51 protein-coding genes, 1 other RNA gene and 1 pseudogene are annotated in these 54,652 nt (G+C 44.8%); 32 read left to right on the top strand and 21 right to left on the bottom strand.

Features of this window, described 5'->3' with window-relative positions:
* The first annotated feature begins 15 nt into the window (after positions 1 to 15).
* From DWV53_RS08450 to DWV53_RS08400, 12 genes and pseudogenes are all read left to right on the top strand, one after another.
* A pseudogene (locus DWV53_RS08450) lies at positions 16 to 588 on the top strand (hypothetical protein).
* 282 nt (positions 589 to 870) lie between these two features.
* Entirely contained in the window at positions 871 to 1,059 is a 189-nt protein-coding gene (locus tag DWV53_RS08445) for a hypothetical protein (RefSeq protein ID WP_117727467.1), read from the top strand.
* 58 nt (positions 1,060 to 1,117) lie between these two features.
* The gene (locus DWV53_RS08440) at positions 1,118 to 1,882 is read left to right on the top strand and encodes a leucine-rich repeat domain-containing protein (protein ID WP_181992455.1); all 765 of its coding nucleotides are present in this window, start codon (positions 1,118 to 1,120) and stop codon (positions 1,880 to 1,882) included.
* 26 nt (positions 1,883 to 1,908) lie between these two features.
* Entirely contained in the window at positions 1,909 to 3,420 is a 1,512-nt protein-coding gene (locus tag DWV53_RS08435; RefSeq protein ID WP_118152920.1) for a vitamin K epoxide reductase family protein, read from the top strand.
* Between the two features lie 2 nt (positions 3,421 to 3,422).
* Entirely contained in the window at positions 3,423 to 4,256 is an 834-nt protein-coding gene (locus DWV53_RS08430) for a GLPGLI family protein (protein ID WP_118152918.1), read from the top strand.
* 19 nt (positions 4,257 to 4,275) lie between these two features.
* Positions 4,276 to 6,846: a carboxypeptidase-like regulatory domain-containing protein gene (locus tag DWV53_RS08425; RefSeq protein WP_259318946.1), complete on the top strand. Its 2,571-nt coding sequence runs from the start codon at positions 4,276 to 4,278 to the stop codon at positions 6,844 to 6,846.
* Between the two features lie 3 nt (positions 6,847 to 6,849).
* Positions 6,850 to 9,039 carry a peptidase domain-containing ABC transporter gene (locus tag DWV53_RS08420; protein ID WP_118152916.1) on the top strand — a complete coding sequence of 730 codons (2,190 nt, stop codon included), beginning with the start codon at positions 6,850 to 6,852 and terminating at the stop codon, positions 9,037 to 9,039.
* A gap of 245 nt (positions 9,040 to 9,284) precedes the next feature.
* The gene (locus DWV53_RS08415; protein ID WP_181992454.1) at positions 9,285 to 11,180 is read left to right on the top strand and encodes a hypothetical protein; all 1,896 of its coding nucleotides are present in this window, start codon (positions 9,285 to 9,287) and stop codon (positions 11,178 to 11,180) included.
* A gap of 22 nt (positions 11,181 to 11,202) precedes the next feature.
* A complete protein-coding gene (locus DWV53_RS15745; protein ID WP_181992453.1) occupies positions 11,203 to 11,379 on the top strand; it encodes a hypothetical protein in 177 nt (58 codons plus the stop codon).
* Positions 11,380 to 11,437: 58 nt separating this feature from the next.
* Complete coding sequence (locus DWV53_RS08410) at positions 11,438 to 12,751, top strand: radical SAM/SPASM domain-containing protein (protein ID WP_181992452.1); 1,314 nt, start codon at positions 11,438 to 11,440, stop codon at positions 12,749 to 12,751.
* A gap of 4 nt (positions 12,752 to 12,755) precedes the next feature.
* A complete protein-coding gene (locus DWV53_RS16145) occupies positions 12,756 to 13,220 on the top strand; it encodes a hypothetical protein (protein ID WP_259318945.1) in 465 nt (154 codons plus the stop codon).
* Positions 13,221 to 13,583: 363 nt separating this feature from the next.
* Positions 13,584 to 14,246: a hypothetical protein gene (locus DWV53_RS08400; protein ID WP_118152910.1), complete on the top strand. Its 663-nt coding sequence runs from the start codon at positions 13,584 to 13,586 to the stop codon at positions 14,244 to 14,246.
* A 415-nt stretch (positions 14,247 to 14,661) separates the two neighbouring features.
* Here the strand turns inward: DWV53_RS08400 and DWV53_RS08395 are convergent, their stop codons facing one another.
* Positions 14,662 to 15,414, bottom strand: coding sequence for a YaaA family protein (locus tag DWV53_RS08395; RefSeq protein WP_118152908.1), 753 nt, complete (start codon positions 15,412 to 15,414; stop codon positions 14,662 to 14,664).
* A gap of 160 nt (positions 15,415 to 15,574) precedes the next feature.
* Between DWV53_RS08395 and DWV53_RS08390 the strand changes: the two genes are divergently transcribed.
* Positions 15,575 to 16,297 (top strand): phosphatase, encoded by a 723-nt coding sequence (locus DWV53_RS08390; protein WP_118152906.1) that lies wholly within the window; start codon positions 15,575 to 15,577, stop codon positions 16,295 to 16,297.
* A 37-nt stretch (positions 16,298 to 16,334) separates the two neighbouring features.
* Positions 16,335 to 16,877 (top strand): beta-class carbonic anhydrase, encoded by a 543-nt coding sequence (locus DWV53_RS08385; RefSeq protein WP_118152926.1) that lies wholly within the window; start codon positions 16,335 to 16,337, stop codon positions 16,875 to 16,877.
* 93 nt (positions 16,878 to 16,970) lie between these two features.
* Here the strand turns inward: DWV53_RS08385 and DWV53_RS08380 are convergent, their stop codons facing one another.
* From DWV53_RS08380 to DWV53_RS08365, 4 genes are read right to left on the bottom strand one after another with little or no spacing between them, the layout of a single operon-like run.
* Positions 16,971 to 17,477: an HD domain-containing protein gene (locus tag DWV53_RS08380; protein WP_118152904.1), complete on the bottom strand. Its 507-nt coding sequence runs from the start codon at positions 17,475 to 17,477 to the stop codon at positions 16,971 to 16,973.
* 31 nt (positions 17,478 to 17,508) lie between these two features.
* Positions 17,509 to 17,772, bottom strand: coding sequence for a GlsB/YeaQ/YmgE family stress response membrane protein (locus DWV53_RS08375; protein ID WP_006847444.1), 264 nt, complete (start codon positions 17,770 to 17,772; stop codon positions 17,509 to 17,511).
* A gap of 25 nt (positions 17,773 to 17,797) precedes the next feature.
* Complete coding sequence (locus tag DWV53_RS08370) at positions 17,798 to 18,349, bottom strand: sugar O-acetyltransferase (protein WP_118152902.1); 552 nt, start codon at positions 18,347 to 18,349, stop codon at positions 17,798 to 17,800.
* A 9-nt stretch (positions 18,350 to 18,358) separates the two neighbouring features.
* Entirely contained in the window at positions 18,359 to 18,820 is a 462-nt protein-coding gene (locus tag DWV53_RS08365; protein ID WP_117727864.1) for a peroxiredoxin, read from the bottom strand.
* Between the two features lie 266 nt (positions 18,821 to 19,086).
* On the opposite strand from DWV53_RS08365, the gene DWV53_RS08360 reads away from it, so the two are divergent.
* From DWV53_RS08360 to DWV53_RS08350, 3 genes are all read left to right on the top strand, one after another.
* A complete protein-coding gene (locus DWV53_RS08360; protein ID WP_437181529.1) occupies positions 19,087 to 19,926 on the top strand; it encodes a phospholipase in 840 nt (279 codons plus the stop codon).
* Between the two features lie 250 nt (positions 19,927 to 20,176).
* On the top strand, positions 20,177 to 20,725 hold the full coding sequence (locus tag DWV53_RS08355) for an NUDIX hydrolase (RefSeq protein ID WP_117727862.1): 549 nt from the start codon (positions 20,177 to 20,179) through the stop codon (positions 20,723 to 20,725).
* 85 nt (positions 20,726 to 20,810) lie between these two features.
* Complete coding sequence (locus DWV53_RS08350) at positions 20,811 to 21,143, top strand: cupin domain-containing protein (protein ID WP_022122055.1); 333 nt, start codon at positions 20,811 to 20,813, stop codon at positions 21,141 to 21,143.
* A gap of 175 nt (positions 21,144 to 21,318) precedes the next feature.
* Here the strand turns inward: DWV53_RS08350 and DWV53_RS08345 are convergent, their stop codons facing one another.
* The 5 genes from DWV53_RS08345 to DWV53_RS08325 all read right to left on the bottom strand — a co-directional run bounded on the left by DWV53_RS08345 (position 21,319) and on the right by DWV53_RS08325 (position 26,197).
* Positions 21,319 to 21,708: a VOC family protein gene (locus tag DWV53_RS08345; protein WP_117692306.1), complete on the bottom strand. Its 390-nt coding sequence runs from the start codon at positions 21,706 to 21,708 to the stop codon at positions 21,319 to 21,321.
* Between the two features lie 56 nt (positions 21,709 to 21,764).
* Complete coding sequence (locus tag DWV53_RS08340) at positions 21,765 to 22,499, bottom strand: hypothetical protein (protein WP_117727861.1); 735 nt, start codon at positions 22,497 to 22,499, stop codon at positions 21,765 to 21,767.
* 122 nt (positions 22,500 to 22,621) lie between these two features.
* The gene (locus DWV53_RS08335) at positions 22,622 to 23,506 is read right to left on the bottom strand and encodes a carbohydrate kinase family protein (protein WP_117727887.1); all 885 of its coding nucleotides are present in this window, start codon (positions 23,504 to 23,506) and stop codon (positions 22,622 to 22,624) included.
* Positions 23,507 to 23,675: 169 nt separating this feature from the next.
* The gene (locus DWV53_RS08330) at positions 23,676 to 24,725 is read right to left on the bottom strand and encodes a zinc-dependent alcohol dehydrogenase (protein ID WP_118152900.1); all 1,050 of its coding nucleotides are present in this window, start codon (positions 24,723 to 24,725) and stop codon (positions 23,676 to 23,678) included.
* Positions 24,726 to 24,802: 77 nt separating this feature from the next.
* A complete protein-coding gene (locus DWV53_RS08325; protein WP_117727859.1) occupies positions 24,803 to 26,197 on the bottom strand; it encodes an MFS transporter in 1,395 nt (464 codons plus the stop codon).
* Between the two features lie 282 nt (positions 26,198 to 26,479).
* Here DWV53_RS08325 and DWV53_RS08320 point away from each other — a divergent pair, with 282 nt between their 5' ends.
* Entirely contained in the window at positions 26,480 to 27,487 is a 1,008-nt protein-coding gene (locus DWV53_RS08320; RefSeq protein WP_181975308.1) for a LacI family DNA-binding transcriptional regulator, read from the top strand.
* A 145-nt stretch (positions 27,488 to 27,632) separates the two neighbouring features.
* On the opposite strand, the gene DWV53_RS08315 is transcribed toward DWV53_RS08320, so the two are convergent.
* The 4 genes from DWV53_RS08315 to DWV53_RS16135 all read right to left on the bottom strand — a co-directional run bounded on the left by DWV53_RS08315 (position 27,633) and on the right by DWV53_RS16135 (position 30,798).
* The gene (locus DWV53_RS08315) at positions 27,633 to 29,006 is read right to left on the bottom strand and encodes an NAD(P)/FAD-dependent oxidoreductase (RefSeq protein ID WP_118152898.1); all 1,374 of its coding nucleotides are present in this window, start codon (positions 29,004 to 29,006) and stop codon (positions 27,633 to 27,635) included.
* A 369-nt stretch (positions 29,007 to 29,375) separates the two neighbouring features.
* The gene (locus DWV53_RS08310; protein WP_238399616.1) at positions 29,376 to 29,774 is read right to left on the bottom strand and encodes a LexA family protein; all 399 of its coding nucleotides are present in this window, start codon (positions 29,772 to 29,774) and stop codon (positions 29,376 to 29,378) included.
* Between the two features lie 74 nt (positions 29,775 to 29,848).
* The gene (locus DWV53_RS16140; RefSeq protein ID WP_238399618.1) at positions 29,849 to 30,439 is read right to left on the bottom strand and encodes a DinB/UmuC family translesion DNA polymerase; all 591 of its coding nucleotides are present in this window, start codon (positions 30,437 to 30,439) and stop codon (positions 29,849 to 29,851) included.
* Entirely contained in the window at positions 30,370 to 30,798 is a 429-nt protein-coding gene (locus DWV53_RS16135; RefSeq protein WP_238399620.1) for a hypothetical protein, read from the bottom strand. The genes DWV53_RS16140 and DWV53_RS16135 overlap by 70 nt, the downstream gene beginning before the upstream one ends.
* A gap of 176 nt (positions 30,799 to 30,974) precedes the next feature.
* On the opposite strand from DWV53_RS16135, the gene DWV53_RS08300 reads away from it, so the two are divergent.
* Positions 30,975 to 31,496, top strand: coding sequence for a nitroreductase family protein (locus tag DWV53_RS08300; RefSeq protein ID WP_118152896.1), 522 nt, complete (start codon positions 30,975 to 30,977; stop codon positions 31,494 to 31,496).
* A gap of 58 nt (positions 31,497 to 31,554) precedes the next feature.
* Positions 31,555 to 33,741, top strand: a complete 2,187-nt coding sequence (locus DWV53_RS08295) for a helix-turn-helix domain-containing protein (RefSeq protein WP_118152894.1) — start codon at positions 31,555 to 31,557, stop codon at positions 33,739 to 33,741.
* A 75-nt stretch (positions 33,742 to 33,816) separates the two neighbouring features.
* Here DWV53_RS08295 and DWV53_RS08290 read toward each other — a convergent pair whose 3' ends face one another.
* Positions 33,817 to 34,989 (bottom strand): MalY/PatB family protein, encoded by a 1,173-nt coding sequence (locus tag DWV53_RS08290; RefSeq protein ID WP_118152892.1) that lies wholly within the window; start codon positions 34,987 to 34,989, stop codon positions 33,817 to 33,819.
* A gap of 33 nt (positions 34,990 to 35,022) precedes the next feature.
* Positions 35,023 to 36,207 carry an aminotransferase class V-fold PLP-dependent enzyme gene (locus DWV53_RS08285; protein WP_118152924.1) on the bottom strand — a complete coding sequence of 395 codons (1,185 nt, stop codon included), beginning with the start codon at positions 36,205 to 36,207 and terminating at the stop codon, positions 35,023 to 35,025.
* Between the two features lie 279 nt (positions 36,208 to 36,486).
* On the opposite strand from DWV53_RS08285, the gene DWV53_RS08280 reads away from it, so the two are divergent.
* A complete protein-coding gene (locus DWV53_RS08280; protein WP_118152890.1) occupies positions 36,487 to 39,036 on the top strand; it encodes a S9 family peptidase in 2,550 nt (849 codons plus the stop codon).
* A 98-nt stretch (positions 39,037 to 39,134) separates the two neighbouring features.
* Here DWV53_RS08280 and DWV53_RS08275 read toward each other — a convergent pair whose 3' ends face one another.
* Entirely contained in the window at positions 39,135 to 40,307 is a 1,173-nt protein-coding gene (locus DWV53_RS08275; RefSeq protein WP_118152888.1) for an MFS transporter, read from the bottom strand.
* A gap of 424 nt (positions 40,308 to 40,731) precedes the next feature.
* Between DWV53_RS08275 and DWV53_RS15740 the strand changes: the two genes are divergently transcribed.
* From DWV53_RS15740 to DWV53_RS08235, 8 genes are all read left to right on the top strand, one after another.
* Positions 40,732 to 40,905 (top strand): PG1828 family lipoprotein, encoded by a 174-nt coding sequence (locus tag DWV53_RS15740; RefSeq protein WP_181992451.1) that lies wholly within the window; start codon positions 40,732 to 40,734, stop codon positions 40,903 to 40,905.
* 24 nt (positions 40,906 to 40,929) lie between these two features.
* Positions 40,930 to 41,118: a hypothetical protein gene (locus tag DWV53_RS08265; RefSeq protein ID WP_118152886.1), complete on the top strand. Its 189-nt coding sequence runs from the start codon at positions 40,930 to 40,932 to the stop codon at positions 41,116 to 41,118.
* 4 nt (positions 41,119 to 41,122) lie between these two features.
* Positions 41,123 to 42,463 (top strand): tRNA (N(6)-L-threonylcarbamoyladenosine(37)-C(2))-methylthiotransferase MtaB, encoded by a 1,341-nt coding sequence (mtaB, locus tag DWV53_RS08260; protein WP_118152884.1) that lies wholly within the window; start codon positions 41,123 to 41,125, stop codon positions 42,461 to 42,463.
* A 67-nt stretch (positions 42,464 to 42,530) separates the two neighbouring features.
* The gene (locus DWV53_RS08255) at positions 42,531 to 43,415 is read left to right on the top strand and encodes a TIGR01212 family radical SAM protein (RefSeq protein WP_118152882.1); all 885 of its coding nucleotides are present in this window, start codon (positions 42,531 to 42,533) and stop codon (positions 43,413 to 43,415) included.
* 2 nt (positions 43,416 to 43,417) lie between these two features.
* Positions 43,418 to 44,434 carry a glycosyltransferase family 2 protein gene (locus DWV53_RS08250; RefSeq protein WP_118152880.1) on the top strand — a complete coding sequence of 339 codons (1,017 nt, stop codon included), beginning with the start codon at positions 43,418 to 43,420 and terminating at the stop codon, positions 44,432 to 44,434.
* A gap of 30 nt (positions 44,435 to 44,464) precedes the next feature.
* Positions 44,465 to 45,712 (top strand): DUF4861 domain-containing protein, encoded by a 1,248-nt coding sequence (locus DWV53_RS08245; protein WP_118152878.1) that lies wholly within the window; start codon positions 44,465 to 44,467, stop codon positions 45,710 to 45,712.
* A 259-nt stretch (positions 45,713 to 45,971) separates the two neighbouring features.
* The gene (locus DWV53_RS08240) at positions 45,972 to 46,751 is read left to right on the top strand and encodes a gliding motility protein GldB (protein WP_259318944.1); all 780 of its coding nucleotides are present in this window, start codon (positions 45,972 to 45,974) and stop codon (positions 46,749 to 46,751) included.
* Positions 46,752 to 46,754: 3 nt separating this feature from the next.
* Entirely contained in the window at positions 46,755 to 48,944 is a 2,190-nt protein-coding gene (locus DWV53_RS08235) for a S9 family peptidase (protein WP_118152875.1), read from the top strand.
* Between the two features lie 110 nt (positions 48,945 to 49,054).
* On the opposite strand, the gene DWV53_RS08230 is transcribed toward DWV53_RS08235, so the two are convergent.
* The 3 genes from DWV53_RS08230 to DWV53_RS08220 all read right to left on the bottom strand — a co-directional run bounded on the left by DWV53_RS08230 (position 49,055) and on the right by DWV53_RS08220 (position 52,168).
* Complete coding sequence (locus DWV53_RS08230; RefSeq protein ID WP_147347167.1) at positions 49,055 to 49,588, bottom strand: hypothetical protein; 534 nt, start codon at positions 49,586 to 49,588, stop codon at positions 49,055 to 49,057.
* 61 nt (positions 49,589 to 49,649) lie between these two features.
* Positions 49,650 to 50,513: a sigma-70 family RNA polymerase sigma factor gene (locus DWV53_RS08225; protein WP_118152874.1), complete on the bottom strand. Its 864-nt coding sequence runs from the start codon at positions 50,511 to 50,513 to the stop codon at positions 49,650 to 49,652.
* Between the two features lie 185 nt (positions 50,514 to 50,698).
* The gene (locus DWV53_RS08220) at positions 50,699 to 52,168 is read right to left on the bottom strand and encodes a Do family serine endopeptidase (protein ID WP_118152872.1); all 1,470 of its coding nucleotides are present in this window, start codon (positions 52,166 to 52,168) and stop codon (positions 50,699 to 50,701) included.
* 425 nt (positions 52,169 to 52,593) lie between these two features.
* Here DWV53_RS08220 and rnpB point away from each other — a divergent pair.
* The 3 genes from rnpB to DWV53_RS08205 all read left to right on the top strand — a co-directional run bounded on the left by rnpB (position 52,594) and on the right by DWV53_RS08205 (position 53,990).
* Positions 52,594 to 53,024: RNase P RNA component class A (rnpB, locus tag DWV53_RS08215), an RNA gene on the top strand.
* Between the two features lie 81 nt (positions 53,025 to 53,105).
* Positions 53,106 to 53,543 carry a hypothetical protein gene (locus DWV53_RS08210; protein WP_006847472.1) on the top strand — a complete coding sequence of 146 codons (438 nt, stop codon included), beginning with the start codon at positions 53,106 to 53,108 and terminating at the stop codon, positions 53,541 to 53,543.
* A gap of 39 nt (positions 53,544 to 53,582) precedes the next feature.
* Positions 53,583 to 53,990 (top strand): YkvA family protein, encoded by a 408-nt coding sequence (locus tag DWV53_RS08205; protein WP_118080795.1) that lies wholly within the window; start codon positions 53,583 to 53,585, stop codon positions 53,988 to 53,990.
* Here the strand turns inward: DWV53_RS08205 and DWV53_RS16130 are convergent.
* Positions 53,900 to 54,277 (bottom strand): hypothetical protein, encoded by a 378-nt coding sequence (locus tag DWV53_RS16130; protein ID WP_259318943.1) that lies wholly within the window; start codon positions 54,275 to 54,277, stop codon positions 53,900 to 53,902. The genes DWV53_RS08205 and DWV53_RS16130 overlap by 91 nt on opposite strands.
* Between the last annotated feature and the right edge of the window lie 375 nt (positions 54,278 to 54,652).

Here is a 54,652-nt window from a genome sequence, read left to right as displayed (position 1 = left end):
GAAGTCAGAGGTAAAATATCCAAATAAAGAGATGCCATTATCGTTTTTGCTGACCTTATTAAGGTTGAACTTGGCAAAAATGAGCAGCGAAGCAAGTTCTTGGTTGATGCAGTCAAGCAGATGAGACAAGGGAATGATGTTTTCTCAAAGACATTGCAAGATAAACTTGAAGTGTTGAACAATTCACCTCAAAAGAAAGTTGTAACCCATCGCTTTGAGCCTACTTCAAAGAAAGTTCTTCTTTTCATTGGTAGCTTGGCTCTGTCTCTTGTCCTCTCCATTTGGGGCAATCTCACCCAATGGCGAGAGCACCAAGATTGGGAGGAGGCAGACTTGAAATATAGGGCATTGAAGATGGTGCTTCCATCTAACGACCCGAACATTCGCTACATCGAAAAACATTTCAATGTCCAACGAGACGAAGACATAATTGATAAATTAAGAACCCAAGTTGATGTGTATGAAGATTCCGTCTATCACTACCACAAAATGGTTGAGATAGCATCATATAAAGATAGTATAGTAAGACAACTTATTGATGAATCAAATAGGATAAAAATGCAGATAAACAGTAAGAAAAGTAAATGAAAACGTTATTTTTGTATTATTATGCAAAGTGTAATCACGTACAACATAGTATAATGTAGTTTAAATATTCTCTGAAAATTACTTTGTTTCAAAAAGTATTTATACCTTTGCACTCGGAATACAAAATGAGGCAAATAATTGCAGTTTGCTTTCATTTTGATGCAACTATTCCTAGTACCTTGCGCAAGGTCAAAACAGCCCCGTCTGGTAAAAAGGCGTAACTTCTAAGACACGTAGAATCCTAGGCAGTTAACAGTTTGTTTAATTTTAAAACAGAAGATTATGATTATAAGTTTTAAAAATGGAGAGAAAGTACTTACAATGGAAAATGCAGATATGCGTTCCATTTGTGGTGGTACAGCGGTAGCAACACAAAGCTTCCCTTGTACAGTTCATGAAAGTGACGGTTCTGTACACACGAAAGTGGTTTCTAGTGTTGAGGAATGTTTAGAATATGGTGGTCTTAAGTAATGTTGAAAGTTCTGAGTTCCGACTCAGAACTTTCTTCTTAATTTTTAAATTTCGTAATATGCTTAGACTCATTTTTCTATTTTTGCTCATATTGGCTCATTCTGTTTCGTATGGGAAAAAGTACACATTGTCAGAAACTCCTAATGGGTTATGTCTAAAGCAATGGTTAGGAAAGGATTCTGTCATAGATTTCAACAGCCATAAAGAACTAAAGAAAGTCAAGATTATAGGTGAGATGGCTTTTGAGAAGAACAATCATATAAAAAAAGTTATATTGCCAGCACAATTAAAAATTATAGAGAAGAGGGCTTTTAACACTTGTGAAAAGTTAGAACAGGTAAAGATACCCCAGTCTGTAACTTATATTGGTAATAGTGCATTTAATATGGATAGAAAATTACTTTTGGCTTCCTTACCAGATAGTTTAACAGAAATAGGAGAGTGGGCATTTTGGGATTGCAACAAAGTCTCTATATCTATCATACCGCAATCTGTCATAAAGATTGGAAGACAAGCATTTACTTGCTGTGAAGGTATCACAACTCTGATTTTCAAAAATAATATGGAAGTCATTAATGATAGATGTTTTTCTGGCTGCAAAAACATAGAAAGAATAGTGTTTCCCAAAAATCTCAAGGTCATTGAGCATTTTGCATTTGCTCGTTGTATTAAACTAAAATGTGTGGATTTTCCCAAAAGTCTTGAAAAAATCAGTCATCAAGCATTTGCCAATTGTTGGGATTTAGAAATAGTGAATTTTTCATCAGCTCCCAATGTTGATTCCACGGCATTCTACAACTGTAAGTATCACTTTGGTAAATAGCAACAAACATTTAAATACAGAAAATCATGGATGTATTAAAGCATATTTTATTTCTTTTAAATGTAAAATTTACAAGTACTTTTTTACGTAAAATTTACATGGAAGGTCCTAACAATACTAATTTGTTGGGATTTTCAAATATGCTTAGACTTTATGGCATTGATACACAAGCAGGGAAAAATACCAATACGGAAACTTTTGGAAATGAGATTCTTCCATTTCTCACAAGACTAGATGATGCTTTTGTAGTTGTTGAAAATTGCAAAGAAAACATATATAAGCTATATACAGATGAATATACATATATAGAGAAAGATGCATTCTTTGAGAAGTGGGATGGTACTTTTCTTGCCTTTGAGAAAACACAATATAGTGGTGAACCTCAATATGAAAATCATAGAAAGGAGGAAAGACTGCAAACTCTTTATATAATATTGGGCTATGGTGGCTTATTGGTATTGTGTGTGTTTTCTGTTTTGGCAAATGAGAATATTTTTTCAATTTGCATGAATCTTTTAGGATGTGGAATCGGAGGATTTCTCACTTACTGCATTATGGCTCAGCATGTAGGCAAAAACATTGCTAAGAAAATATGCACAAATAGTCATCATTTTGATTGTAATATAGAATATCGGTTGGGTGGTATAATAGACTTGGCTGATATGTGTGCAGCATATTTTGCTACCTTTTTCTCATTAATAGTATTTTTTAAACTTTCAACATTATTTACAACTTTATTTTGGGCATCAGCAATACCTGTTGTTGCCTGGAGTTTGTGGACACAAATCTTCGTGGTGAAGAAATTTTGCCCTATATGCTTATGTTTGCTAACAGATATATTTGCATTAAATGTATTCAATATATGTACTTTAGATTTTGGAAATGTGCATTTTTCGAACTCTGATATTAGGGATGTTATGTGTTGTGTTCTTCTTTTTATTGTATATTTGTCATTTTCGTTAAAATATTCAAAAGATATATTGGGAAAGTGTGTACAAACTGAAAATATTAGAAGAAGTAATAATTATCTAAAAGAACAATATTTATTGATGTTAAATACTTTCCCGCAAAATATAGATTCTATATCACAATGTTTGGATAGTATTAATTGGGGAGAGACAAATGCGCATAAGCATCTTGTTGCTGTATTGAATCCAACATGTGCTCCTTGTGCTTTAGATTTCTTGAACATGTATAATGCTATGGCTTTAAGTAATTCCATCAAAGTACATGTGTTTTTTGTATATTGGACAAAAGAGCAGCATGAAAAATTGGAGCTTTTAGTTTCTGCAATATTACAGAATCCCAATAAGGCAATGTATGTTATTCAAAATTGGTATGAAATTGGAGTTTATGACCAAAAGCTATTTGAGGAAAAATTCTGTACGAAAAATATAGAACGTAAGTCTATAGACCAACTTATTGATAGACAAAAAGAATGGTGTGTGAATAATAACATTCACTCCACCCCTTCATTTATGCTTAATGGACACTTCTTGCCAAAAGGATTTAATTTTATGGACATAATAAACTTTTAGATATGAAAATAATAAGACTAACTTCACTTATTTTGTTTTTAGGTATGACACCTACTATAATGGGACAAAACAGTTCAACTTCCGTAGATGAATACGAATGTATCTACGAGTATCAAGTAAAGAATGGCAAAGGTTCTTCGGATGTAACTTCTACCATTTTGCAAATCGGCAGAAACGTAGCCATGTTTTCCGATTACACTGCATTCCGAGCTGACTCTGCCATTGCCTGTAAAGCTCCTGAGTCTGACATTCTGAAGTTAAAGATACAAGAAATGAGAAACGATATGTTCTTCGACCAGGCAGTCTCTCAAAATGTGCCAAAGGGTAAGTTGACCGTTTATAGTGTCATTACGCCTAATTACTACAGCTATACGGAGAGTGGCTCACCGATTAGTTGGAATTTTGCCGAGGAGACAGACACCGTCTGTGGATATACTTGCCAAAAGGCGGTGGGAGAATATGGCGGAAGAACTTGGACGGTATGGTATTCCACTGAGATACCTGTGTCTTTTGGTCCTTGGAAACTTTGCGGTCTGCCTGGCTTGGTATTGGCAGCAAAGGATGCAGAAGGCATACATCAATTCAAGGCAATCACTTTCCGCAAGTCGTGTACTCCCATGAACTTGAAGCCATACGCCAATGCCATCAAGACTTCAAGAGAACAATTCGTCAAGTCGAAGAACAAGTTTGAGCAAAACCCGATGGGCAACATACCTGCTGAATCCATCAGTGAGATGACCATCGAGAAGTATGAGGATGGTGGGCATAGCGCCTTGGTCAACGGTGTGGTGCTGAGAATGCGCCCTAACGGATATGTTCCTCTCGAATTAAAGTAAACAAAGGAGATTTTTGTATATGAGAAGATTCTTGCTTTTGATGATATTGGCTTGCTTATGTAACTGCACTTTTGCACAAAGTGTGGTTACAGGAGTGGTGCGTGATACCACAGGCACAAACTTGGAAGGTGTCATCGTCAGGGTGAATGCCAACACGGCAACCCTTGGCTTTACGAGAACAACAGAAAATGGTTCTTACAAGATAACTTTCAAGACCGATGCCAAGCAGATAATCATTACAGCCGAAGCCATCGGATATGAGAAAGCCAAAAGAGAAATCAATAATCTCTCGCAAGTGTGTAACTTCAATCTGAAGGAGAAGACGACAGCCCTCAAGGAAGTCGTAGTAAAAGCCCCTGCCATCTATCAGCGAGGCGATACCTTGTCTTACAACTTAGCCTCATACATAGGGAAGAACGACTATACGCTGAAGGATGCCATGAAGAAACTGCCTGGTATCGAAGTTGGGGATAAAGGTTCCATCAAATACCTGGGCAAGGAGATTTCCAACTTTTATATCAATGGCATGGACTTGCTAGGAGGAAGATACAACATTGCCACAACCAACATACCGGCATCCTTTGTCAACTCCGTCCAAGTGCTCAGCAACCATCAGGCGATAAAAGCCGACAAGGATGTCTTTTCCGACAACGTGGCTATCAATGTGAATATGAGCAACAAGGCTAAGCTGAAACCTGTTGGTTCTTATGGTGTTTCGTTTGGGACAGGCAAACATGCCTTGTACGAAGTGAATGGTGCGGGAATGCTCTTCAAGTCAAACTTCCAAATGTTGGCTTCGCTGAAAGCAGGCAACATCAGTCAGTTCGCATTGAATGAAGGAACGAACCATTTCGATAGCAAGGAAACTGTATCTACAGTGTCAAGTTTGCTGGGAAACATTTCCGCTTCCACTCCTCCCATTGAGGTGGATAGGTATGCCTCACCAACTGACCGCTTGTTGTCGTTCAACATATTGAGGAAGATTAGAAAGGATGTTACCCTTAAGGGAAATGTCGGATATAGCTATGCGAAAAGTCAATATGACTATAGCTTGACTAGAAGCTATACCGATGCGGAAAACAATATCGTTATCTCACAAGCATATTCACCTCTGTCATCTGTGCATCGCCCAAGCATTCAGTTGGAATACAAAGACAACTCAGACAAGACTTATCTCGTCAACACTTTGTCGGGCGTTGGCTCTTTCTTGACATCAGAGTTGCCGACAAGGGAAAATGGCACGCTCTTTAACCAGAAGCAGACCATGCGAGAGTTCTTTCTGAACAACAAGTTTTCTACATTATGGCATCACAAGGACTTGCGATGGTCGTTGACGTCGGTTGTCTCATACCAAGGTTCTCCCATGGGAAAGGTAGCTCTTGACAAAGAAACGAAAGATGCTGTTGTACAGAATGCCAATGGGCAAAGTTTCCGCACAGAGAACACACTCTCTCTGTCTAAGAAGCATCGTAATTCACGTATCTATTTGCCGATATTACTGAACTATTACATGGATAAAGTACAGACGACTTTACATCCTATGGATGAAAACAACGATGTGAGTATGCAAAATCTCAGAGTGGCATTGGCTCCACAATATGAATATTCGCATTTTCAATACAGATATGTCTTACGTTTGGAAGTGCCTGTGCGCATGGACTATATAGCTCACAGAGACCACATGATTGCATCTTCTTCTGGCTCTTGGTATTTTTCTGTTTGCCCAAGTATGTATTGCAACTATAAGCTCACTTCTCGCTCAGTGCTTCGTACCAACATATTCTACGCCCGTACATTCGGAGACATCTTGGATTTCTTGAAATCTCCTGTCCGAATCGATGATACTTCCATGAAGATGGGTTCGGGCATCTTGGCGGATAACAAGAGTTTGAACGCCTCGTTGCATTACGACTATAAGATACCGCTAAAAATGTGGTTCTTCAATGCTGATATTCTGTATAATCAAGAGAGAAGCAACATTCTGGCAAGCCAGGATGCAAGCAATACGCTCGTAACCATGTCGAAGATATATGCCCCAAACACAGCAAAAAGTCTCATAGGGCAAGTAGGCATTACCAAATTCATAGAGTCCATCAAGACCAAGATTTCCTTGAACGGTGGCTATCAGTGGAGACGGCAAATGACCTTGCAGAATGGTTATCAACAGAAATATACATGGAAGAGCTTGACGTTCTCTCCTTATCTGACATCGCAACCTTGCAAATACGTAGAGTTGGATTACAATGGTATGTTTGCCAAGACTTATCTTTATGCTGCTTATCAAAACGACAGCTATCTGAGCCAACAGCACAAGGTTTCTTTGAAAATCATGCCCTTTGATGGCTTCGTATTTGACACATCTACAGATATTGTAAAAAATGAGTTGACGAAAGATGTGACCAAGACGATGGCTCTATTGGATATGGGCTTGTCTTATCGAAAAAAAGCGGTAAAGGTATCCCTTGACATCAGAAACATTCTGAACCAACATCAATATGGCTACACCATCTACAATTCCGTCAACACTTTCACATATAATTATCAACTGAGGGGAAGGGAGTGTGTCTGCTCGGTAAAACTAACGATATAAAGAATGAATAAAATACATTTCATAAAGCAACACGATGGCATGCAGTGTGGTGCTGCATGTTTGGCAATGATTGTCAATTCATATGGTGTCAAGTGTTCCTTAGAATATGTTTCACAAATGTTACATATAGGGAAAAATGGCGTCTCAATGTTTGCTATTACAGAGGCTGCAAATGAAATTGGTTTCAATTGCCAAGGGCAATTGTATACTGTTGAACAATTGAAAGAAGCACAAATGCCTTGTATTTTACATTGGAACCAGAACCACTTTGTTGTATTATTTAAGATTAGTAAAAAAGAAGTTTTTTGCATTGCAGACCCAGGAAAAGGATTGCTAAAATTAACTTTCGAAGACTTTTGTAGACATTGGATTAGTACAGAACAGCAAGGAACGAGGGGGACTGTGTTATTGCTGACTCCTACAGAAAAGCTGGAAAACTTTCATATAGACAAATATCACTCAAACAAATCCAAGCATGTTTTGTGGAAATACATATTGAAATATAGGTATTTGTACATTATGTTATTATTGGGGCTATTTGTCGGTAGTCTCTTGCAACTTGTCTTGCCATTCCTTACCCAATCCATCGTGGATGTTGGTATCAAGAACCAAAACATAGGATTCGTTTGGCTTATACTGTTGGGACAGTTAATGCTCACAATCAGTAGAACGGCTATTGACTTTATCCGCAGATGGCTGTTGCTCCACATATCACTGCGCATCAACATATCGTTGGTGAGCGACTTCTTCATCAAGCTATTGAAGTTGCCGATGTCTTTCTTTGACACGAAACTCATGGGCGACTTGATGCAGAGAATGAACGACCATAGTCGAGTAAATACTTTCTTGACACAGCAGACTCTCAACATAACTTTTGTAATATTCACCTTTGTGGTGTTCTCATTGGTTCTGTTCTTCTACAACAAATTGGTGTTTGTCATCTTCTTGTTGGGAAGCATCCTCTATGGTGTATGGATGACCTTGTTTTTGAAACGGAGAAAGGTTCTTGATTATGAACTGTTTGAGCAGCAAGCCATCAATAATAACAAGACTTATGAATTTATCACTTCTATGCAGGAAATCAAATTACAGGGTTGTGAGCAACGCAGAAGATGGGAATGGGAGGACACACAAGCTGACTTGTTCGGCGTGCAGATGAAGTCGCTCAAACTCCAACAGACTCAGGAGGCAGGAAGCATCTTTATTAACGAGGTGAAGAACATCATCATTACGGTAGTCGCTGCAACCGCCGTGATTCATGGGCAAATGACACTCGGTATGATGCTTGCCGTGCAATACATCATCGGACAGCTCAACTCACCAGTGGAGCAACTGATGAACTTCTTCTATTCTCTGCAAGATGTGAAGATTAGCTTGGAACGTATCAACGAGATTCACCAGATGGATGATGAGAACGGAAAGGAAGGATTGCAGACTTCCATCGAGGACAAGAGCGAGGGCATTGACATTAAGAATATCATGTTCAAGTATGACCCACATGCTTTGCGCAAAACCATAGACGATGTGGGCATTCACATTCCGCAAGGTAAGGTAACAGCCATCGTTGGCGCATCTGGCAGTGGAAAGACCACCCTCATCCGTTTGATACTTGGTTATTATCCTGTCTTGGAGGGAACAATCAACATTGGAAATACTGACATCAACAAACTCAACAAAAAGTGGTGGCGCAGACAATGTGGTGTTGTCATGCAGGATGGTGTTATCTTCTCGGAGAGTATCGCAAGAAATATTGCTGTTGATGATGGCGATATAGATAAGGAAAGGTTGTTGAAAGCTGCCGAGATAGCTTGCATCAAGGATTACGTGATGGCTTTGCCGCTGAAGTTCAACACCAAGATTGGGCGTGATGGCGTGGGACTGAGCCAAGGACAGAAACAGCGTATCTTGATAGCAAGGGCGGTGTATAAGAATCCCGACTACATCTTCCTTGACGAGGCGACCAACTCGCTCGATGCCAACAACGAGAGAAGCATCGTTGAGAACTTGGATAAGTTCTATAAGGGCAAGACCGTGGTCATTGTGGCGCATCGATTGAGTACGGTGAAGAATGCCGACCAAATCATAGTTATCGACCATGGAAAGGTGGTTGAGGTTGGCAATCATGAATCACTGACAGCCAAGCGAGGAGCATACTATAATCTGGTAAAGAACCAATTGGAATTGGGAAATTGATGCAATTATACTTATTTAACGACACAAATGCTGATGTTTTGAAGAAAAATAGGTGTTTTTGCCACAGAAAAAGTGAATATAAAAACATATTGCGTATGAAGACTATAGTTTTATCTTGTGGATTACTTATGATTTTTTCTCCAATATTCGCTCAGAATATCGGAAAGGATACTATAGTCTCTTCTAAAGTATTACAAGATGTTGTCGTGTCTGCCTCAAATATCAGTCGCATAGGCGACCACCTTGTGATTTATCCCAATAGTCAACAGCGGAAACATGCTGTAAGTGGTTTCGGGGTATTGGAGAATCTGAATATTCCTGGACTGATGATAGACTCAAAGTCAAAGCAGGTGGATGTGATGGGACTTCATGCCACCTTGTACCTGAACGGTCAAGAATGCGACATCAAGGAAATCCAAATGCTCAGACCTCGTGACATCGAAAAAATAGAGTATTATGATTCTCCTTCGGGAAAATATGCCAAGGACAAACTTGCCATCAACTTTGTTTCCAAGCAATATCGGTATGGTGGATATGTTCAGGTGGATGGTCAGCAAACACTTGGCTATGCCCATGGTGATTACAATGTCGCAGCAAACTATGTGAAAGGCAGGAGCACTTACACACTGTTTGCTGGCGAGAACTATGAGCATGTCAATAACACTGAGACTTGGAATCATGAACAATATCTCTTTCCTCAATCGGAAATAGACCGCATCACTTATGACAAGATTTCTTCTCGAAACCATCAGGAATACATGCAGTTCCGCTATCAAGACCAAAAGGGACAGAGATATTGGGTCGGCAAGTTTACGCTTGTGAATATTGCCACGCCAAGAAACATCTCTACAGGTTATGCCCAAGAGAACAATTTGACAGATTTCTTCTCAAACATGCAGAAGAAGAGCTTGTCACCCAAGATTGATTTGAACGCAAACTTACCTTTGGGCAACAACCAATCACTCACATTAGGTGTTCATGGAAAATATTCCGCCAACTCCTACAATCGTCTCTACCAAGAATCTCCTTATGAGGCAAGAACGGATGAGGACGAGAAGGCTATATCGTTCCAGTTATCTGCCATCTACAACTATTTTGCGAAAAAGCATTCCATGACCATCGAAGCATATCACTATCATGACATCTGGGATGCTGATTATTCTGGCAATTGCGACTTGTGGCAACACCTATGGAAAGGCGAGACCTTGGCATTCTTCTCCTATAATTTCAAGCCAACCAAGAAGTTGAGCTTGAAAACACGAATAGGCTTGGATTGGCTACTATACCGCTTGCATGGGGACAGTCGCTTTAGTCAATTATCCCCTCGCCTCAACACGACCGCTCAATACCAAATTAAGAATGGAATGCTGATGTGGTCACTCAATCTTGCCAATTCCAACCATGGCATGGATGTCATCAACAGAGCGATGATAAACATCAACTCCCACATGGCACAATTGGGCTCGTCTGACTTGAAGAAGTCGCATGACCTCAACACTTATTTATATTATATTGGGCGGTTCGGCAAACTCAATGTTTCTGCCATCGGACAATTCCGTTATAACTTCCACCCTGTTACGGATAGTTACTATTTAGATGAGAGCAATGAGAAAGTTATCAAGACCTACTCCAATGATGGCAATTCGCAATATTACTCTGCGATTCTGGCTTTACAATATAAGCTAGCTAAGTTTGCCAGCCTATCGGGAGATATAAGATATAACCATGGAAGGGTCAAGAACTGTTGGGAAAAGTTTAACAACAACTTGACAGGTAACCTTGGCGTGAATATGTTTGTTGGTGACTTTGCCATCAAGCCATACTTACATTTCGGTAAGAAGACATTGAATGAAAGTACGATGGTAGTCAGCAAGACGCCTGTTGATTACGGCATGAGTTGTTCTTATAGCAAGGGCAACCTGTACGTGGAGATGCAAGTAGTATCACCTTTCAAAAAACAAGAAAAGCATTATTGGCTTGACTTGCCAATCTACAGCTATACCAAGAGCATCAAAGACCAAACGGCATCGCAGTATGCCAATATCAAAATAGCCTATTCTCTAGACTTTGGATGGAAGACGAAAAAAGTAGAAAAAGATATTAGTAAAAGTATAAATAGCTCTTTATTAAGAGTTGAATAGTGTATTATAAGGCAAAACAATTATGAAACAGGTAAAAAAGTTAGATGAAAAAGCCATTCTTTCTCGTTTAAGTAATGGCGCACTTTCCAATATTCTTGGAGGTGTTGTTCTGAATGACAAGTTCCAACAGCCAATAGACGAATGTTTGGCTGGCTGTGGTTGCCTTTCTCAAAATGCTTGTGACACTTGTCAGGCATAGTTTTAAACTTGTAGGCTATGTGTGTACTTCACATAGCCTACTTTTAACATATAGAAATATGGATAAGATTAGTTTTTACAATATAAGTGTACCTTTTGAGGGTTACTCCCTCCTTTATAACACAATGTCTGACTCTTTGATTGCTTTTACAAATGAAGAGTATTCGGTAATAGAGCCTTTACTCAATAATTTAGCTGCTTTTTCGGAGGAATATCCATTACTATATTCCGAGATGAAAAAAGCAGGTTTTATCATTGACAATTATGATGAGAAAGAGCTTGTAAAGTTCAACAATAAACTTTGTGTGTACGAAAATCGCTCATACCACCTTACAATAAACCCTACATTGGATTGTAATTTAAAATGCTGGTATTGTTCAACAGAATATGCCCAAGCCATACATCATGGTGGAATGTCACAACATATAGTAAACTCATTAAAAAAGCACATTGATTATCTTGTGAATAAAGTTCGTATCCCAGCATTACACCTTGATTGGTTTGGGGGTGAACCTTTGATGTATTATAAAGAAGTTATGAAACCTATTGCTTCTTACGCAAAGGAAATCACAACTGCCCAAGGAGTTGTGTTAACCCAGCATGTAACCACAAATGCAACATTATTAAATGAAAATATGATGTCTGAGATGCAAAGCTTGAATTTTACAAGTTTTCAAATTCCTTTAGATGGAAATGCAGAACATCATGATACCATCAAATTTACAAATACGAACAAAGGAACTTTTGATATAGTTGTACAGAATTTGAACCTTTTGCCAAAAATTATCCCAAACGTTCATATCACACTAAGAATCAATTATGATAAGAAGACCTTGTTTGGAATAACAGATGTCATACCGCTTATTAGTGAAAATACCAAGAAGCATATTCGTGTAGATTTTCAGAAGGTTTGGCAAATAAATTGTACAGAGAAAGAAATTCAACAATTAGCAAAGGTGAAGAAAATCTTCTATGAGAACGGTTTGGATTCTGGCTATTGGGCATATAAGCCACATCATTACACTCGCTGTTATGCAGATAAACTGCACCAATATGCAATAAATTATGATGGTCGTGTGTTTAAATGCACGGCACAAGATTATGGCGATGATAAGGTTATTGGTAGATTAAATGACGATGGAACAATAAAATGGAACAACTATCTTCTTAGCGAGTTGTTTGCGCATTCTACATTCGATAATGAGCGTTGTTTAAACTGCAAAGCTTTACCTATCTGTATGGGACCTTGCATAATTAGAAATTTTGAGGCAAGGAAGTCTGGCAGACCAATACCATGTGTATTTGATAATGTACAGTATTCTTTGCAGTCATTTATCATAGAAAATGCACAAAAAAGACATTTAATAAAATAGAAAAGTGGAAAATATAGATAATATCGAATTAAGAAGCGAAAAGGTGAGGAATGTGATAGGCAAAGTTCCTCCTCGCCTCGTCAGCTTGGGGACTATAATCATTACCACCATAGTCCTCGCCCTCGCAGTCGCTTTCTATAAGATACCTTATCCTATATCCATAGAGGCTAATGGTGAGGTCATCAATCAAGGAACAGTGCAAGTATTTGTGCCATACAAGTATTTGTATCTTTTCGATGAGCCAAGGACGGCTCATGTTTCTTTCGAGGGCAACAACAATGCATCTTATAACTGCAACATCATAAGCCATAATGCCAAGCTCATACATAGGGAAGATGGCAACTATTTTATGGCTACAGCCTCTGTGAGCACACAGGGACAAAATACCCCAATATTGCAACAGTACATGAAAGCCGATGTCAGAATCATCGTCAGCAATAAAACGTTATGGCAACAGGTATTCGGATAAACTATATCCGAATACCTGCTGTTTGTTTTTGGATGCATATTGTGTTGGTAAGCATCAGATTTTACGCAAAAGTTCTAATTTCCATAAAATTCCTCTTGTAAATCATTGGATATTTAGAAAAATATCGTATCTTTGTCCCCGAATTAAGGCGTTCTTTGCATATTGCAAAATACAGAAACGAGCAGAAGTCCGCTCGTTTCCATATTGTTACCTATATAATATAGGCAAACGCCCAACTTCTTGATTTTCAATCAAAGTCCAATTTAGAGCGAGTTAGCAAAGTTAACACAAAATAATTGCTTATCTCACTAATAATCAGTATTTTTGCGCATAATCTTTTAAAGGATCAAAAAAACTAAGAATATGGCTAGAGCAACAGGTTCAATCAATTATTTGGAGCATCGCACGCCCTTGAAGGACGAAAGCGGTAAGTATCAGATACATCCGATGTTCGTGAAACAGGATGTCGTTGACAGGGAGAAGATGGAAAAGCGTGTTCGCGATCATTGTGCGATGAACGTTTCGTCCTTTATTTCTGCATTGGAAACGCTGGAGGATGAAACGCTTTACGCCCTGGCGGATGGCAACGAGGTGAGAGTAGGCGATATGTTTATCGTCAAGCCTAAGCTAGGGATGGTGAAGCATAAGGACAAGAATGGAATCGAATGGAAAAGGACCTATCATGAGGGGGATCTGATTCCAGCCAATGAGGTGGATATCTGCGGCTTGGAAATTCAGCCCACGAAGGAGTTTCTGGAGAGGCTGAAGCGCCACTCTAATGGTTGCAGCCGACAGTATTGGAGTGTGAAATCTACTCCAAAAGAGGCGGATAAGGAGTTTACTGATATTGTAGAGATTTGTCAGCAGCAGGGTTATATCACGGTGAAGGATATGATTCGTGAATTCGGTGTTACCCGCTATCATGCCAATAAGGTGTTGAATGATCTCTGTGAGGAACCGGCTGCCAGAATGTATGCTACCAAGGAAGGTCCTATAACGCTCTATCGTTTGTGGAAGAAGGAGTAACTAAGACGTAGTTGTTGAAACGGCTCTTTAGGTTGACGGAATCGTCTCCTTAACTTGAATGAAGCGTCTCTTCTCGTTGAAGGATGCGTATCCGAGAGTTAAAAGAAGCGTTTCCAGGAGTCAGAACAAGCGTCTTTTAGAGTACAAGCATATATCTTCTCAGACATTGCCACTAGGCTCAGCAGCTCTGCCGAGCCTAGTCAGCAGGTCTGCTGACTGCAGTCAGCACCTCTGCTGAGCCTAGTGACAACACCTTTTAGTCGTACAGCTATAACCTCTTTAGTTGTACAACTATACACTTTTTAGTTGTACAATCGTAAAATGATGATACTTCTATGAGATATATTGGGTGCTCTCATTCAATCCAAACATACAGCATCTTCCTTTTATAACGTTCGTTTGCTTTTGTTCTATTTCAACGAACGAAATGAGGAAAAGCAGCTTCTCCTAATTCTGGCGCATATTCAAAACCTTCGTAACTGAAGCCTGCCAGTTCCTCTGGAGTAAGAAGCTGATTATTCAAGATATATCTCACCATGGCTCCACGGCAAGATTTAGCCCATACAGCCTGCATCTTCAATCTGCCGTCTTTCTGGCGGACATAAAAGAGTGGCTGAATGACCTTTATCTCCTGACAGACTCTCTTCCAATCAAACAGATGTTCATATTCCTCTGTAGAAAGATGGATGAGTATACCATCATCAGCTTTCACACTATCGATGAGAACATCTGTCAGTTTGTCTTTCCAGAACTGATTGATAGGCTTGTCGTTTGTAGCTTCGAGCGATACGCAATGCTCCATACGATAAGGTACGATGCCATCCAACGGTCGAAGCAATCCATAAAGGAAGCAGGTAATCCAGAGATGTTTCTGGGCATACTCTAACGACTCCTCGCTCAAAGAACTGGCACGCAAATGTTTGTATGCCTGACCATTGTAAGCCAGGATAGCAGGCATCTTCTCTGCAGCCATAAAATCATGATATCGCTTCCAGTTCGTCATTGCAATCTTGCTGCTGCAATCAAGTTGCTTAGCCAATTCCTCTACATTCATCATTGCCATTTCTTTGGCCAAGTCATTGGCAACTGATTGGAATAGTGGCACGGAGATAGGCTTCCTGTCTGCCTTCTCAAACATGATTTTGGCATTTGCCAATAATATCTGCATAATAATCAATCTTTTGAATTGTACTTGCAAAGATAAGAAAAAATCAATATACAATGCTAAATAGCCAAGAAAAATCCCATAAAATTAAAATTTTTTATAAAACGAGCATTATATAGTACTTTTTTTTGTGTAATCTATAAATATTTGTTACCTTTGCCCCATGAAAACATTATTAGACGTTCATACACATACAATAGCATCAGGTCATGCCTTCAGCAGTTTGCAGGAAATGACCTTGACAGCAAAGGAGAAAGGGTTGAATATCTTGGGAATCACAGAGCACGGTCCCAATATCCCGGGTACCTGTGATCCTATCTATTTCAGAAACCTTCATTGTGTTCCACGCCAGCTCTATGGAATCAAACTGATGCTTGGAGCAGAACTCAACATCCTCAATACGAAGGGAGATATCGATCTCGACGAGGATTACTGGCGTATGCTGGATATCCGAATAGCAGGCATCCATAGCCTTTGCTGGCAGGGAGGAAGTAAGGAGGAGAATACGCAGGGTGTCATCAATGCCATGCGCAATCCCTTCGTGCAGATTATCTCTCATCCCGGCGATGGTACGGCAGAACTGGATTTCGAGGAACTCATGAAAGTTTCCAGAGAGACGCATACCTTGCTTGAAATCAACAACCATTCCATGGCTCCCATCCGCCACAAGACTGTGGCTGCTCCCAATAATCTGGAACTGCTGGAACTTGCCAAGAAGTATGAAACTCCAGTCATCTTCGGAAGTGATGCCCACTTCTCTGCGATGATTGCCGACTACAGCAACATTATGCCACTGGTAGAAAAAGCAGAGTTCCCGGATGAGCTGGTTCTCAACTATCAGCCAGAGAAATTCATGGCTTACCTCAAACCAACCCCTGAGAAATAGGAAAATTTAGTTTCACATTTCAATTTACACGACTATGATTATAGAAGAAATCATCAAGTATAATGAAAACTTCGTAGCCAGTAAGGGTTACGAAAAGTATCTTACGAGTAAATATCCAGACAAGAAACTTGCCATTCTTTCCTGTATGGACACCCGCCTCACTGAGCTTCTGCCAGCAGCTTTGGGCCTGAAGAACGGAGATGCCAAACTCATCAAGAACGCCGGTGGACTGGTTATCAGTCCTTTCGACTCAGCCATGCGTAGTCTCCTTGTAGCCATCTACGAATTGGGTGTAGAGGAAATCATGGTCATTGCCCACTCCAACTGCGGTGCATGCCACATGAACGGACAGCAGATGAAGAAATTGATGCTCAAACGTGGCATCCATCAGAATGTTATCGATACCATCGGGCTTTGCGGCATCGACCTCGACCATTGGCTGGAGGGATTCCACGACACAGAGGATTCTGTAAGGAATACCATCAATACGATCCGTACACACCCTCTCGTACCAAAAGACGTCAATCTTCATGGCTATATCATTGACTCACAGACGGGCAAACTGACAGAAGTGAAATAGAATAAAGGTATTATTTTAATTAAAACACATAACAGCAGTTTGTTGTACTTTCACCTTCCCTCTATGATGCTCTTTCCAAGAAAGTAACTTTCGTTACAGCCCCCACATATCATTCAGCATACTGATAGCTGATTCCGAGCGGAATACATGGTCGCGGAAGGTGATGATGCCTTCGGGAGCAAGGTGGGCTTCGAAGGAATTCACCAGGAAATCAGCTTCGAGCAGAATGCGGTGGTCGAGGCTGGTAACATCTTGATAAGTATGATGATGGGCAATGAGCCAGCAGATTCTTTCTATCTGTGCGGCTGTGAATCCATCTACTTCTGACAGTACTTTTCTTGCCTCGTCAGGACCCAGTTCTTCCTGGTGCTTGCCATCGCAGTTGCCGTATCTGGCTTGTGAAACGTGAATGCCTACATCGTGAAGAATGGCTGCTGCTTCGAGCACGAAGAGTTCTTCTCCGTTCATTCCCTCTGCTATCGCAATCATACGGGCAAAGTTGTGCACCTTTACGAAATGCTGGATGAGTGGCGCATCGCCACCATCATATTTTATCATCGCCCTCATCAAATTGGCGAGTATCAATTCCTTGTTTGTCATAATCTTATGTTTTTTACCAATAAAAAGAATACTAATCGAAGAGCTTCTTCCAAATCCACAATACCGCTATGGCGCCAATGACACAGAAGATGAAATTGGTAAGATAACCCTTGCCAAACAACTCAATGTTCAGCAGACTGCTGATGATGGCACCGGCATAACTGCCTACAATACCTATGAAGAGATTCATGCAACATCCTTTTCCTTCACCGCTCATAATGCGGTTGGCAATGTAGCCAATGAAAATACCTGTAAGGATTGGCCACGCTGTGAAATCTGCAATATGTTCTAACATACTCTTTTGATTTTATTTTTTCTTGTTATCTGATCTTTCTGATAACCTTTGCCGGATTTCCCACAGCCATGGAGTCATCAGGAATATCCTTGACCACTACGCTGCCGGCACCGATTACGCAGCGGTTGCCGATGGTTACTCCAGGGCAGACGATGACTCCTGCGCCCAGCCAGCAATCTTCGCCAATGGTGATGGGGAAGCCTGTTTCTACTGGCTTGCGTCGTTCCATATAATTGATGGGGTGGTTAGGGGTTACCAGTTGGCAGTTCGGACCTATCAGGGTGCGGTTGCCGATGGTAATCCAGCCTTCATCGAGCATCGTGGCGCCATAGTTGATGAATACATTCTCACCCACCTTGATGCCGTGACCATGATCGCAGTGGAAGGGTGGACAGATGGTGGCTGAAGCTGGAATGCCAGGAATCAGTTCTTCGATAATGGTTCGATAGTCTTCATCAAACAGGGTTAGCGTCTGCAGGCGGCAGCAGAGACGGTTGGCGTGCTCTATGCTTTTCATGCCTTCCTTGTTGCTGAAATCATAGAGCTCGCTGTTTCTCATTTTTTCAAATTCTGTCATCTTTGTTCTCTATTGATGGATGTAATCCAGAATCTGCTCTGCATGAATCTTGGTCTTGATCTCCTTTGGAGTGAAGATTTTTTCGATGACGCCTTCTTCGTTGACGAGATAGGTGGTGCGGAGGATTCCGATGGTCTTTCTGCCGCAGGTTACCTTCTCACCCCAGCAGCCGAGTTCCTGCAGTAGGGTGGTTTCGGTATCTGCGATAAGAGGGAACTGCAAACCCTTGGTTTCGGCAAACTTCTTCTGCAGCGCCTGCTTGTCCTTGCTCACGCCGATAATCTCATAACCGGCTGCTGCCAGCTCCTCCTTATGTGCCTGCAGTGAGCAGGCCTCGGCAGTGCATCCGCTGGTGTTAGCCTTCGGATAACTGTAGAGCACAATCTTGCGACCACGGTAGTCGCTTGCCTTTATCTCACGTCCGTCCTGGTCAATGCCAAGAATCTCTGGTATTTTATCTCCTACATTCATAATTCTATATTTATTTATTATACGTCTTGTTATGATGCAAAGATAATAAAAATAATGCGAACCGATGTGATTCTTATGATTTTTAACACAAATAATCGTTGTTTATCTTTCTACCTGGAAGTTTAAACGAATCTTTCTTTTGGATAAAAAAAAAAAAATATAGGGAGGATATTTGGTAATATGCTGATATTTACTTACTTTTGTGTGATGAACGTTCATGGTATGAAACAGGGAGCGTGATACTAAACAGGTAAAAAAGGAAGAAAATGAAAAAGATATTTTTGTTTATATTATTCTGTCTTTCCGTATGCAGCATGTCGGCTTACGACTTTCTGCGAGCTGTGAAAGATGAGATTCCGGGAGGTTACAACTTCTGGGTTTATACGCCGGTAGATTATTTCTATTCGCAAGAACAGACTCCTGTCATCATCTTTCTGCATGGAGCCAGTCTTTGTGGAAGAAATCTGAATAAGGTGAGAAGATACGGACCGCTTGATGCCATCGTCAAGGGGCGCGATATCGATGCGCTGACCATCGTTCCGCAGAATCCGGGAGGAGCCTGGAATCCGAAGAAAATCATGGATATGCTCGACTGGGTGAAGAAGAATTACCCATGCGATTCTAATAGGGTTTATGTCTTGGGCATGAGTTTGGGCGGTTATGGTACCATGGATGTCTGCGCCACTTATCCTGACAGAATAGCTGCCGGCATGGCGCTGTGTGGTGGCTGTTCTTATAAGGATGTGAGTGGATTGGGCGATTTGCCTTTCTGGATTATCCATGGCACAGCAGATAGGGCAGTACCGATCAAGCAATCGAAGGTGGTGGTAGATAAACTTGTGAAGGATGGCAAGGATACCCGATTGATATACGACTGGTGGAAGGGTGCCAATCACGGTACCCCTGCCCGTGTATTTTATCTGAAGAAAACCTATCAGTGGCTCTTCTCGCACAGCCTTTCAGATAAGGACAGACCCGTGAACAAAAACATCAGTATTACGATGAGCGATCTGGGCAGAGCATATGGTGATGTGAACAGAAATGCCCCTCAGCCTGAACTCATCGATGGTCCGAGTGTGATCAAGCAAGAGGGAAATGAATATTAAGGAATCTTTTATAATAAAATGTTCTGCCATGATGTCTTTTTATTTGATTAAATTCCTTTATGCGAATGATTTTTATGCCTTGCAAAGATACTGTTTTTTCTAAAATTAGGGGCTAAGAATGGCATAAAGGTTTTAGAGTCTGTTTTTTGAAAGAAATAACAAGTAAACTTTTCTCTTTTCAATCTTTTTTCGTACTTTTGCACCATCAATTAAAATAAAGAAAATCCAGTTTTTTAAATGAAGTAAGAAAATGGCTGATAAAGATATGAAATGGAAGACGCTCTCGCAGAAGTATCTGATAGAGAAGCCTTGGCTCACGGCACGAGTGGATAAGGTGGAATTGCCTACGGGAGCCATTATCGATGAATATTACGTGCTGGAATATCCTGATTGGGTGAACACCATCGCCATTACGAAGGACGGAATGTTCGTATTTGTGCGCCAGTATCGCTATGCGATAGGTAAGACTGTGAATGAACTCTGCGCAGGAGTGATAGAGAAGGGCGAGGACCCGATGGCGGCTGCCAAGCGAGAGCTGATGGAAGAGACTGGATTCGGAGGCGGAAACTGGCAGAAGTGGATGACGATTTCGGCTAATCCGAGCACTCATACCAATCTTACCCATTGCTATCTGGCTACGGATGTGGAGCGCATGGATGTTCAGCATCTAGACCAGGCTGAGGATATCGAGATTCGCCTCTTCTCAAGAGAAGAAGTGATGGAAATGCTGGAGAAGGGAGAAATCTGGCAAAGCCTGATGGCGGCTCCGCTATGGAAGTATTTTGCGAAAGCAAAGTAAGCTGCAGGGCTTCATTCATAAAAGCCAAGTAAACAGCAGACAATAGACTGTAAGCAATAGATATTAAACAATAAACATTATAAAGATGGTAATAGATTTCGAAAAGATTGCTGAGGCTCATTTGGAGGGCTTCAAGGGTGGACAGGGTAAACTCGACACCCGTAACTATGTGGATGACAAGGTGAAGATTATGTATTCTACCTTGCGTCCGGGTGCATCAACTGGTCTTCATACTCACGAGGGCAACTGCGAGATTATCTATGTGGTAAGCGGCACTGCTACTTTCCATTATGATGATACCGTGGAGGAGGTTCGACAGGGACAGGTGCATTATTGCCCTATGAACCATGCTCATTATATGGAGAACCTCACCGACCATGATCTGGTGTATCTCGCCATTGTGCCTGAGCATCATTAATATCCTTGAAACATCAATCAGGGAAAAACGCATCATATTCCTCAAGGAAAACGAAAAAAGAAAGTCCAACTCGGATGCCTCTCTCTGAAAGGCTCCAAGCTGGACTTTCGTCATTTTTATCTCTTTCTCTTGTATTGCTATGCTAATCTGTGTTTATCTAAAAGTCAGCTGCGGATTAGAGTTTCTCGCAGAACTCGATTTTCTCCTTGTTAGGACCCTCGATGGTGAAGAACTTTACACCATTCTCCCAGAAAGGAAGACCATTTACCTGCTGATCCAACATTTTGAATGTTCCGGCTTCCTTCACAACCTGGAAGAGATCGTCTATGTTCTTTACATCGATGGCGATGTGGTCAACGGCTCCATATTCCATCTTTGCCTGATGGTTCTGATAGGTCTCAATGATGAGATTGTGGAGCTGGAGGAAGGCTACTTCCTCGGTGCCGTTTACTGTGCGGAGGGCTGTCTCAAAGCCCAGGGCATGATAAAACTCAATGGTCTTGTTGATGTCGTTGGTAGGAATGCCAATGTGCTGCACACCTGTTGTAAAATCTTTAATCTTCATAATGAATTTGTGTTTAGACGATTGTTATGATAAAACTTTCTGTGTTTTTTGAAGATTTAGAAGCGGATGATTTCTGCTCCAATCTGGAAATAACTCTCGTTGCTCTGCGGATTCCACATGCCCTTGGCGTAAACCGGAACGGTGTAGTTGCCGAGCTTGAGGTCGTGGGTGGCTTGCAGCGATACGTGAACGATGCCTGCCGTGGTTCCGAAGAAGTGGGCATCCTCGCCAGCTCTGTTCAGGGCGAAGGCTCCACCTACTCCTGCATCTACCTTCCAGCCATCCTTCTGATAGATAGGATATTCCGCATAGGCGAAGGTGGAATATTTCTGCTTCGTATTGTCGCTGTTGCGGTCACGTCCGAAGACTACCGTTGACCAGCTCAGGAGCAGTGGAAACTTCTCGTCCTGAAACCGGTAGCTTAATGTAGCATCGAGGAATCGGCCCGTGGTATGGGCAGAATAGTTCCAGTATTCCTTATTATTATAGGTGGCACCAGGGGAGAAGTTGTAGGTGTCCCACAGGGCGAATCCCCAACCGCCAGCCTTCAGATTCAGATAATGGTTAAACTCCTTGTAGGAGCCTTCCGAGTTGCAGCCTCCCCAAAGTCCCACGGTAACGTGGTCGTTGACCATCGTATAGCTCAGGTCGGTGAGGAGGACGATGCCGTCGGAAACTTCCATGCCACGCCACAGATGATTGTTCTGCACGTTGGCTTTCAGATGGAGCTGTGCCTGGGCGTTTCCCAGGCAAGCAGCCATCATCAAAACAATAACTACAATTCTTTTCATGGTTTTACTACAAAATAAACTAATAAACCTAATTAACTATGAACCTTATAAACGTTAACTAATTACTTAAACCATATATTACTGATAATTATAATTTGCATATAATTTGGGCAAATAAGGGCTTATCTTGTAAATTCCTTTGGCAAGATCGGCATGGCTCCGTTCTGTGTACAGACGAATGCCGAAACCTTTACTGCCAATTCATGAGCTTCCTTTACGCTCTTACCCTTCAAGATGCTTGCCACGAATGCGCCTGTGAATGAATCACCGGCACCCACTGTGTCTGCCACTTCTACCTTCGGTGTCTCTATAAACGAAACTTCGCCAGGGGTGAATACGTAGCTGCCGTTTACACCGCAGGTAAGGATGAGCATCTTCAGATTGTACTTGCCCAAGAGGAGCCAGCATTTGTTCTCCAGGTCGATGCCCGGATAGCCGAAGATGCGGCTTACGGTAATCAATTCCTCATCATTGATCTTGAGGATGTTGCATCGCTTGATGCTCTCGGTGATAATTTCCTTATTATAGAATCCCTGACGGAGATTGATGTCGAAGATTTTGAGGATTCCTTCTTCCTTTGGCATGTTATCGAGGAAGCGATAGATGGTGTTACGGGAAACCTCGTTGCGCTGAGCCAGCGAACCGAAGCAGGCTGCGGTGCAATTCTCAGCCAACTTCTCCAGGGCTGGCGTGTAGGGGATGTTGTCCCAGGCTGCTCCCTCCTTGATGTCGTAGCAAGGAATGCCGTTGGCATCGAGTGAAACCTGGACGGTGCCTGTAGGGTAGGCTACCTTGTCTATATGATAGTTGAGATGGTGATCGTTGAGTTCCTTTTCCAGTTCCTTGCCCAGCTCATCATCGCCCATTGCGCTGACCGCACAGCTCTCGAGTCCGAACTGTGAAACGTGGTAAGCAAAGTTGGCAGGAGCGCCACCTAGCTTCTTTCCTTCTGGAAGCACATCGAAGAGTGCCTCACCGATACCTATCACTGATTGTTTCTTTTCCATTGTCATTTTTACTTTAAGAATGTTAGAGATATTACTTGATTTCTGTTGCAAAGGTAGCATTTTTCAGCTACCTTCGCAAAGAAAAATCATCTAAACTTTCTGCAAACGTTCCCGCAATCGTTTCCAATTTCTGCAATCGTTTGCAGTATGTTTCTTCTCTTCTATCTCTTTACTTCTTCTCTCCAGGTTTCTGTTCGAAATCGATGAGAACCTTCATGCTGGTTTCGCGATGAGTGTCGATAAACTTGTAGGCATCATCGTATTCTTCGAAGGCAAAACGGTTGCTTACGAGTGGCTTGAGGTTGACGATGCCCTTGCTTACGTAATCGATGGCTGTGAGATAATCTTCGTGGCGATACATCATTGAACCGATGAGTCTCAACTCATGTTCGCCCAGATAGAACATGCTGAGGGCTGGGTCCTTGGCAAAGACTGCCACAACCACGATGTCGCTACCTTTCTCGATGGTCTCCATCAGTGAACGGATGGAAACTTCTACACCTGCTACCTCGAAACCTACCTGATAGCCTTCCTCACCGAAGAGTTCCTGGGCTGCCTCCTTCAAGGTCTTCTTGGTGATGTTGAGAGTATGCTTGATGCCGCATTCGCGAGCCTTAGCCAGGCGGAGGTCGCTTACATCGGTAATGAGTACATTCTTGGCGCCACGGGCAATGCAGAACTGGGCTATGAGGTTGCCGATGGTTCCTGCACCGCTCACTACTACATTCTTACCCTTCACATCGGTGCGGTTGCTGGCATGGGCACCAACGGCTGAAGGCTCTATCATGGCACCATAGTCAAGGCTCATGCCTTCTGGCAACTTAGCCACGCGGTCGTCATCTACTACAAAGAAATCCTGTGCAGCACCATCTGCCTGGAAAGCCTGAACACGCAGGTGCTCACAAACATTATACTGTCCGCGCTTGCAAGGGTTGCACTTGCCGCAAACCAACTGTGGGCGAGCGGTGATATGGTCGCCAGGCTTGCAGACGGTAACTTCGCTGCCTACAGCCACAACCACTCCTGAGTACTCATGTCCCTGAACCACTGGGTAGAAGGTGGCTGGGTGAAGACCGTGGTAAGAGTGAATCTCGCTACCGCAGATGCTGATGCGCTTGATGTTGACGAGAACCTGATGAGCAGTTAAGTCTGCTGCCTTTGGTTCTGCTACTTCCTTGAATTCGATGTGCTTTGGTTCTACCAATATTGCCTGTCTCATAATTATAATGTTTTGAAATTGTTATTGTTATAGTTGGTGGGATAAAAGATCCCGTTTATTTATTTCTTCTTTTTTATTTATTTCTTCTTATTCTCCAGATCGGCCATAATCTGCTTGTATTGCTTCTTGTTGAGCTTGTAGAAGCAGAGGCATCCTGCGGTGATGATCCACAAGACTCCCGGAATGGTGCTGAAGGCATGGTGCATAATGTTCAATACTTCTGGATTCTGCACAGCGTTGCTTACATATCCTGCACTGCCCAGGGCAATGGCGAGAAGCGATGTGCCGAGTGCCATTCCTATCTTGTTGCCCAGCGAGATGAAGGCGTATTGGAATCCGTCGTTTCTGATGCCTGTCTTCCACTCGCCATACTCCACACAGTCGGGGATGATGGCATAGATGGCTGTATTGAAGCCTGAGAAGAAGAACCACGACAAAGCTGAGAACAGATAGAACATGATGGCGCTGCCGTTAGGGCTGAAGAAGTACAGACCTATCATCGTAATACCGGTGAGGAAAGCGAAGATAGCTGCCGTGAAACCCTTGTTGCCCGTTTTTTTGAATACCAGAGGGAAGCAGGCTGCACCTATGATGCTTGGCACGATGATGGCCATGGAATAGTAGGAGAAGAGCGTTGCCGAACCTTCTACATAAGTGAAATAGTAGAGCATGTCGGCGTTGCGTCCGTAGTGGATGAAACCGAAGAGCAACTGTCCTAAGAGGGCGAGCAGATAGGGCTTGTTCTTCATCACGGAACGAAGCTGCACCTTTAAAGGGAGCTTCTGTCCCACAGGAACTTCTACCACTTCCTTGGTCTTGTGGAAGCAGAACAGATGGCAGGCGGCGAAGATGATGCCGTAGAGTACAGCCACTGCCAGATATCCATATTTGGTATCGCCTGCGCCAAACCAGCTGATGAGCGGAACGGTTACGATGTTGATTACTCCGATGGCCATCATGGCGCTCACCGAACGGCTGGTGTTGAGCTTGGCTCTCTCATCGATGTCTTGCGTCATGGCTCCGCAGAGTGTGCCGTAAGGCAGGTTCACGCAGGTATATCCCAGCACCAGGATGCAGTAGGTTACTGCCATATAGATAATCTTGGCGGTCTGGCTCCATTCCGGATGAGCCCAGAAGGTGAGTATCAGTACCAGTGCCGTGATAGGAGCTCCGAAGAGCAGCCATGGGCGGAATCGTCCCCATCGGGTGTGGGTCTTATCGGTAAGTGTGCCGATGATGGGGTCGTTGATGGCGTCCCAGAATCGGGATACAAGCATCAGGGTTGCTACGGCACTCATGCTGATTCCGAACACATCAGTGTAGAAAATCATGAGGAAGTTGCCCACGAACATCCAACTGAAGTTGCAGCCCACATCGCCCATGCCATAGGCGAGCTTACTGATGAAGGGAACCTTTCCCTGCGAATTGTTCTCTAGCGAATTGTTCGCTTGAAATTTAGAATCTTGTTCCATATTCTTTTTTCTTAGGTTTGATTGTGATACTTAATGTTGTTTATTCTTTGTTTTGCGAAGGAATGGAGCGATTAGAAAAATCGTTTTTCCTTTTCACGCTGCAAAGATAGAACGATTTTGCTGGAAAATCAAGAAAAAAAAACGACTCTTTTTTCGCAACCGTTCCCGCAACCGTTCCCATTTTTCGCAACCGTTCCCAAAAAGATTTCTCTGTTTTTTGTTGTTGCTTTCATGGAAAATAAGTATCTTTGCAGGCACATTCAACAAGAAAGAAAAAGAGATATGGCAAAATATGTAACCATTATGGATATTGCAAGGGAACTGGGGATTTCCAAGTCCACCGTTTCCCGTGCTCTTTCGGGAGATACGGGTAATGTGAAGGCGGAAACCTTGCAGAAGATATTGGCGACTGCCGAGCGGATGGGCTATCATCGCAACGAACTGGCTGTGAACTTTCGCCAGCAGAGTACTCATAACATCGGCATCATCATTCCCGAAATCGTCACCACTTTCTATATGACCTTTATCAATGATGCTCAAGCCATCCTGCGCAAGCAGGGGTATAAGGTGATGATAGCCATTTCTAACGAGAATCCTGAGCAGGAGAGAGAGAACATTCTGATGATGGAGCAGCTGCGTGTGGATGGCATCCTGATGAGTGCATGCGATAAGGAGCATAATGTGGACCTATATAATAAGGTGATAGATAGGGGCATTCCCATCGTGTTTTTCGATAGAACGGTGGAGAAGGTAAAGGCTTCACAGGTGCATATGGATGATTACATCATGTCGTTTTTCATGGTGGAGGCTTTGTTGCGCAAGGGGTATAAGCATATTATTCATATTCCGGGACCTGCTTATATCCGAAACAGCTATGAACGATTGAGGGGTTATCGGGATGCGCTGGAAAAGTTTCATATAGAGTATCAGGCGCAAGATGTCTTGTCGCCAGCCTTGTCGGCTGAAGAGGGTAGTTGGGTGATGGAGCGTTTCCTGGAGAAGAATGTGCCCTTTGATGCGGTATTTGGCTTTACGGAGACTGCTGTGTTGGGAGCCAAGAGTGCTATCCAGAAGCGTGGCTTGCGCATTCCGGAGGATGTGGCGTTATGCTGCATGTCTGGCACAGCTCTGGCTACTTTGGTTCATCCTCAGTTGACGGTAGTGGAGCAGCCTATTGAGAAAATGGCGCAGGAAAGTTGCCGACTGCTGCTGGAGCATATTGCCGATGGTTATAGAAGGATAGAGGAAATTGCATTGAGAGGTGAAACAGTGATAAGGGAATCTACTTAATAAAGGTATCGACTTCTGGAACCTGCATAAAAGAAGCTGTTTCAGAAAACAGTAATAAAAGAAACGGGTGTATCATCTATATTATTGAATGATACACCCGTTTTCTATTTATTTTAAGCATTTAAGCTTAATCTATCGCCTTATCTTAAACTTCCTCTTCCTCTTCTTCATTCTCCAGCAAGTCGGTGCCGAGATGAGTGGTCTGTTCACGCTTCAATCGATCGCGCACCTCCTTAGGCTTGGTGGCGTAGGTAATCATTCGGATAGAATCGTTATAGCTTACGTACTTCCAGAGCCAGTTGAGCATTACCATCATCTTGTTCTTTACGCCAAGGATAGAACGGAGGTGAACTACCAGCCACAATACCCAGGCAAAGAAGCCCTGGCTGTGGAACTTGCCAAGTTCTACCACTGCCTTGTTTCTTCCGATGGTAGCCATAGAACCCAGGTTCTTGTAGCGGAATGGCTTGAGCTGGGAATCTGCTGCTCCCTCTGCAATCTTCTGGATATTCTTTGCCAGAAGCGCAGCCTGCTGGATGGCTACCTGAGCCAATTGTGGATGACCGCCTGGATAAGCAGGATCTGTAGTCTGGATACACTGGTCGCCGATGGCAAAGAGACCGTCCATGCCAGGGATGCGGTTGAATTCATCTACTACGATTCGGAAACCACGGCCCAGATGGTCGCCATCGATACCCGTGATAGGCTGTGCCTTTACACCTGATACCCAGAGGAAGGTGCGGGTAGGAATCTCCTGACCGTCCTTCATCAAGACCTTGTGGTCCTTGTAGTCGGTTACCATTTTGCCAAACTGTACATCCACACCCATACTGGTAAGGAATTCGTATGCTTTCTTAGAAGAGTCCTGTGACATTCCGGCGAGCAGTCTGTCGCCCGCTTCCAGAAGATAGATGTGCATCAGAGATGAGTCCATATCAGGATAATCATAAGGAATCACGTAGCGCTTCATTTCAGAGAGAGCTCCGGCAATCTCTACACCCGTGGCACCACCGCCTACAATGACCACGTTCAGGAGTTCCTGTCGCTCCTCTTCTGTGGCACAAGTCAGTGCACGCTCCAGGTTGCTCAACACAGCGTTGCGCAATCCCATTGCCTCTGAAACGGTCTTCATCGGAATAGCCCACTTCTCGATGTTGGCATTGCCATAGAAATTGGTAGTGGTTCCTGCTGCGAACACCAGGTAATCGTACTCAATCTTACCGATGGAAGTTTGCAGAATCTTCTTGTCTGGGAATACGGCTCTCGCCTCTGCCATGCGGAAGTAGAAGTTCTTGCGCTTGCGGAAAATCTGGCGGAAAGGGAAGGAGATGGAGCTTGGGTCGATACCTGCTGAGGCAATCTGATAGATAAGTGGAGGAAACTGATGGAAGTTATTCTTATCAATCAACACCACCTGCAGGTTTGCCTTGCTCAGGTCTTCTGCCAAGCGAAGGCCACCGAGTCCGCCACCTACAATCACTACTCTCTTCAACTGATTTCTCTTGATATTAATGCTCATAACTACTTCTGTTTTTTATATATTAATTACATATATTTGCTGAAAATTCTATTCTTTATAAGGCGCAATGCCTGGTACTCGCAGAAAATTCGATTGCAAAGGTACAACTTTTTTATGAGGCGGCAAAAGAAGATGGGTAGAAATATGGGATTGAAGCTTGTTGCAATCGTTCTCATTTTATATTCTTGCAAATGATGTTACAAAATGTAATATGCAGATAGCATTTTTACTTTGGCGGTGGATGGCTTGAAGGAATATACTTCCAAGGCTTCGGGCTTGTTCATGATGGGAGTTTTTCTTTTTTTTTATCATTCCGCAATCTGATGAATCACATAGGTAACCACGCCCCAGATCATGAAGCGGTTGGTTTCATCTACCCGGATAGGGGGAGAAGTTCTTGTTCCATGGAATGAGCCAGCCGAAGGTGCCGCTCTCATCCATCTTGAATTGCTTGATGGTGAATTCGCCATCTACGAAGGCGATGACGAAATTGCCGTTTGAGGGTTCTATCTGCCGGTCAACTACAGCGAGATCACCGTCCAGAATGCCTGCATCCTGCATGCTGTCGCCAGATATGCGCACGTAGAAGGTGGCCTCACGATGGCGAACCAGAATATCGTTGAGGTCTATCTCTCCCTCCATATAGTCTTGTGCCGGCGAAGGGAAGCCTGCTTTTACGCTTTGCTCTGCCAGCGGAATAGGTATCTTGGCTCCGAATTCCGCAGGGTGAAATGTCAGTTTTATCTTGTTATCGCTATTCTTATTCATCTTGTTTTTTCTTATTTATGGAGCTCATTTTTAGAATGGGCTTATTCTGCTTTAGAATGGGCTTATTCTGCCTCTCATTGAGTTTTTACTTTCAGAATATCATGGATGTTCGTGGTAAACTGCTTCGACATGTACTCGCGTTTCAGGTCGAATCGGCTGTCTGTGCCTTGTATGGTCTGGCGTATGGTGCCATAACCATTCTTCCGGTTGATGGCGTCGATAGCCTCCATCAGCTTTTTGGGCTTGCTTCGGTCGATGGGGTCGAAGAGGTCTTGCTGGCGAGGATGGTCGGGTGAGATTTGCCACAGGATAACGCCAGCTTTCTTGAAGTGAAACGACATGTCGGGGCAATCGGGCCTGCTGTCTGCCATCGGTTTCGGGTATTTAGCCCGGAGAATGCTGAGGGCAGCACCTACTATTTCTTCCTGCGCATTGGTGGCGATGGGCAGGGTGAGGGAATCGTGGATGGTGTATTCAGGCACATGCTCGTTAAAACGGGAAGTCCATGCGAACACTGTGATGCCCTGACATACGCTACCTTGTCTCCTTAATTTTTCTGTACAACGTACAGCGAAATTAGCCACGGCTTCTTCTATCACATTTTTGTCGGTAATGCCCTCGTTGGCAAAACTCCTGCTGGTGCAGATGCTCTTCTTCTGCGGCAATTCCTCGATGCTGATGCAGCTTTCGCCATTGATTCATCTGCCTCGAAGAAACTCTCATCGATAGAGTATTGGTCGATGCGTGGGGAATAATGGGATAGCATCGACATCACGCGGTTGGAGAGCGAACCGTAGAGCGTATAGTTGCTCGAGAATATAGCCACTCCTTCAGCCTCCAGTTTTTCCTTCACCTGATAGAAGGGGTCGCCCATCTTATAGCCCAATGCCTTAGCTTCTTCAGAGCGTGCGATGACGCCCCCGTCGTTGTTACTCAATACAACCACGGGCTTTCCTGTCAGGTCGGGGCGAAACACTCGCTCGCACGAACAGTAGAAGTTGTTGCAGTCTGCCAGTCCTATCATATCTTATCTTATCATTAACACCTCTTGTTATCACCAGAAATCCTGGTATAATGTGCAAAAATACAAAAAATAATCCGAAAACGATAGTTTTTCATTCAAGTTTTTTTGTCGTTTCGTGATTTATTCTTACCTTTGTGGTCATAAGCTAGTATTGAAACATTATAAAACTGAACGATATGAATGATAAGAATAACATGTTGGCATTGAGCCAGGAGCGTTTTTCGGCTCGCAAGTTTACTCCGGAGGCGGTGAGCCAGGAGGATCTGGACTATATCATGGAGTGTGTGCGCCTGGCACCATCGGCAGTGAACAGGCAGCCTTGGCGCTGGCTCATCGTGCGCTCAGAAGAGGCGAAGAAGAAACTGCAGGAGTGCTACGACCGCGAATGGTTCAAGACGGCTCCTATATATATTATAGGTATGAAAAACGTGAATGAGAACTGGGTGCGCAGATATGATGAGAAACCGCATGGCGATATTGATGTGGCGATAGCGGCAGAGCATCTCTGTCTGGCTGCCACCGAAAAGGGACTGGGTACCTGCTGGGTCTGCAATTACGATACGGCGAAGATGCAGCAGTTCTTTGCTCGCGAGGGCTATGAGGCGGTGGTAATCATTTCTGTAGGTCATATTGCTGAAGACTGTCCACGCACAGAGAAGAAGCGCAAGGAGATGAGCGAAATCACGGAAGAAATCTAGTTCTGATATAAGAAGAAATCTAGTTCTGATATAAAATCTGGTACAAAAAAGAAGCTGTATGGAAATGAACGAAGAATCCATCCTGGCATGGAATATCATAGAAAAGACAAATGCCAACCTCTTCCTTACCGGAAAGGCGGGCACAGGTAAGACGACCTTCCTCAAGCGATTGAAAGAACTGTCGCCAAAACGAATGATTGTGCTTGCTCCTACGGGCATTGCAGCCATCAACGCCGGAGGAATGACCATCCATTCGTTCTTCCAGCTTCCCTTCTCGCCATACGTGCCGGGCACGACCTTTGGCAGCGGCGAACAGAAACGCTATCAGTTCAGCAAGCTCAAGCGCAATATCATCCGCAGTATCGACCTGCTCGTTATCGACGAAATCAGTATGGTGCGCAGCGATCTGCTCGATGCTGTAGATTCTGTGCTTCGCCAGTATCGCAAGCGCCACGATTTGCCTTTTGGTGGTGTGCAACTCCTGATGATAGGCGATTTGCAGCAGCTGGCACCCGTGGTTACGCCACAGGAAGAGCATCTGCTGGGGCAGCATTATGATACTCCTTTCTTCTTCAGCAGCAACGCTCTGAAGCAGGTGGGTTATCTCACCATCGAACTTAAAAAGGTGTACAGGCAGCAGGATGAACAGTTTATCTCGCTGCTCAACCAGATTAGGGAGAACAAGGCTTCTGAAGCTACGCTGCAGGCTCTGAACCAGCGCTATATTCCAAATTTTGTACCACCTAAGGAGGGCAATTATATCAGGCTTACCACCCATAATGCACCTGCCCAGTATATCAACGAACAGCAGCTTGCTGCCTTGCCTGCTCAGTCATTTTCTTTTACAGCAGATATAGAAGGCGATTTCCCTGAAACATCTTATCCGGCCGATTTCAAGCTCACATTGAAGCCGGGAGCCCAGGTGATGTTCATCAAGAACGACCCGCAGCACCGTTTTTATAATGGTATGATAGGCGAGGTGATAGGGGTTAGGACCGATGAAGACGGCAGCAAGATTACCGTTCGCAGTAAGGATTCGGGCGAGGAGTTTGACCTGGAGAAAATGGAGTGGACCAATGCGAAATATACGCTGAACGAGAAAACCAAGGAGATAGAGGAGACGGTGGAAGGAAAATTCATGCAGTATCCTCTGCGTCTGGCGTGGGCGATAACTATCCACAAGAGTCAGGGACTTACTTTCGAACATGCCATCATCGATGCTTCTCATTCTTTTACCCATGGTCAGACTTATGTGGCACTGAGCCGCTGCAAGACTTTGGAGGGCATGGTGCTCAGTCAACCGCTTTCTCGCGGAGCCATTATCAGCAGTCAGACGGTGGATGCATTCACCAGCCAGCTTGCTGCGCCTAGTCAGGAGCAAATCAGCAGTCTGGAGCTGCAATACATCATTTATTGCATCAGCGAACTCTTCGATTTTTGTTCCATCAGAGCCAGCTATGAGCATCTGATGCGCTGCCTGGTAGAGTTTTTTAATGGTAAATATCCGCGCGTGGTAAGCGAGTATCAGAAGTTGCAGGTGGTGCTGAAGAGTCTGATAGCCGTATCGGATAAATTCCGTGTGCAGTATACGGGTATGCTTGCCCGAAATCCTGATGTAAGACAGGCTGAGCTGCAAGACCGTATTCATAAGGGAGCTATGTATTTTCTTGACAAAATCGGCATTCTGAGTGATTTAATCAGAAAGTCGAATCTTGATACAGACAACAAAGTGGCTAGGAAACAGTTTGAAGACCGCTTCTCTGTTTTCTCAGAGGATGTAAAATTAAAAGAACGGCTTTTGAAGTATGAATGTAGTGCAGAATTCACGGTAACAGATTATCTGAAAAAGAAGGCGCAGTTCTTGCTGTTGGATGCAGATGCCTCATCAGATAGCGGTTCGGGCAGAAAGTCAAGGAGACAGAAGAAACCGAATGAACCGAAGGTGCCGAAAGTCGCTTCGAAGGAGGTAAGTTATGATTTCTATATGCAGGGAATGACGGTAGATCAGATTGCTGCTAAGCGGGGTTATACCAAAGGTACCATTATTGGTCATCTTACTCCTTATGTGAAAGAAGGAAAGATTGGACTGCGGGCGCTGATTTCAAGTGCCCATGAAAAGAAAATCCGTGATTTCATGAAGGCTCATCCTGAATTGGAGCTTTTTAGTGAAATAAAGGAAGCTTTGGGAGCTGGTATTGATTATTACGAAATCAAACTGGTTCATGATTTGATGGAGGGGGAATAAAGCATTCTTCCACCATATTATAATAATAGCCGTAACTATATTTGCAGTAGTTACGGCTATTTTTTTAAAAATTATCTAGAGTTGGCTCACAGCCTCTTCCAGCTGCTGCAAAGCCTGTTTGATAATACTTCTTGGTGCAGCTACATTCAATCGCATGAATCCTTCTCCGCCAGGACCGAACATCTCTCCATCATTCAATGCCAGATGCGCCTTGTCGATGAATAGGTCAAGAAGTGCATCGTGAGAAAGATTCAGATCACGGCAGTTGAGCCATACGAGGAAGGAAGCCTGTGGACGCAAAGGGCGAATGCCCGGAATATGCTCACGGCAGTAATCTTCTACGAACCGGATATTGTCCTCAATATAGGCAAGCATCGCCTTGCGCCATTCTTCTCCCTTGCGGAAGGCTGCGATAGTGGCTATAGGAGCAAAGAGAGTTGACTCATCCAACTCGTTAGCGCTTAACCATTTGTAAAATCTATTCCGAATATCTTCGTTTGGAATAATGGCGTAGCTGCTCACAATTCCAGCTATATTGAAGGTCTTGGAAGGAGCCTGGAAGGTGATGCTGATGTTGCGTGCCTTGTCTGAAACCGAAGCAAACGGGATGTGCTTGTGGCCGAAGAGCGCCATATCCGCGTGAATCTCATCGCTGATAACGAGCAGATGGTGCTCATAGCAGAAGTCGGCAAGCTGCTGCAGGGTTTCCTTGCTCCAGGTAATACCGCCCGGATTATGAGGATTGCAGAGAATGAGAATCTTGCATTTCTCATCGCAAACCTTCTCGAGATTTTCGAAATCCATCTCGTAATATCCGTCTTCCCTCATCTTCAGCGGATTGAAGACCACCTCTCTGCCATTACCCTCTGGGGTGAGGCGGAATGGGTGATAAACGGGTGGCTGGATGATGACTTTTTCGTCAGGCTGGGTGAAGACATTCACCACGAGTCCGATGCCTTTAACAATACCAGGAATGAATCTTATCCACTCTCGCTTCACATCCCACTGGTGGTGGTCGCGAACCCAGTCGATGATGCTAGGCAGGTAATCTTCCGGCTCCATCGTGTAGCCGAAAAGAGAGTGCTCCAGACGTGCCTTGAGGGCATCTGTAATGAAAGATGGGGTCTCGAAATCCATATCAGCTACCCAGAGTGGCAGCAAATCATCTCGCCCCCAACGAGGCAACAGGGCGCCATGCTTCAGGTCGTCGCTGCCCGAACGGTCTATGACTTTATCGAAATTGTACATTTTACTTTGAGTCTATTAACTATAAACTGTCAATTATAAACTATCAACCGCCTGCTTGATGTCTTCGAAGAGATCATCCACATCTTCCAGGCCGATGCTCAATCGGATTGTGGTGTCTTTCACGTCCATCGACTTGCGCATGTTCTCAGAGAAAGCTCCGAAGATGGTGCTTGCCGGATGAATGGCGAGCGAACGGTTGTCGAAGAGGTTGGTGGCGCGATGGATGAGCTTCAGATTGTTCAGAAAACTGAAGCAGGCTTCCTTGCTCTCCAGGTCGATGCAGATCATGGCTCCCGCAGTTTTTCCAAACTGGCGCTGCGCCAACTCGTGATAAGGATTATCCTCCAGACCCACATAGTTTACATATTTTATCTGAGGCAGAGAGCGCAGCTTCTTGGCAAGCTCCAGGGCATTGCTGCTCTGCACACGATAGCGAGCATCGAGCGTTTCAAGTCCGATAGTTTGCATATAAGCTACCTGTGGGGTCATATAGGCTCCGAAATTGAAGAGCATTTCTCCATAAAGACGCTTGGCGAAATCGCCGTTGTAAGGAGTACCGTAGTCGATAACCAGACCGCCGAGCGAAGTAGCACCGCCGCTTACATATTTAGAACTGGAAACCACCTCAATATCTACTCCCAGACTCTTAGCCGAGAATTGTGTGAAAGGAATCACGGTAGAATCCACCACCAAAGGTACATTTTTTTCATGTGCCACTTCAGAGATGGCTTTCAGGTCAGCAACCTCCAGCTGTGGGTTGGTCAGAATTTCGAGAAATACGCAGCAGGTGTCATCATCAATGGCTTCGCGCACGGCTTCGATATTGGTCAAATCGCGCAAACGCACCTTTACGCCAAAACGGCGTAGAGTGGCTACGAGCAAGGCATAAGTATTGCCGAAGAGATGCTTGGATGTAACAATATTTTTGCCTTGTGCTGCCAGCGCCATGAGGGTGTTGCTGATGGCCGCCATTCCTGAGTTGAAGGCGGTGGCATGAGCAGCATCGGTAAGGGCTGCCACACGGCGCTCCAGGTTGGTCACCGTAGGGTTCTCTACGCGCGAATAATCTGGAGCCTTGATCTTGTCGGTGAATGCTTCAGCCATGACGGCAGCATTGTCGAATTCGTAGGCAAGGGTGTTATATACTGGCACGCTCAGCGAGTCGTATGCATCGCGGCGCTCATATTCCAAATGAATAGCTTGAGTCTGTTTCTTCATCATTCTGTTATTTTATGTGATATTTTGCGTGCAAAAGTACAAAAAAGAAATCAAATAGACAATAAATCGCATAAAAAAAAACGAGTTGCGAATGCTTTTTATGCATTGCAACTCGTTGGAGAGGGGTTTAACCCAACAATAACCTACTGGCTCATCCGATTAACTTAAAGATAACATTTGTAAGGCAAAAATGCAGCAAAAAAGCAAATTGTAACAGAAACATTCGTTTATCTCGAATTTTATTTGTAATTTCGCACCAAAATCAAAATAAGGATATTTATGAATAAACTGATTCTGAAAACAACAAAAAGTGGACTGCTGGCAGCTGCCCTGATGGCTTCAATCTCTGCCAGTGCCGAAACCATAGAGGTGAAAACGCTGAAATATGCAGGCCCCTATGCCGTAGCACAGCCTTGGATAGCTGACAGTGTGAACATCAAGGGCGAAGCGTTCGACCTTAAGCAGTTGCTCGATTCGCCGCTGTCTTTCACCTTATTAAATAAGGGTAAGGAGGTGACTGCAGCCCAACTCCTTGCCGACAAGCAGGATGCGCTCCATCTGGCTTCTTTCTGCGTTTCTAACACCCAGCGCACCAAAGCAACCATCGCGGTAGAAGGATTGGAGCAATACCGCCTGTTCGTTGACGGCGAACAGGTAAAGGTGAACGGCGATAAGGCTGAAACCATCCTGACTCCTTCACAGCATACGGTTGTCATCAAATATCTTACCCGGAAGAATGCATCTTCTGATAAGAAATCTATCAAGTTGACCGTAACCACAGCCAACGGCGCTCCGCTTTCTGTAGGCGATGCGACGGCAAAGCGTGCCTATAATATCCATGATGTGATTTGTGCGCCCAACTATCCGAGTGTTTCTATCTCACCAAATGGAAAATTTATCGTAGTTCGGAAAACCTGGGTAGATAGAAAAGGTAATAACCATAGCATGAGCGAATTGCGCAGCTCTCAGACTAACAGAGTGATGGCTACATTTGAGGAGAACGTAAAATGGATGCCTTCAAGCAATAAACTGTATTTCACCCAGAAGGCGAGCGACAGCAGTATTGCCGGAGAAGAAAAGCAGGATGGCACATTGCAGCTCATCACCATCAATCCGCTGACGATGGAGCGCGAAGTGCTGGCTAGCCATCTTCCTGAAGGCTGGTTCCAGTTTACTCCCGATGAGAAGACGCTTATCTATACGCTCACTACTGAAGGCAGAAAAAAGGATCCGCAAGTTTATGATGTAAAAGAACCGGAAGACAGACAGCCTGGTTGGCGCGAACGCAGCAATCTCGCCAAATATGATCTTGCATCGGGCATTCTCCAGCCGCTTACCTTCGGTTACCACAACATCTATCTGATGGATATTTCTGCCGATTCGCGTTATCTGCTGATAGGAAAGGGAGAGGAGCGAATCACCAAGCGTCCTACAACCCTGACATCATTCTACCGCCTGGATTTGGGCAGTATGAATACTTCTTCAGCCACAACGCCAAAGGTAGAAACCCTGATAGAGAAGGGTGAATTTCTGAACAGCGCCCAGTTCTCACCAGATGGCAAGAGCATTCTCGTGAGCGCTTCGCCAGAAGCTTTCAACGGCATTGGAAAGAATGTGGAAGAAGGACAGACACCTAGTATGATTGACACCCAGCTCTATCTGATGACCTTGTCGGATAAGAAGGTTCGTCCGCTTACCAGGGATTTCAATCCGAACGTGCAGAGCACGGAATGGAGCAAGGTCGATGGAAACATCTATTTTACAGCTGAAGATAAAGACTGCGTGCATCTCTTCCAACTCAATCCGAAATCGGGCAAGTTTACGCTTCTCAAGACTCCTGAAGAGTACATCAAGAGTTTCTCGCTTGCATCTTCTGCAGCAGAAATGGCTTTCTCCGGTCAGAGTGCATCCAATGCCGACCGACTCTATAAGATGAATACGAAGGCGCTGAAATCGCAATTGGTTGACGATTTGAGTGCGCGCGAACTGAAGAATGTTGAACTGGGCGAATGCAAGGCTTGGAATTATGTCAATTCAAGAGGCGACACCCTTTGCTGCCGTTACTATCTGCCACCTCATTTTGATGCTGCCAAGAAGTATCCGATGATAGTGAACTATTATGGTGGATGCAGTCCTACGAGCCGCATGTTCCAGAGCCGTTATCCTCATCATGTTTATGCAGCGATGGGCTATGTAGTGCTGGTTGTGAATCCTAGTGGAGCCACCGGATTCGGTCAGAAATTCTCAGCCCGCCATGTAGATACGGCAGGCGAGGGAGTGGCTGAAGACATCATCTCCAGCACCCAGGCTTTCTGCGATGAGCATGCTTTCGTAAACCGCAAGAAGATTGGCTGCATCGGCGCCAGCTACGGCGGATTCATGACTCAGTATCTTCAGACCAAGACCGACCTCTTTGCAGCTGCCATCTCGCATGCAGGCATCAGCGACCACACCAGCTATTGGGGTGAGGGCTATTGGGGCTACAGCTACAGCGAAGTTTCTATGGCGAACGAATATCCTTGGACCAACAAGCATCTCTTTGTAGATCAGAGTCCGCTCTATAATGCCGACAAGATTCATACTCCGCTGCTGTTTGTTCACGGCACGGCAGATAATAATGTGCCTGTGGGCGAGAGTATCCAGCTCTATACAGCGCTGAAACTCCTTGGCCGTCCTACGGCGATGGTATTGGTAGATGGTCAGGATCATCACATCATCGACTACGAGAAGCGACTGAAATGGCAGAACACCATCTTTGCCTGGTTTGCCAAGTGGTTGCAGGATGATGCTTCCTGGTGGACGGAAATGTACGGAGATGAAAAGATGTAGTTGAAGTTTCGGCAGAAATGCCGGCTTCAGCCTTTATCAAATAAAAAAGAGATTATGTTCCTGTAAGTCGGGAATATAATCTCTTTTCTTTTATATGTTTATTTCTTGCAGTTTAGCGTGATAAGCAGAGAAATCATGGCGAAGGCGATTCCTACGATGCAGACACCTAGCCAGTCGGCTTGCGTCCAGACGTAACCGGCACAGAAAGTGCCTAGCGAACCACCGATGAAATAGCTGGTCATGAAGATGGTGTTGGCGCGGTTGGAAGCCTGCGGAATCTCCTGCAGACAACCACTCTGATTGCTGAGCTGCTGACATTGCAGACCGATGTCAACCAGGATGATGGCTGCGATGAGTCCGGCGTAAGTGTCGCCGAAAAGCAAGGCTATTGCCCAGGCGATGATCTGCATTCCTGCTCCGAACAGATTGAATTTTCGAATGCCAAACCTAGGAACCAGTTTTCCCACACCACTGGCAGCAACGGCTCCCATGATTCCGCAAAGTCCGAGCATTCCTACCATATCACTTCCTGCGCTGAAAGGTGGCTGCGCCAGATGGAACGCCAGACAAGACCATATTGCCATCATACTGCCGAACCCGAAGGCTGCACGGGTGGAATAGATGCGGATAGAAGAATGGAAAAAGAAAATTTCTGCTATCGTGGTCATCAGTCCTCTGTAGGTTCCAACATAGTTGCGCTTCATTTCAGGCATCATCAGCAGCATGATTCCCATGCAAAACACCATCACGAAAGCAGCTATGATAAACATCTCCCGCCATCCCAGCCATTCGCCGATGTAACCGCTGATTACTCGTGAGGCAAGAATGCCCGTCAGCAGTCCGGAGAGTACAATGCCCATATTCCTGCTCTTGTTCTTGGGTTCCGAAAACTGTCCGGCTATCGGAATGAAGAACTGCGGAATCACTGAACAGGCGCCAATCAGCAGTGAAGCTCCCCATAGCATCCAAACGTTTTGCGCTGCTGCCATCACGATTGCCATCAATGCAGCAATGGTCATATTGACAAGGATGAGTTTCTTGCGCGAAAGCATGTCGCCCAAGGGGATGAGGAAGAATAAGCCCAGCGCATAACCTATCTGGGTAATGACGGTGATGAGGTTAGCCTTCTGCTCGGTAATATCCAGGTCGTGGCGGATGAGTTCGAGAAGCGGCTGATTGTAGTAGCAGTTGGCTACGGTGAGTCCTGCGACGATAGCCATCATCAGGAGAATGCTGCGGGGAATGCCCTGATTTTCTTTTAGCTGTATCATTTTCTGTCTGTTTGTTTCTTTGTTTTGAGTGCAAAGTTACGAAAAAATTCTCGGCAATCAAAGTTTTTGGGAGCGATTTCTTGGGAAAATCTTTTCTCTTAGGCAGAAAAAGTTTCTGTTCTTTCCCTCGCGCGCGTACCTTATTATATGTATATAGTACTGCTCTGAAGAGGTGTTGGCGCGCACCCTTGTTACGCTAAAAAACACCGAAAAGTGTTAAAATTAGGCTGTTTCCGAGCACACCAAAAACTTTAACCTTTGTTAGCACTTTGTAAGTAGCTGATTTATAGCGATTTGTAATTTTGTTACAAAATCACCTAAAAAAAAGTCGCAAAAAAAAGAACAACGTATCAAAAAAATGCTTACCTTTGCATCGTTCAAAAGAACAAATGATTGTTTTACAGATTTTAAAAAAGCAAAGAAAATGAAGAAATTAGTTTTTATGTTCGTAGCTATCGCAGCTATCTCTTTCGCATCATGTGGTAACAAAACAGCTCAGAACACAGCTTCTGCTGATTCTGACACAGCTCAGGTAGATACAACTGCTGCTGACACAACTGCTGCTGCTGATACAACTGCTGCAGATTCAGCTAAGTAATTTGAAATTACTTGCGAACGAAAAATGAGAGAAACAACCGCTGGACTTCGGTCTAGCGGCTTTTTTCGTTTTATAGACCCTAAGGTCTTTTTGGGGGAGAACGCCCTGAAGGGGCAGAAGCTCCTAGCCCAGGGCAACACCCTGGGGATGAAAGCAATCATCAATGCGCCCTGTAAGGGCAAAAGCTTAAAAGAAACCAAAGAAAAAAGATAAATATATGATAGATTCAAGTGCCTTCCAAGGTAAAAAGGCAGCTTACTATACGCTAGGCTGCAAACTCAACTTCTCTGAAACTTCCACTTTTGGCAAAATGCTCGAAGATATGGGCGTCATTACTGCTAAAAAGGGGGAGAAAGCTGATATTTGTCTGATTAACACCTGCTCGGTAACAGAAGTTGCCGATCATAAATGCCGTCAGGCTATCCACCGGATGGTGAGAAACAATCCGGGCGCATTCGTTATCGTGACGGGCTGTTATGCGCAGCTCGAATCTGAGAATGTCAGCAAGATAGAGGGTGTAGACCTCGTGTTGGGTGCTAACGAGAAGGCGAACTTGATTCAATATCTCAGCGATGCATGGGCGCAGAACGGCGATGCTGCGGCTCTTCATCAGCATTATAGCGTGAAGACGAAGGAAATCAAGACCTTCCAGCCTTCTTGCTCGCGTGGCAACCGTACCCGTTATTTCCTGAAGGTGCAGGACGGCTGCAACTATTATTGCACCTATTGCACCATTCCTTTTGCCCGAGGCAATTCGCGCAACCCGAGCATCCAGTCGCTTGTGGCTCAATGTGAGCAGGCGGCTGCTGAAGGCGGTAAGGAAATCGTCATTACCGGTGTGAATATCGGCGATTTCGGTCAGACTACCCACGAGCGATTCATCGACCTTGTCAAGGCGATGGATCAGGTAGAAGGAATCAAGCGTTACCGCATCTCGAGTCTGGAGCCTGATCTCTGTGATGATGATCTCATAGAGTATTGTGCCCAGAGCCGTGCCTTTATGCCTCATTTCCACATTCCTCTGCAGAGCGGAAGCGATGAGGTGCTCAAGCTGATGCACCGCCGTTACGACAAGGCGCTCTTTGCCCACAAGGTGAATCTTATCAAGGAGAAAATGCCTGATGCGTTTATCGGTGTTGATGTGATGGTGGGCTGTCGCGGCGAAACTCCGGAGTGTTTTGAAGAATGCTATGAGTTCCTGAAGAGTCTGCCTGTTACCCAGCTTCACGTCTTCCCTTATTCTGAGCGTCCGGGCACGGCTGCCTTGAAGATTCCGTATGTGGTTGACGAGAAGGAGAAGAAGAAGCGTTCCAAGCGACTGTTGGAGTTGAGCGATCAGAAGACGCAGGAATTCTATGCCCAATACATCGGTACTGAGGCTGAGGTTCTCTTCGAGAAGGCGCCAAGAGGCAAGGCAATGCATGGATTCACCAAGAACTATATCCGCGTAGAACTTTCGCCGGCTCTCGCCAAGGAAGAATACGACAACCAGCTTATCAAGGTTCGCCTGGGTGATTTCAATCACGATAAGACGGCGCTGAAGGCAGAGCTTCTTTAGTTGATAGTTGATAGTTTATAGTTAATAGGGCTAAGTAAAAAGGGTTAATCGTAAAGTTCAAAGTCCAATGTATTACAACGATTTTGGAACATGGATCCGGAAGCAGTTTCCTGATTTCCGTGTTCAGAAGATTTCGATAGACGCGGGATTCTCCTGTCCTAACAGAGATGGGAGGATTTCGAGTGGCGGATGTACGTATTGCGACAACCGCACCTTCAATCCGAGCTATTGCGACCGGAAAAAGTCGATTACTGAACAGCTGGAGGAGGGAAAGGCTTTCTTCAGCAGGAAGTATCCTGATATGAAATATCTGGCTTATTTCCAGGCTTATACCAATGCATACGCCAGGGTGGAGCAACTGAGGCAGATGTATGAAGAGGCTCTTGAGGTGGAAGATGTGGTGGGAATCGTTATCGGAACCCGTCCGGATTGTGTGAGCGATGAATTGCTCGATTATCTGGAAGAACTGAACCGCCGAACCTTCGTGCTGGTGGAATATGGCATTGAGAGTGCCAATGATGAAACCTTGAAACGCATCAACCGTGGACATGATTTTGCCTGTTGCCGTAGTGCCGTGGAGCGTACTCATGCCAGGGGAATCCTTACGGGCGGCCACATCATTATCGGTTTGCCGGGAGAAGATGCGGAAGAAAGTCTGCGCCAGGCTCCTCTCATCTCTTCCTTGCCGCTTGATATTCTCAAGATTCATCAGATGCAGATTATCAGGGGCACCCGGCTGGCACAGGAATATGCTGAGCACCCCTTCCATGTTTACACGGTAGAGGAATATATTGATGTTATCGTGAAATACATCCGTCTGCTCAGAAAGGATTTGGTGCTGGAGCGCTTCGTCAGTCAGTCGCCCAAAGAACTGCTGGTTGCTCCCAAATGGGGACTCAAGAACTATGAGTTTACCAATCTCCTGAATAACAGATTAAAGAGTTTACAATAAATATGGCAAAAGTAGCAATCGTTATATTAAACTGGAATGGTCAGAAGATGCTGGCAGAGTATCTTCCGAATGTCATCGAATATTCCCGTCAGGATGCTGAAATCTGGGTGGCAGATAATTCTTCTTCTGATGGTTCGATGCACCTTCTGGAGACTCAGTTTCCTCAGGTGAAGACCATCGTGCTGGAGCAGAATTTCGGCTTTGCTGAAGGCTATAACCGTGCTTTGAAGCAGATTGATGCAGAATATTATGTGCTCCTGAATAGCGATGTGGAGGTTTCGCATCATTGGCTTACACCGCTCATCGAGTTTATGGATTCGCATCAGCAGGTGGCTGCCTGCCAGCCTAAGCTGCTTGCGGAATACGATAAGGACAGTTTTGAGTATGCTGGCGCTTGCGGCGGATTCCTCGACAAATACGGCTATCCGTTCTGTCGCGGCCGCATCTTTGATACGGTAGAGCGCGATAACGGGCAGTATGATTACCAGCAGGAAATCTTGTGGGCTACGGGTGCCTGTATGATGATCCGCTCAAAGGATTATTGGACTGCCGGAGGTTTAGACGGCCGTTTCTTTGCTCATAATGAAGAGATAGATCTTTGCTGGCGCTTGCGTCTGATGGGCAGAAAAATCTACTGCATTCCTGAGAGTGAGGTTTATCATGTGGGTGGTGGAACCCTGCCGAAAAGCAATCCGATGAAGACTTATCTGAATTTCAGAAATAATTTAACCATGCTTTATAAGAATCTGAGTGATAAAGAGTTGACTCATGTAATGCGTATGCGTAGATTCCTGGATTACCTTGCTGCTTTCGAGACATTGGTTCTGAATCGCAACTGGGGTGACTTCAAGGCTATCTTCAAGGCGCGCAGGGCTTTCAAGGCATGGAAACATGAGTTTGACGAAGATCGCAGAAAGATACAGGCGAGTAGGGTGAAGGAGGAGATTCCGCAGGTTTACAATCTCTCTATCATCTGGCAATATTACGCCAAGGGCAAGAAACTCTTCTCGCAGTTGTAGACTATTCATAAACAAACTTAAAAAAAATCTATGATGAAAAAACAAATGATGATGGCGCTGGTTTCGCTGATGGTTCTGTCAGCCCAGGCGCAGGCTAATTTCCAGGTGTCGGTTTCCAATCCTTCCAAGGTGGCAAGAACCGATGCTCCGGTGGTGGTTGATCTCAGCAAGTTGGGCGCTATCGGCGATATTCAGCGCGCTGTAGTAACCGTTGACGGTAAGGAGATTCCTTCACAGCTTGACGACACCAACCGCGATTGTACCAACGATGAACTCTGTTTCCTTGCCGATTTGGGCAAGAAAGAAACCAAGACCTATCAGGTGCATCTCTATCGTGAGGGCGAGCAGGCACAGTATCCGGCTCGTACCTTTGCCGAACTCTGTCTGCCAAGCAGAAACAGGAAGCTGGCTAAGAACAGGCAGGATATTTATCTGCGCAGCATCTCGTTTGATAAGAAGACCAAGGACCCTTATCACTACGTCCATTCTCATGGCATCTGCTTCGAAAGTGAACTGATTGCCATGCGTGTTTATTTCGACCATCGTCAGACCATCGACCTTTATGGCAAAATCAACAAGGGATTGGTGGTTCAGGATACGCAGTTCTATCCTTCAGAAGAGCAGATTCAGGCTGGTTCGGGCGATGATTGCCTCTGGGTAGGCAATACCTACGGACTGGGTGCGCTCCGTGGCTGGGACGGTAAAGACCAGGTGCTGTTCAACAACGTAAAATACCAGGAGCAGCGCGTCATTTCAGAAGGTCCGCTCCGTGCCATCGTCGAAGTCGTGGATAAGGGTTGGGTTCCGGCTCCGGGCTTGCAGCCTGTCAATGCCACCATCCGTTACACCATCTATGCCGGTCATCGCGATTTCGACGTAGATGTATTCTTCAACAAGGATGTTTCTGATTATCAGTTTGCTACAGGACTCATCAACGTAAAGGGTTCCAGCGAATTTGCTGATGGCAAGGGATTGCGAGGCTGTTACGGCAGCGACTGGCCAACAGGCAAGGACGATGGTAAGCATAAGCTGGAGACCGTAGGCTTGGGCATTTATGTGCCACAGTCAGCCCTGGTAAGTCAGCAGCCAGCCAATAAGGATTGCTATACTCAGGTGGTGAAACCTGCAGGCAGTCAGCTCAGTTATAAGCTTGCTTATACCAGTGCCAATGAAACCTATGGTTTCAAGGGCGAGAAGGAGTGGTATGAGTGGTTGAAAGCCTGGAAGAAGCAGATAGAAGAGCCGGTTCAGGTTTCAGTTTCTGTCATCATCCGATAAGCAGTTTCTTTTATCATCCGATAAGCAGAAAAACTGCGCAAATAGCCAACAATGAGCAAAAATGCCTTACGTTTTGCTCATTGCTGGCTATTTTGCAAACAAATTTAAGAGAAAAACCCATTTTTTTTGCGAATACGTATGATTTTTTAGCAAAAAAGCTTGGTAATTTAAATAATTTTTAGTATTTTTGCAGACGTAACTCGAAGATTTGTAAATTATCGTGAAAAGGTTTTTTAATTATATAGTCATATTAGCAATTGTGCTTCTCAGTTCGGCCTGCGAGTTTAAGTTCAAGCCGAACGAGGAAGGAGAGGCTGTGCCCCTGTCAGTACAGCGTTACGACCGATTGGAAAGCAGATATCTTACTACCGGTGATTTCTCAGCCCTGCAGCAGATGAACACCGATTACCCGATAGAAACCCGTACGCTGATAGAGAAAATGCTCCAGCTTGGCACCATTACCGACGCCAATATCAGCAACCGTTTCCTCATGTTCTATCAGGATTCTACCCTGCAGTCACTTATTGCCGATGCTGAGGCAGAATTTGCCAATATGGAAGACATCAACGAGCAGCTGAAATCTGCCTTCTCACGTCTGAACAGTTGGATTCCGGAGCTCCAGCAGCCTTGTTTCTATGCCCAGATTGGCGCTCTCGACCAGAGCATCGTAGTAGGACAGCACTCAGTAGGAATTTCGCTCGATAAATACATGGGCGAAAACTATCCGCTCTACAAGAAATTCTATACGAAGCAGCAGCGCAGCACCATGTCGCGCCAGTATATTGTGCCGGATTGCCTTACCTTCTATCTGCTGAGCATCTATCCGATGGATCAGTTCGACACCCGTCCGCAGCTCGACCGCGATCTGCACATGGGCAAGATTATGTGGGCTGTAAACAAGGCGATGGGCAAGGAGATTTTCAAGACCAAGTATGTGAATACAATCAACGCTTATGTAAAGCGCAACCCTAAAGTAACAGTAAAAGAACTGCTCAAGGACGAAGATTATTCGCCTATTGAGGCATTACATAAAGATTAACACATGAAAAGATTTCCAGTTTTTATTGCAACTGTCATGATGGTTTCAGCAATGCAAGCTGCAGATAAACTCGACCTGAAGGCCATTACCTCCGGCGAGTTTGCTGCCTCTTATGTTACCGGTATTAACCCTATTGATGGCACCGATTTGTACGCTTCTATCAGCAATGATGGCAAGCAGGTTATCAGTTATTCGTTCAAGACGGGCAAGCAGATGAGCATCCTCTTCGATGTGAACGCAGCCAAGGCTCCCTTCGAACAGATTGAGGGTTATGTAATCAGTCCTGATGGCAAGAAATTGCTTATCATGACGCATCGCGAGGCTATTTACCGCCGCTCGTTCAAGGCAGAGTATTTCATATATGATATTGCTAAGAAGAGTTTGAAGAAACTTTCCCAGGGCGTTAACCAGCAGGTGGCTACCTGGTCGCCTGATTCACGCCACATCGCCTTCGTAAAGGATAACAATCTCTTTGTTACCGATGGAAATAAGGAAACCCAGATTACCCGCGACGGTAAGTTCAACGAGGTAATCAATGGTATTCCTGATTGGGTTTACGAAGAGGAGTTCAGCTTCAACCGCGCCTTTGCATGGAATGCGGATGGAACTGCCATCGGATGGATACGCTTCGACGAATCGCACGTAAAGACTTATTCTCTGCAGATGTTCGAAGGTTCTCATCCTACCCATAGCGAGTATCACGACTATCCGGGAGAATATTCCTATAAATATCCTAAGGCTGGACAGGACAACTCTAAGGTGAGCCTCTGGAGCTATGATATGAAGAACGGCAAGACCGTGGCGCTCGATGTGCCTGTAGATTCCGACGGCTATTATCCACGCATCAAGACATCGCCAGACGCCAACAGTCTGATTGTCTATACGATGAACCGCCATCAGGACGACATGCGCCTCTATGCAGTCAATCCTTTCACCGGCAAGAGCAGGATGCTCATCAAGGAGAGTGTGCCTAAGTTTGTAAAGGAAGAGGTGATTGAAAACAGTATCGTGGGCAAGAAGAACATCCTGCTGCCTAGCGACCGCGACGGCTTCATGCATCTCTATCTCTATGATATGAATGGCAAGCTCCTGCGCCAGGTAGAGAAGGGCAACTATGATGTTACCTCTATCTACGGAATGGATGAGAAGACGGGCGATGTTTATTTCCAGGCTGCCAAGCTCAATGCGCACGACCGCCAGGTTTACGTGGCTCATAAGAACGGAAAGGTGGAGCGCCTTACCGATGCGGCTGGTTCCAACTCGGCTTACTTCTCGGGCGATTACCGCTATTTCGTCAATACCTGGAGCAGCTACAGCCATCCTTATGTCTTCACCGTACGCAGCAACAAGGGCAAGCTCATCAAGACATTGGAAGACAACAAGCAGCTGCTCGAAAAGACCCGGAAGTATAATTGGGGCAAGCGCGAGACTTTCTCTTTCACCACTTCCGAAGGTGTGAAACTGGACGGCTGGATGGTAAAGCCGGTTGATTTCGACGCCAGCAAGAAGTATCCTGTCATCCTCTTCCAGTATTCCGGTCCGGGCAACCAGCAGGTGCTCGATTCATGGAGCACGGGCAGTATGGGCAATGGCGGTGCTTTCGATTATTATCTTGCACAGGAAGGATTCATCATTGCCTGCGTAGATGGTCGTGGAACAGGCGGTAGAGGAGCTGAGTTTGAGAAGTCTACCTATCTCCGTCTGGGCGATTTAGAGTCGAAAGATCAGGTTGAGACCGCTCTCTACATGGGTTCTCTGCCTTATGTAGACAAGGATAATATCGGCATTTGGGGCTGGAGCTATGGTGGTTTCAACACGCTGATGAGTATGAGCGAGGGCCGTCCTGTGTTCAAGGCAGGTGTGGCTGTGGCTCCTCCTACTTGCTACCGCTTCTATGATTCGGTTTATACTGAGCGCTACATGCGCACTCCTAAGGAGAACGAAGAGGGTTACAAGGTGAATCCTATCGAGCGAGTAAAGCAGCAGCATGGTGCGTTGCTTATCTGTCACGGATTGGCAGATGACAATGTGCATCCGCAGAATACCTTCGAATATGCTGAGGCGTTGGTTCAGGCAGACAAGGACTTCAAGACCCTGTGGTACACGAACCGCAATCATGGCATTTCGGGTGGCAATACCCGCAACCATCTGCTTCGCCAGATAGCTAACTGGTTCAAGCAGAATTTGAAGTAGAAAATGATATGATATAAAAAAGTGAAGCCATTCCCGGCAGAAACGGGAATGGCTTCTTAATTTAATGTTTACCCTTGTTTACTTTGCGAAGTAAGGATCTTTTGGAATTCTTATTCATTTTTAGCGCCTTTTCTGCGCTTTTCTTTCTTGGCTTTTTTAGCCTTCTTCACTTTTACCTCTTCAACCTCTTCATCGTTTGGCTGAACAGATGAAAAATGAAAATCTGTAGAGTTGATGGTCTTCACCTGATATGGGCTAGGCGCATCGTTCATCTGCTGTCCGTTCTTTGCCTTCTTAGCCTTTGGCTTCTGAATGTATCTTGCATAGAGCTTGTTCCATTTCTTTTCAGCCTTCTTCTGGTTGAAGTCAAACATCACGATACACGTGCGGTTGCCGGCACCTTTCTGCTCCAGATAGTCGCGCAACTGGTATGAATAGTTCTCGCGGCTTACCAGAAACTTGTTCTTGCGGGTGAAATAGGCAGAATCAACCTTCTGAACGTCTGTGAAATAGACTGTAGAGTCATTAAACGACGAGGCAAATCCAAAGATGTATGCAGTCTTAACTTCGTTCTTGGCTGATGCAGAGAGCGAGCTGAAACATGCTAATGCAATAGATGCTAATGCAATTTTTGTAATTTTCATTTCTTTTTCTGTCTTATTTTGTTTTGTGCTGTCTGCCCCATCAGTCATGCAGGATCTTTCCTTATCCCAGATAGGACTTCAGCAGTTTATCTGTCGTTTTGTTCCGGAGTCGCCTTATCGTTTTTTCCTTGATCTGGCGTACTCTTTCCCTGGTGAGATGATACTTGGTTCCGATTTCTTCGAGCGTCAGTTCCGGTGTTCCTATGCCATAGAAGGCAGCAATGATTTTCTGGTCTTTGTCCGGCAGCGTGCCGAGCAGTCTTTCTATTTCAACTCTCAGCGACTCTGTCAGCAGTTCATTGTCGGTCGGATCATCTGAATTGGCCAGCAGGTCGAGCATGCTGCCTTCTTCATCGTCAGAAAAAGGAGCATCCACGCTCAGGTGGCGGCTTGTTGACGTAGCCTTCATGGCGTCCTGAATCTTGTCTTCCGGCAAGTCTACGCGGTCAACCATTTCGTCTATACTCGGTTTGCGTTCAAATTCCTGTTCGAACTTACTCATCTCTCTGTTAAGCTTGTTAACGCTTCCCACCTGGTTGAGCGGAAGGCGCACAATTCTGCTCTGCTCGGCTATTGCCTGCAGAATGCTCTGGCGAATCCACCATACGGCGTAAGAGATGAACTTAAAGCCTCGGGTTTCATCAAACTTCTGTGCGGCTTTGATAAGCCCCACGTTTCCTTCGTTGATAAGATCAGGCAAGCTGAGCCCCTGGTTCTGGTATTGTTTTGCAACAGACACCACGAAACGGAGATTGGCTTTTGTTAATCTCTCCAATGCCCTACGGTCACCTTTTCTTATACGCTGAGCGAGCTCCACCTCCTCATCTGTAGAGAGCAGCTCCTCATGAGCAATATCTTGAAGATATTTTTCCAACGATGCGCTTGCGCGATTCGTAATTGACTGAGTAATTTTTAATTGTCTCATGCTGGCATCAAATTTTAAGTAGTTGCAAAAATACACTTTTTTGTTTAAATACCAAAAAAAATAGTAGATATTTTTCAGAAATACCTACTATTTTATTGTTTTTTGTCTGTTTCTTGAGTTTTTTGGCAGTAAAAAAGCCTTTTTCACTACACAATCATGAGACGTTTCTCTTAAAACTCTTACCCTTAGTCTTTCTGCAGCGGAACAGCGAAGTAAGCCTTCTTGCCTGTTGGCCATATACCCTGGATGTAGAGCACTGGGTCCTTGCTGGTAGAAGCACTCTTCACAGCCTTCTGCAGGTCGTCGAGCGATGTGATGTTATTGTCGTTGATGCGCTGGATGATGAATCCGCGTGAAATGCCACCATCCTTCAGGGCACCGCTGCTCACCTTCATCACCTCTACACCATACTTGATGTTGAGCTGGTTCTTCTGGCTCTCGGTAATAGGGCGGAAGCTGCCACCGAGCACATCGAGGTCGGCACTCTTGATAACCGAAGTGTTGCCCTGGGCATTCTTCAGCGTGATGGTCTTGGTGCTTGCCTTCTTGTTGCGCAGGTAGGTGATGCTCATCTTGTCGCCAGGGCGCTTGCCGTTCAGGATTTCCTGCAGCTCAGCCATCTTGGTCACCTTCTTGCCGTCAACCTTGGTAATCACGTCACCTTCCTTCAGTCCTGCCTCAGCACCGTTGCCGTCTTCATCTACCTTGGCAATGTAAACACCCTCATTGGTTCCCAGGTTCACTTCCTTGCCGTTCTCCTTCTGGGCGTTGATATAGTTCAGCACATCGCTTCCCTGTATGCTCAGCATCACGCGCTGTACGCTGCCGTATTTCTTCAGGTCGTCTACCACCTTGTTCATGATAGAGGTAGGGATGGCGAAACCGTAGCCGGAGTAAGAACCGGTCTGTGAATAGAGCATGGCGTTGATGCCTACCAGTTCGCCCTGGGTGTTGACGAGTGCACCGCCCGAGTTACCTGCGTTGATGGCAGCATCGGTCTGGATGAAGCTCTCTACACCGTTGGCACCGAGCGAACGTGCCTTGGCAGAGATAATGCCGGCTGTAACCGTATTGTTCAGTCCGAATGGGTTGCCCACGGCGATGACCCATTCACCCACCTTCACCTTGTCGCTGTCGGCGATAGGCAGGGTAGGCAGGTTCTTGCCGTCTACCTTGATGAGGGCGAGGTCGGTAGTCTTGTCGGTTCCGATGATGCGTGCAGAGTATTCACGGTTGTCGTTCAGTGTTACGGTCAGCTCGTCAGCACCTTCTACCACGTGGTTGTTGGTAACGATGTAGCCGTCCTGACTGATGATGACGCCCGAACCGGTAGCCTCTCTCTTCGGAGTCTGCACTTTCTGCTTGCGGGTGCCTCCGTTGCCCTGTCCCGGGTTGCCGAAGAAGCCGAACGGGTCGAAGAATCCTCCGAATGGGTCGTCCTGCACATCTACCGTCTTCACCTTCGAGTTCTGTACGTATTTAATATGTACTACAGCAGGCAGCGCCTTCTCGGCAGCATAGGTTAAGTCTACAGGCTGACCTGCTGGCGCAGCGGTAACTGCAGGTGTAGCATTTACTTTCATGAAAGCACCGGCTGAAAAAGCGAGCGAACCAACGCAGAGCACAGCCACAACATAATTACTTAATTTTTTCATGTCTCTTATTTTTTATTGTTTACTTTTCTTTTCCTTGGAACTGCAACAGCTAATATCATGCCAAAGTCAGCTTGTCATGCATCGCTCTGTTTTCCGGTTGCAAATATAGGGTCATTTTTTGAGATACGCTTCATTCTCTGCATAAATTTATTCCGTTTTAACATTTCAAATTAACACTTTAACGGCTATTAAACAAGAAATGCCCTAAATTCACAAATATTTGAATGTAAGCACGAAAATCTTAGTTTTGTATACGTAACTATCTTCTGCTGATTAATAAATATCTGTTAAACGATAGGGACTCAGAAACTCGGTTTAACCGGAAAAAAGAGTGAAAAATAGCCTTGCGAATAACTAATGATGTATAAAAAAGAGAGGAATCGTGCGATAGTATCAAAAGTTTTTTGTACTTTTGCATGTCGAAAGCAGTGCTCCGGTCTGTCGCTGGCATCTTTCAGGTGCGAGAGGAAAGTCCGGGCAGCATAGAGCATCCCACTTCCGAAACTAGAAGCTATTGGTGACAGTAGGTGTCGGTAGAAGAAAATAACCGCTTTCACTTATCCCGTTTGTCCAGTCTGGGGTGGTGAGAGTAAGGGTGAGAAGGTGGTGTAAGAGACCACCAGCTGGCGGGTGATCGCCAGGCTGTGCCATCTGGGAGCTGTAAGCTCATGTATACCGCAGATTGAGGGCGGCTCGTCCGATTGCCTTAGGGCTGCTGTGGAGGGTAGAGTGCTTGAGCCCAAGGGTGACTTTGGGACTAGATAAATGACAGACGTTCTTATATCTGATATGAACACAGCATAACAGCATATCTGATATAGGAACACAGAACTCGGCTTACAGGGGCACTGCTTTCTTTTTTTCAGCATCGCAGCCGCTATATAATAAGGTATAAGATGCATTCATTTTTTTAACGATTTTAAAAACTAGCAAGATTATGAAACTCAGAGAACCGGAAAAGCAGATATTAGATGATTTCGAACATAAGGTAACGGGCAAGATAGCGAAATATGGCAATGAACCCGATTTCCCGAAGTTTGAGAACTACGGCATTACCCGTATGGAGCTGGATGATTATCTTTTCGATAAGCAGGCAATACTCGACATGGGCGGTTCCAAGCGCAGCCAGCTCACCATCGGCGGTTTCATCACCGTCCTCCCCGTACTGGTGCTGTCCTGTTTCCCGGATAAGTCACCCGTCTACGACAACGGCAAGATGCTCGCCACGGTCATAGCCGTCATCATCGGTCTGCTGCTGGCGTGTTTTGTCAAGGCACTTCTCCAGATGATCATCGCCTATCGCGTGAACCATCATAAGGAGCCTAAGATGGAGACCTTCATCAAGGCAGTCCTCTTCTACGAGAAGCGGTCGTAACTGTAAACTATAAATAATAAACTATAAACTATAAGTAGTATGACATTACCAGACTTTATGGACTATAAGGACAAGTTCACCCAGCGTGCATTTGTCGAGAAGATTTCGCATGTTGCCAAACGTGCCGGTGCCAAGATGGTTTATACAGCGCTCATTCTCTATTATACGTTAGAGAGTGACAAGGTTTCGCTGAAGGACAAGGCTCTGATCGTAGGTGCCTTGGGTTATCTCATCAGTCCGCTCGATGTGATTCCAGACGCCATCCCTATTGCCGGTTTGGGCGATGACCTTGCCGTATTGCTGTTTGTGCTCAAGAAAGTTTGGGGTGAGGTTTCAGAAGATGTAAAAGCAAAGGCTCAGGATAAGTTGAAGAAGTGGTTTGATGAAGATGAGATTCCATCAGCCGATGACCTCTTCAAGGATTCAGCCACCGATACACCGGTTTGAAAATGATAATGACCGGAAATGACCGTGACCGGAAGAGCGGTGAACTTGTCAGCTCTCGAATAAACACTACCATGAGAGGTGATGTGCTTGGCAAACTTCTCGATGGTCATGATGTCGGTGTACTGCGAGATAGCGAAAGCATTCTGCTTCTCAGTCTTCACGAGTTCCAGGTCCTTCTGGTCAGGATTCTTACCCTCCTTCTTTGCCTGGTTGATGCGTGACTTCGCCTGGTTGATTTCCAGAAGATTTGCGTTCACGCTACGCATTACGATGCTGTAATTAATCATAGTCGTTTGTAGTATGTTTAGAGTCCTTTGTTTTGCAACTCCCCAGAACGCCCCGTTCCTGCCGTTTTCGGGGTCTTCATTGATGACCGGCGCCTGCCATCATTTATGACCCGTGTTGGTCTTAATAGAAGACCCGAGCAAGGCACAAAAGGCTGTTCTTTCGATTGCCGGTGCAAAGATACGAAGATTTTCGGTAACCGCCAAATTTAGGCATGTGATAAGGAGCGATTTTCAGCAACTTACGATTTGAAAGTTAGTTATGAAGAATAAATTCTATGTTTTATGGGGCGCATCTCTATGTTTTAGCGGCATAGAAAACTATGTATTATGATATAAATCAGCATGTTACAAAGTAATACCCGATTACGGGGAAAC

It is taken from the genome of Segatella copri (genome assembly GCF_003465495.1).
GTDB lineage: Bacteria > Bacteroidota > Bacteroidia > Bacteroidales > Bacteroidaceae > Prevotella > Prevotella copri_G.
This window is presented reverse-complemented; position numbering and strand designations above follow the sequence as displayed.

Bases quoted from the DNA above. Each gene is read 5' to 3' on its own strand.
- DWV53_RS08445 (WP_117727467.1), top strand. From the start codon at position 871: ATGATTATAAGTTTTAAAAATGGAGAGAAAGTACTTACAATGGAAAAT.
- DWV53_RS08440 (WP_181992455.1), top strand. From the start codon at position 1,118: ATGCTTAGACTCATTTTTCTATTTTTGCTCATATTGGCTCATTCTGTT.
- DWV53_RS08435 (WP_118152920.1), top strand. From the start codon at position 1,909: ATGGATGTATTAAAGCATATTTTATTTCTTTTAAATGTAAAATTTACA.
- DWV53_RS08430 (WP_118152918.1), top strand. From the start codon at position 3,423: ATGAAAATAATAAGACTAACTTCACTTATTTTGTTTTTAGGTATGACA.
- DWV53_RS08425 (WP_259318946.1), top strand. From the start codon at position 4,276: ATGAGAAGATTCTTGCTTTTGATGATATTGGCTTGCTTATGTAACTGC.
- DWV53_RS08420 (WP_118152916.1), top strand. From the start codon at position 6,850: ATGAATAAAATACATTTCATAAAGCAACACGATGGCATGCAGTGTGGT.
- DWV53_RS15745 (WP_181992453.1), top strand. From the start codon at position 11,203: ATGAAACAGGTAAAAAAGTTAGATGAAAAAGCCATTCTTTCTCGTTTA.
- DWV53_RS08410 (WP_181992452.1), top strand. From the start codon at position 11,438: ATGGATAAGATTAGTTTTTACAATATAAGTGTACCTTTTGAGGGTTAC.
- DWV53_RS08400 (WP_118152910.1), top strand. From the start codon at position 13,584: ATGGCTAGAGCAACAGGTTCAATCAATTATTTGGAGCATCGCACGCCC.
- DWV53_RS08395 (WP_118152908.1), bottom strand. From the start codon at position 15,414: ATGCAGATATTATTGGCAAATGCCAAAATCATGTTTGAGAAGGCAGAC.
- DWV53_RS08390 (WP_118152906.1), top strand. From the start codon at position 15,575: ATGAAAACATTATTAGACGTTCATACACATACAATAGCATCAGGTCAT.
- DWV53_RS08380 (WP_118152904.1), bottom strand. From the start codon at position 17,477: ATGACAAACAAGGAATTGATACTCGCCAATTTGATGAGGGCGATGATA.
- DWV53_RS08375 (WP_006847444.1), bottom strand. From the start codon at position 17,772: ATGTTAGAACATATTGCAGATTTCACAGCGTGGCCAATCCTTACAGGT.
- DWV53_RS08370 (WP_118152902.1), bottom strand. From the start codon at position 18,349: ATGACAGAATTTGAAAAAATGAGAAACAGCGAGCTCTATGATTTCAGC.
- DWV53_RS08365 (WP_117727864.1), bottom strand. From the start codon at position 18,820: ATGAATGTAGGAGATAAAATACCAGAGATTCTTGGCATTGACCAGGAC.
- DWV53_RS08360 (WP_437181529.1), top strand. From the start codon at position 19,087: ATGAAAAAGATATTTTTGTTTATATTATTCTGTCTTTCCGTATGCAGC.
- DWV53_RS08355 (WP_117727862.1), top strand. From the start codon at position 20,177: ATGGCTGATAAAGATATGAAATGGAAGACGCTCTCGCAGAAGTATCTG.
- DWV53_RS08350 (WP_022122055.1), top strand. From the start codon at position 20,811: ATGGTAATAGATTTCGAAAAGATTGCTGAGGCTCATTTGGAGGGCTTC.
- DWV53_RS08345 (WP_117692306.1), bottom strand. From the start codon at position 21,708: ATGAAGATTAAAGATTTTACAACAGGTGTGCAGCACATTGGCATTCCT.
- DWV53_RS08340 (WP_117727861.1), bottom strand. From the start codon at position 22,499: ATGAAAAGAATTGTAGTTATTGTTTTGATGATGGCTGCTTGCCTGGGA.
- DWV53_RS08335 (WP_117727887.1), bottom strand. From the start codon at position 23,506: ATGGAAAAGAAACAATCAGTGATAGGTATCGGTGAGGCACTCTTCGAT.
- DWV53_RS08330 (WP_118152900.1), bottom strand. From the start codon at position 24,725: ATGAGACAGGCAATATTGGTAGAACCAAAGCACATCGAATTCAAGGAA.
- DWV53_RS08325 (WP_117727859.1), bottom strand. From the start codon at position 26,197: ATGGAACAAGATTCTAAATTTCAAGCGAACAATTCGCTAGAGAACAAT.
- DWV53_RS08320 (WP_181975308.1), top strand. From the start codon at position 26,480: ATGGCAAAATATGTAACCATTATGGATATTGCAAGGGAACTGGGGATT.
- DWV53_RS08315 (WP_118152898.1), bottom strand. From the start codon at position 29,006: ATGAGCATTAATATCAAGAGAAATCAGTTGAAGAGAGTAGTGATTGTA.
- DWV53_RS08310 (WP_238399616.1), bottom strand. From the start codon at position 29,774: ATGAATAAGAATAGCGATAACAAGATAAAACTGACATTTCACCCTGCG.
- DWV53_RS16135 (WP_238399620.1), bottom strand. From the start codon at position 30,798: ATGATAGGACTGGCAGACTGCAACAACTTCTACTGTTCGTGCGAGCGA.
- DWV53_RS08300 (WP_118152896.1), top strand. From the start codon at position 30,975: ATGAATGATAAGAATAACATGTTGGCATTGAGCCAGGAGCGTTTTTCG.
- DWV53_RS08295 (WP_118152894.1), top strand. From the start codon at position 31,555: ATGGAAATGAACGAAGAATCCATCCTGGCATGGAATATCATAGAAAAG.
- DWV53_RS08290 (WP_118152892.1), bottom strand. From the start codon at position 34,989: ATGTACAATTTCGATAAAGTCATAGACCGTTCGGGCAGCGACGACCTG.
- DWV53_RS08285 (WP_118152924.1), bottom strand. From the start codon at position 36,207: ATGAAGAAACAGACTCAAGCTATTCATTTGGAATATGAGCGCCGCGAT.
- DWV53_RS08280 (WP_118152890.1), top strand. From the start codon at position 36,487: ATGAATAAACTGATTCTGAAAACAACAAAAAGTGGACTGCTGGCAGCT.
- DWV53_RS08275 (WP_118152888.1), bottom strand. From the start codon at position 40,307: ATGATACAGCTAAAAGAAAATCAGGGCATTCCCCGCAGCATTCTCCTG.
- DWV53_RS15740 (WP_181992451.1), top strand. From the start codon at position 40,732: ATGAAGAAATTAGTTTTTATGTTCGTAGCTATCGCAGCTATCTCTTTC.
- DWV53_RS08265 (WP_118152886.1), top strand. From the start codon at position 40,930: ATGAGAGAAACAACCGCTGGACTTCGGTCTAGCGGCTTTTTTCGTTTT.
- mtaB (WP_118152884.1), top strand. From the start codon at position 41,123: ATGATAGATTCAAGTGCCTTCCAAGGTAAAAAGGCAGCTTACTATACG.
- DWV53_RS08255 (WP_118152882.1), top strand. From the start codon at position 42,531: ATGTATTACAACGATTTTGGAACATGGATCCGGAAGCAGTTTCCTGAT.
- DWV53_RS08250 (WP_118152880.1), top strand. From the start codon at position 43,418: ATGGCAAAAGTAGCAATCGTTATATTAAACTGGAATGGTCAGAAGATG.
- DWV53_RS08245 (WP_118152878.1), top strand. From the start codon at position 44,465: ATGATGAAAAAACAAATGATGATGGCGCTGGTTTCGCTGATGGTTCTG.
- DWV53_RS08235 (WP_118152875.1), top strand. From the start codon at position 46,755: ATGAAAAGATTTCCAGTTTTTATTGCAACTGTCATGATGGTTTCAGCA.
- DWV53_RS08230 (WP_147347167.1), bottom strand. From the start codon at position 49,588: ATGAAAATTACAAAAATTGCATTAGCATCTATTGCATTAGCATGTTTC.
- DWV53_RS08225 (WP_118152874.1), bottom strand. From the start codon at position 50,513: ATGAGACAATTAAAAATTACTCAGTCAATTACGAATCGCGCAAGCGCA.
- DWV53_RS08220 (WP_118152872.1), bottom strand. From the start codon at position 52,168: ATGAAAAAATTAAGTAATTATGTTGTGGCTGTGCTCTGCGTTGGTTCG.
- DWV53_RS08210 (WP_006847472.1), top strand. From the start codon at position 53,106: ATGAAACTCAGAGAACCGGAAAAGCAGATATTAGATGATTTCGAACAT.
- DWV53_RS08205 (WP_118080795.1), top strand. From the start codon at position 53,583: ATGACATTACCAGACTTTATGGACTATAAGGACAAGTTCACCCAGCGT.
- DWV53_RS16130 (WP_259318943.1), bottom strand. From the start codon at position 54,277: ATGATTAATTACAGCATCGTAATGCGTAGCGTGAACGCAAATCTTCTG.